This is a genomic window from Mesorhizobium sp. B2-3-5, assembly GCF_006442395.1.
Lineage (GTDB): Bacteria > Pseudomonadota > Alphaproteobacteria > Rhizobiales > Rhizobiaceae > Mesorhizobium.
Genome location: NZ_VFVX01000002.1, coordinates 277,824 through 333,634 on the forward strand (window position 1 = coordinate 277,824; position 55,811 = coordinate 333,634).

The 55,811-nt window shown below is 63.2% G+C and carries 53 protein-coding genes and 2 pseudogenes (2 of these 55 cut by a window edge); 29 read left to right on the forward strand and 26 right to left on the reverse strand.

Translation table 11 applies throughout. The features are described 5' to 3' along the window. From queA to coaD, 5 genes are all read right to left on the reverse strand, one after another. A protein-coding gene (gene queA, locus FJ958_RS04185; RefSeq protein ID WP_140739797.1) for a tRNA preQ1(34) S-adenosylmethionine ribosyltransferase-isomerase QueA crosses the window boundary here: on the reverse strand, positions 1 to 49 show its 5' end (the start). 1,040 nt of this gene lie to the left of the window's left edge; 49 of the gene's 1,089 nt are visible here — the first part of the coding sequence; the start codon lies at positions 47 to 49; the stop codon falls past the left edge of the window. Then, positions 49 to 498 carry a DMT family transporter gene (locus FJ958_RS04190; protein WP_056576832.1) on the reverse strand — a complete coding sequence of 150 codons (450 nt, stop codon included), beginning with the start codon at positions 496 to 498 and terminating at the stop codon, positions 49 to 51. Before FJ958_RS04190 ends, queA begins: the two co-directional genes overlap by 1 nt. Before the next feature lie 11 nt (positions 499 to 509). Further along, a complete protein-coding gene (locus FJ958_RS04195) occupies positions 510 to 1,022 on the reverse strand; it encodes a peptidylprolyl isomerase (RefSeq protein ID WP_140607042.1) in 513 nt (170 codons plus the stop codon). Between the two features lie 25 nt (positions 1,023 to 1,047). Then, a complete protein-coding gene (locus FJ958_RS04200) occupies positions 1,048 to 1,542 on the reverse strand; it encodes a peptidylprolyl isomerase (RefSeq protein ID WP_246679481.1) in 495 nt (164 codons plus the stop codon). Positions 1,543 to 1,653: 111 nt separating this feature from the next. Next, positions 1,654 to 2,154 (reverse strand): pantetheine-phosphate adenylyltransferase, encoded by a 501-nt coding sequence (gene coaD, locus FJ958_RS04205; RefSeq protein WP_140739802.1) that lies wholly within the window; start codon positions 2,152 to 2,154, stop codon positions 1,654 to 1,656. Between the two features lie 193 nt (positions 2,155 to 2,347). Between coaD and FJ958_RS04210 the strand changes: the two genes are divergently transcribed. After that, positions 2,348 to 2,500, forward strand: coding sequence for a hypothetical protein (locus tag FJ958_RS04210; RefSeq protein ID WP_140739803.1), 153 nt, complete (start codon positions 2,348 to 2,350; stop codon positions 2,498 to 2,500). Positions 2,501 to 2,585: 85 nt separating this feature from the next. Here FJ958_RS04210 and gyrA read toward each other — a convergent pair whose 3' ends face one another. Then, a complete protein-coding gene (gene gyrA, locus FJ958_RS04215; RefSeq protein ID WP_140739805.1) occupies positions 2,586 to 5,387 on the reverse strand; it encodes a DNA gyrase subunit A in 2,802 nt (933 codons plus the stop codon). Positions 5,388 to 5,598: 211 nt separating this feature from the next. On the opposite strand from gyrA, the gene FJ958_RS04220 reads away from it, so the two are divergent. Together FJ958_RS04220 and FJ958_RS04225 are read left to right on the forward strand one after the other, a co-directional pair. Continuing rightward, positions 5,599 to 7,296 (forward strand): SulP family inorganic anion transporter, encoded by a 1,698-nt coding sequence (locus FJ958_RS04220; protein ID WP_140739807.1) that lies wholly within the window; start codon positions 5,599 to 5,601, stop codon positions 7,294 to 7,296. After that, positions 7,293 to 7,913 carry a ParB-like protein gene (locus FJ958_RS04225; protein ID WP_140739810.1) on the forward strand — a complete coding sequence of 207 codons (621 nt, stop codon included), beginning with the start codon at positions 7,293 to 7,295 and terminating at the stop codon, positions 7,911 to 7,913. Before FJ958_RS04220 ends, FJ958_RS04225 begins: the two co-directional genes overlap by 4 nt. A 7-nt stretch (positions 7,914 to 7,920) precedes the next feature. Here FJ958_RS04225 and FJ958_RS04230 read toward each other — a convergent pair whose 3' ends face one another. Beyond that, on the reverse strand, positions 7,921 to 8,748 hold the full coding sequence (locus FJ958_RS04230; RefSeq protein ID WP_140739813.1) for an AraC family transcriptional regulator: 828 nt from the start codon (positions 8,746 to 8,748) through the stop codon (positions 7,921 to 7,923). Positions 8,749 to 8,835: 87 nt separating this feature from the next. On the opposite strand from FJ958_RS04230, the gene FJ958_RS04235 reads away from it, so the two are divergent. Then, positions 8,836 to 9,372: a hypothetical protein gene (locus tag FJ958_RS04235; protein WP_140739816.1), complete on the forward strand. Its 537-nt coding sequence runs from the start codon at positions 8,836 to 8,838 to the stop codon at positions 9,370 to 9,372. Positions 9,373 to 9,556: 184 nt separating this feature from the next. Further along, entirely contained in the window at positions 9,557 to 10,186 is a 630-nt protein-coding gene (locus FJ958_RS04240; RefSeq protein ID WP_137931086.1) for a MarC family protein, read from the forward strand. A 26-nt stretch (positions 10,187 to 10,212) separates the two neighbouring features. Here the strand turns inward: FJ958_RS04240 and FJ958_RS04245 are convergent, their stop codons facing one another. Then, positions 10,213 to 10,638 (reverse strand): OsmC family protein, encoded by a 426-nt coding sequence (locus FJ958_RS04245; protein ID WP_140739819.1) that lies wholly within the window; start codon positions 10,636 to 10,638, stop codon positions 10,213 to 10,215. Positions 10,639 to 10,761: 123 nt separating this feature from the next. After that, positions 10,762 to 11,277 (reverse strand): single-stranded DNA-binding protein, encoded by a 516-nt coding sequence (locus tag FJ958_RS04250; RefSeq protein ID WP_140739822.1) that lies wholly within the window; start codon positions 11,275 to 11,277, stop codon positions 10,762 to 10,764. A gap of 227 nt (positions 11,278 to 11,504) precedes the next feature. On the opposite strand from FJ958_RS04250, the gene FJ958_RS04255 reads away from it, so the two are divergent. From FJ958_RS04255 to FJ958_RS04295, 9 genes are all read left to right on the forward strand, one after another. Next, positions 11,505 to 11,819 carry a metalloregulator ArsR/SmtB family transcription factor gene (locus tag FJ958_RS04255; RefSeq protein WP_140739825.1) on the forward strand — a complete coding sequence of 105 codons (315 nt, stop codon included), beginning with the start codon at positions 11,505 to 11,507 and terminating at the stop codon, positions 11,817 to 11,819. A 32-nt stretch (positions 11,820 to 11,851) separates the two neighbouring features. Continuing rightward, positions 11,852 to 12,328, forward strand: a complete 477-nt coding sequence (locus FJ958_RS04260) for an SRPBCC domain-containing protein (protein ID WP_140739828.1) — start codon at positions 11,852 to 11,854, stop codon at positions 12,326 to 12,328. Between the two features lie 22 nt (positions 12,329 to 12,350). Next, positions 12,351 to 12,959 carry an ATP-dependent Clp protease proteolytic subunit gene (locus FJ958_RS04265; RefSeq protein WP_140739831.1) on the forward strand — a complete coding sequence of 203 codons (609 nt, stop codon included), beginning with the start codon at positions 12,351 to 12,353 and terminating at the stop codon, positions 12,957 to 12,959. A 457-nt stretch (positions 12,960 to 13,416) separates the two neighbouring features. Then, positions 13,417 to 13,692: a hypothetical protein gene (locus tag FJ958_RS04270; RefSeq protein WP_140739973.1), complete on the forward strand. Its 276-nt coding sequence runs from the start codon at positions 13,417 to 13,419 to the stop codon at positions 13,690 to 13,692. A gap of 692 nt (positions 13,693 to 14,384) precedes the next feature. Further along, positions 14,385 to 17,306 (forward strand): excinuclease ABC subunit UvrA, encoded by a 2,922-nt coding sequence (gene uvrA / locus FJ958_RS04275; RefSeq protein WP_140739834.1) that lies wholly within the window; start codon positions 14,385 to 14,387, stop codon positions 17,304 to 17,306. Continuing rightward, a complete protein-coding gene (locus FJ958_RS04280) occupies positions 17,306 to 17,716 on the forward strand; it encodes a DUF302 domain-containing protein (RefSeq protein ID WP_140739836.1) in 411 nt (136 codons plus the stop codon). Before uvrA ends, FJ958_RS04280 begins: the two co-directional genes overlap by 1 nt. Further along, complete coding sequence (locus tag FJ958_RS04285; RefSeq protein ID WP_140739839.1) at positions 17,713 to 18,177, forward strand: GNAT family N-acetyltransferase; 465 nt, start codon at positions 17,713 to 17,715, stop codon at positions 18,175 to 18,177. Before FJ958_RS04280 ends, FJ958_RS04285 begins: the two co-directional genes overlap by 4 nt. Positions 18,178 to 18,220: 43 nt before the next feature. After that, positions 18,221 to 19,027, forward strand: coding sequence for a DUF72 domain-containing protein (locus FJ958_RS04290; RefSeq protein ID WP_140739842.1), 807 nt, complete (start codon positions 18,221 to 18,223; stop codon positions 19,025 to 19,027). 181 nt (positions 19,028 to 19,208) lie between these two features. Beyond that, positions 19,209 to 20,357 carry a GGDEF domain-containing protein gene (locus tag FJ958_RS04295; RefSeq protein ID WP_140739845.1) on the forward strand — a complete coding sequence of 383 codons (1,149 nt, stop codon included), beginning with the start codon at positions 19,209 to 19,211 and terminating at the stop codon, positions 20,355 to 20,357. 51 nt (positions 20,358 to 20,408) lie between these two features. Here FJ958_RS04295 and FJ958_RS04300 read toward each other — a convergent pair whose 3' ends face one another. Then, positions 20,409 to 20,585 carry a hypothetical protein gene (locus tag FJ958_RS04300; protein ID WP_140739848.1) on the reverse strand — a complete coding sequence of 59 codons (177 nt, stop codon included), beginning with the start codon at positions 20,583 to 20,585 and terminating at the stop codon, positions 20,409 to 20,411. 732 nt (positions 20,586 to 21,317) lie between these two features. Between FJ958_RS04300 and FJ958_RS04310 the strand changes: the two genes are divergently transcribed. Continuing rightward, positions 21,318 to 21,725 (forward strand): hypothetical protein, encoded by a 408-nt coding sequence (locus tag FJ958_RS04310; RefSeq protein WP_140739851.1) that lies wholly within the window; start codon positions 21,318 to 21,320, stop codon positions 21,723 to 21,725. 119 nt (positions 21,726 to 21,844) lie between these two features. Further along, positions 21,845 to 23,758 (forward strand): PhoX family phosphatase, encoded by a 1,914-nt coding sequence (locus tag FJ958_RS04315; RefSeq protein WP_140739854.1) that lies wholly within the window; start codon positions 21,845 to 21,847, stop codon positions 23,756 to 23,758. 48 nt (positions 23,759 to 23,806) lie between these two features. Here the strand turns inward: FJ958_RS04315 and FJ958_RS04320 are convergent, their stop codons facing one another. Both FJ958_RS04320 and FJ958_RS04325 read right to left on the reverse strand, forming a co-directional pair. Continuing rightward, the gene (locus FJ958_RS04320) at positions 23,807 to 24,520 is read right to left on the reverse strand and encodes a DeoD-type purine-nucleoside phosphorylase (RefSeq protein ID WP_140739975.1); all 714 of its coding nucleotides are present in this window, start codon (positions 24,518 to 24,520) and stop codon (positions 23,807 to 23,809) included. Positions 24,521 to 24,605: 85 nt separating this feature from the next. Further along, positions 24,606 to 27,182, reverse strand: coding sequence for a PAS domain-containing sensor histidine kinase (locus tag FJ958_RS04325; protein WP_140739856.1), 2,577 nt, complete (start codon positions 27,180 to 27,182; stop codon positions 24,606 to 24,608). A 225-nt stretch (positions 27,183 to 27,407) separates the two neighbouring features. Between FJ958_RS04325 and FJ958_RS04330 the strand changes: the two genes are divergently transcribed. Next, positions 27,408 to 28,163: a flagellar biosynthetic protein FliO gene (locus FJ958_RS04330; protein ID WP_140739859.1), complete on the forward strand. Its 756-nt coding sequence runs from the start codon at positions 27,408 to 27,410 to the stop codon at positions 28,161 to 28,163. Positions 28,164 to 28,321: 158 nt separating this feature from the next. On the opposite strand, the gene dksA is transcribed toward FJ958_RS04330, so the two are convergent. Further along, positions 28,322 to 28,738: an RNA polymerase-binding protein DksA gene (gene dksA, locus FJ958_RS04335; RefSeq protein WP_006202025.1), complete on the reverse strand. Its 417-nt coding sequence runs from the start codon at positions 28,736 to 28,738 to the stop codon at positions 28,322 to 28,324. Positions 28,739 to 28,829: 91 nt separating this feature from the next. Next, complete coding sequence (locus FJ958_RS31490; RefSeq protein WP_181176276.1) at positions 28,830 to 28,979, reverse strand: hypothetical protein; 150 nt, start codon at positions 28,977 to 28,979, stop codon at positions 28,830 to 28,832. Positions 28,980 to 28,989: 10 nt separating this feature from the next. On the opposite strand from FJ958_RS31490, the gene FJ958_RS04340 reads away from it, so the two are divergent. The 4 genes from FJ958_RS04340 (at position 28,990) to FJ958_RS04355 (ending at position 32,813) form a co-directional block, all read left to right on the forward strand. Beyond that, positions 28,990 to 29,493, forward strand: coding sequence for a histidine phosphatase family protein (locus tag FJ958_RS04340; protein WP_140739862.1), 504 nt, complete (start codon positions 28,990 to 28,992; stop codon positions 29,491 to 29,493). A gap of 76 nt (positions 29,494 to 29,569) precedes the next feature. Continuing rightward, positions 29,570 to 31,048 carry a YcjX family protein gene (locus FJ958_RS04345; protein WP_140739865.1) on the forward strand — a complete coding sequence of 493 codons (1,479 nt, stop codon included), beginning with the start codon at positions 29,570 to 29,572 and terminating at the stop codon, positions 31,046 to 31,048. Continuing rightward, on the forward strand, positions 31,045 to 32,139 hold the full coding sequence (locus FJ958_RS04350; protein WP_140739868.1) for a YcjF family protein: 1,095 nt from the start codon (positions 31,045 to 31,047) through the stop codon (positions 32,137 to 32,139). Before FJ958_RS04345 ends, FJ958_RS04350 begins: the two co-directional genes overlap by 4 nt. A gap of 122 nt (positions 32,140 to 32,261) precedes the next feature. After that, positions 32,262 to 32,813 (forward strand): hypothetical protein, encoded by a 552-nt coding sequence (locus FJ958_RS04355; RefSeq protein ID WP_140739870.1) that lies wholly within the window; start codon positions 32,262 to 32,264, stop codon positions 32,811 to 32,813. Between the two features lie 88 nt (positions 32,814 to 32,901). Here FJ958_RS04355 and FJ958_RS04360 read toward each other — a convergent pair whose 3' ends face one another. Further along, positions 32,902 to 33,129, reverse strand: coding sequence for a hypothetical protein (locus tag FJ958_RS04360; RefSeq protein ID WP_246679478.1), 228 nt, complete (start codon positions 33,127 to 33,129; stop codon positions 32,902 to 32,904). Between the two features lie 302 nt (positions 33,130 to 33,431). Here FJ958_RS04360 and FJ958_RS04365 point away from each other — a divergent pair, with 302 nt between their 5' ends. Both FJ958_RS04365 and FJ958_RS04370 read left to right on the forward strand, forming a co-directional pair. Continuing rightward, the gene (locus FJ958_RS04365; RefSeq protein WP_140739873.1) at positions 33,432 to 35,267 is read left to right on the forward strand and encodes a monovalent cation:proton antiporter-2 (CPA2) family protein; all 1,836 of its coding nucleotides are present in this window, start codon (positions 33,432 to 33,434) and stop codon (positions 35,265 to 35,267) included. 14 nt (positions 35,268 to 35,281) lie between these two features. Beyond that, complete coding sequence (locus tag FJ958_RS04370) at positions 35,282 to 35,827, forward strand: DUF924 family protein (RefSeq protein WP_140739876.1); 546 nt, start codon at positions 35,282 to 35,284, stop codon at positions 35,825 to 35,827. Between the two features lie 7 nt (positions 35,828 to 35,834). Here FJ958_RS04370 and folK read toward each other — a convergent pair whose 3' ends face one another. The 3 genes from folK to folP all read right to left on the reverse strand — a co-directional run bounded on the left by folK (position 35,835) and on the right by folP (position 37,648). Continuing rightward, a complete protein-coding gene (gene folK, locus FJ958_RS04375; protein ID WP_140739878.1) occupies positions 35,835 to 36,347 on the reverse strand; it encodes a 2-amino-4-hydroxy-6-hydroxymethyldihydropteridine diphosphokinase in 513 nt (170 codons plus the stop codon). Then, entirely contained in the window at positions 36,331 to 36,690 is a 360-nt protein-coding gene (gene folB, locus FJ958_RS04380) for a dihydroneopterin aldolase (protein ID WP_140612433.1), read from the reverse strand. The genes folK and folB overlap by 17 nt, the downstream gene beginning before the upstream one ends. Before the next feature lie 97 nt (positions 36,691 to 36,787). Further along, positions 36,788 to 37,648: a dihydropteroate synthase gene (gene folP / locus FJ958_RS04385; RefSeq protein ID WP_140739879.1), complete on the reverse strand. Its 861-nt coding sequence runs from the start codon at positions 37,646 to 37,648 to the stop codon at positions 36,788 to 36,790. Positions 37,649 to 37,747: 99 nt separating this feature from the next. On the opposite strand from folP, the gene FJ958_RS04390 reads away from it, so the two are divergent. Both FJ958_RS04390 and FJ958_RS04395 read left to right on the forward strand, forming a co-directional pair. Further along, the gene (locus FJ958_RS04390) at positions 37,748 to 38,371 is read left to right on the forward strand and encodes a DUF922 domain-containing protein (RefSeq protein WP_140739881.1); all 624 of its coding nucleotides are present in this window, start codon (positions 37,748 to 37,750) and stop codon (positions 38,369 to 38,371) included. A gap of 220 nt (positions 38,372 to 38,591) precedes the next feature. Then, the gene (locus FJ958_RS04395) at positions 38,592 to 40,073 is read left to right on the forward strand and encodes an MDR family MFS transporter (RefSeq protein ID WP_140739882.1); all 1,482 of its coding nucleotides are present in this window, start codon (positions 38,592 to 38,594) and stop codon (positions 40,071 to 40,073) included. A 130-nt stretch (positions 40,074 to 40,203) separates the two neighbouring features. Here the strand turns inward: FJ958_RS04395 and FJ958_RS04400 are convergent, their stop codons facing one another. The 3 genes from FJ958_RS04400 to FJ958_RS04410 form a co-directional block, all read right to left on the reverse strand. Further along, a complete protein-coding gene (locus FJ958_RS04400; protein ID WP_140739883.1) occupies positions 40,204 to 41,235 on the reverse strand; it encodes an NAD(P)/FAD-dependent oxidoreductase in 1,032 nt (343 codons plus the stop codon). A gap of 83 nt (positions 41,236 to 41,318) precedes the next feature. Beyond that, complete coding sequence (locus FJ958_RS04405; RefSeq protein ID WP_140739884.1) at positions 41,319 to 41,639, reverse strand: 2Fe-2S iron-sulfur cluster-binding protein; 321 nt, start codon at positions 41,637 to 41,639, stop codon at positions 41,319 to 41,321. Between the two features lie 99 nt (positions 41,640 to 41,738). After that, positions 41,739 to 42,107 (reverse strand): Hpt domain-containing protein, encoded by a 369-nt coding sequence (locus FJ958_RS04410; protein WP_140739885.1) that lies wholly within the window; start codon positions 42,105 to 42,107, stop codon positions 41,739 to 41,741. A 273-nt stretch (positions 42,108 to 42,380) separates the two neighbouring features. Between FJ958_RS04410 and FJ958_RS04415 the strand changes: the two genes are divergently transcribed. Both FJ958_RS04415 and FJ958_RS31890 read left to right on the forward strand, forming a co-directional pair. Then, entirely contained in the window at positions 42,381 to 49,088 is a 6,708-nt protein-coding gene (locus tag FJ958_RS04415) for a kinesin (protein WP_140739886.1), read from the forward strand. A 94-nt stretch (positions 49,089 to 49,182) separates the two neighbouring features. Next, positions 49,183 to 49,463 (forward strand): annotated as a pseudogene (locus FJ958_RS31890) (exonuclease); the annotation flags it as partial. A gap of 28 nt (positions 49,464 to 49,491) precedes the next feature. Here the strand turns inward: FJ958_RS31890 and FJ958_RS04425 are convergent. The 4 genes from FJ958_RS04425 to FJ958_RS04440 form a co-directional block, all read right to left on the reverse strand. Beyond that, the gene (locus tag FJ958_RS04425; protein WP_140739887.1) at positions 49,492 to 50,088 is read right to left on the reverse strand and encodes an ABC-type transport auxiliary lipoprotein family protein; all 597 of its coding nucleotides are present in this window, start codon (positions 50,086 to 50,088) and stop codon (positions 49,492 to 49,494) included. An 88-nt stretch (positions 50,089 to 50,176) separates the two neighbouring features. After that, positions 50,177 to 51,550, reverse strand: coding sequence for an MlaD family protein (locus FJ958_RS04430; RefSeq protein WP_140739888.1), 1,374 nt, complete (start codon positions 51,548 to 51,550; stop codon positions 50,177 to 50,179). A gap of 14 nt (positions 51,551 to 51,564) precedes the next feature. Next, the gene (locus FJ958_RS04435) at positions 51,565 to 52,374 is read right to left on the reverse strand and encodes an ABC transporter ATP-binding protein (RefSeq protein WP_140739889.1); all 810 of its coding nucleotides are present in this window, start codon (positions 52,372 to 52,374) and stop codon (positions 51,565 to 51,567) included. Between the two features lies 1 nt (position 52,375). Next, positions 52,376 to 53,563: an ABC transporter permease gene (locus FJ958_RS04440; protein ID WP_140739890.1), complete on the reverse strand. Its 1,188-nt coding sequence runs from the start codon at positions 53,561 to 53,563 to the stop codon at positions 52,376 to 52,378. A gap of 77 nt (positions 53,564 to 53,640) precedes the next feature. Here FJ958_RS04440 and dgcA point away from each other — a divergent pair, with 77 nt between their 5' ends. Continuing rightward, entirely contained in the window at positions 53,641 to 54,624 is a 984-nt protein-coding gene (dgcA, locus tag FJ958_RS04445) for an N-acetyl-D-Glu racemase DgcA (RefSeq protein ID WP_140739892.1), read from the forward strand. On the opposite strand, the pseudogene FJ958_RS04450 reads toward dgcA, so the two are convergent. Further along, positions 54,595 to 55,748 (reverse strand): annotated as a pseudogene (locus FJ958_RS04450) (MFS transporter). The gene dgcA and the pseudogene FJ958_RS04450 sit on opposite strands and share 30 nt — an antisense overlap. Between FJ958_RS04450 and FJ958_RS31895 the strand changes: the two are divergent. Beyond that, positions 55,704 to 55,811 carry the 5' portion of a hypothetical protein gene (locus FJ958_RS31895; protein ID WP_246679482.1) on the forward strand. It continues 99 nt past the right edge of the window, so only the first 108 of its 207 coding nucleotides appear in the window; its start codon is at positions 55,704 to 55,706; the stop codon falls past the right edge of the window. The pseudogene FJ958_RS04450 and the gene FJ958_RS31895 overlap by 45 nt on opposite strands.

Below are 55,811 nucleotides of genomic sequence, written 5' to 3' on the forward strand. Positions count from 1 at the left end.
GCGCGATGCGCTCCTCCGGAAGGACGAAATCAAAGAGGTCGACACGCATCAGTAGAGCCGGACGAGCAGTGCTCCGACCAAGAGCAGCACCGCGCCGGCAACGCGGCCGAGCGAGATTTCACGCACCGCGACACCGAGGAAGCCGACGCGGTCGATGAGCATGCCGGCCAGCAGCTGGCCGGCCACCAGGAACGCCATCAGCGCGGCAGCGCCGATGCGCGGCGTGAGAATCGTCGAGAGCGTGACATAAAAGCCGCCGAGCATGCCGCCGGCGACGAACAGCCAGGGCGCTGGCGCCTTCCAGTCGAGCGAAATGCCTTGCAGCTTCACCACCGTGACGGAGATGATGCCAAGCACGATAGCGCCCGACAGGAATGAAAACGCGGCCGCCGCGACCGGGAGCCCCAGGCCGCGCGCCAGCTGCGAATTGATCGGCGCCTGAATGGCAATGAAGGCGCCGGACAGGATGCCGAGAAGCGACCAGACGACGCCCATCATTGTTATCTGCCTTACTTGACGTCGGCCGCGACCTTGAGCGACACGATCTTGTCGGGGTCCTGCACCGGCTCGCCGCGCTTGATCTTGTCGACATTGTCCATGCCTTCGATCACCTGGCCCCAGACTGTGTACTGGCGGTTGAGGAACGCGGCATCGTCGAAGCAGATGAAAAACTGCGAATTGGCCGAGTTCGGGTTCTGGGCGCGGGCCATCGAGCAGGTGCCGCGGCCGTGATTGGCGTTGGAGAATTCTGCCTTCAGGTCCGGTTTGTCGGAGCCGCCCATGCCCGCGCGGGAGGGCGCGAAAGTCGGCTTGGACGAATTACCGAACTTGACGTCGCCGGTCTGCGCCATGAAGCCTTCGATAACGCGGTGGAACACCACGCCGTCATAAGCGCCCTCACGCGCCAGTTCCTTGATGCGGGCGACATGGCCGGGCGCCAGGTCGGGAAACATTTCGATGACGACCTCGCCCTTGGTCGTTTCCATGATGAGCGCGTTCTCGCGGTCCTTGATTTCGGCCATGTCAGATATCCTTTTCAAAACAGAATTATTTGTCGGCGGCGATGCGCACCTTGATCATCCGGTCGGGATCGGCAACCGTGCCATTGTCCGCCTCATCGCCCTTCTTGATCTTGTCGACCAGTTCCATGCCGCTGACGACATTGCCGACGATGGTGTACTGGCCATCGAGCGGCGGTGCCGGCGCGAACATGATGAAGAACTGCGAATTGGCGGAGTTCGGGTCCTGCGAACGGGCCATGCCGACCACGCCGCGCTTGTAGTGCTCGGTCTGCGAGAATTCGGCCGGCAGGTCGGGAAGATCGGAACCTCCGGTGCCGACGGCCTGGGCATTGAAACCCTTCTTCATGTTGCCGAACTTGACGTCGCCGGTCTGGGCCATGAAGCCGTCGATGACGCGGTGGAAAGCGACATTGTCGTAGGCATGCTCGCGCACGAGCTTCTTGATCTGCGCGACATGCTTGGGCGCCAGATCGGGCCGAAGCGCGATGGTCACGTCGCCGTCCTTCAGCGTGATGACCATGGTGTTTTCGGGATCGGCGGCATAGGCCGAGACCGATGCGGTCACGAGACCGGCGAGCACGACGAGGAACGAGGCAAGCTTTTTCAGCTGCATGGTCTTCTCCGAGAAACTTTATTTTGCGAATTTGGCGGTGAGCGCGCCGGCTACCGCCGCCGGAACGAAGGGGCGGATGTCGCCTCCCATCGAAGCTATCTGGCGCACAAGTGTGGCGGTAATGGTGCGCACCGAAGGGCTGGCGGGCAGAAAGACCGTCTGCAATTCCGGCGCCATGGTCTCGTTCATGCCGGCCATCTGCATCTCGTAGTCGAGATCGGTACCGTCGCGCAGGCCGCGGATCATGATCGAGGCTCCCTGTTTCCTGGCGGCATCGATGACCAGCCCGTCAAAGGCGACCACCCTGATGCGGGCCCCGTCGCGGCCAAATTCAGCCTTCGTCGCCGCTTCGATGAGGTGCACCCTCTCCTCGAAGGAGAACAGCGGCTTCTTGCCCGGATGAATGCCAATCGCGGCATAGACAATGTCTGCAACCGCCAGCGACGCCTTCAGCACATCGAGATGGCCGTTGGTCAGCGGGTCGAAGGAGCCGGCATAGAGGGCTGTGCGTTCGGTCATGCCGGAGCTTCTAGCGAGCCTCTCTCACAAAGGCAAATCCGATCGAGATCATGTCCGTGAACCTTGTCCGGCACATGAACGACAGATGAACACGCCAATCACGAAGCCTTCACGGAGCGTTCACTAGGTTGCACCTTAATAAGATGAAACCAAAACCCCATCTACCCGTTGTAAGGCGCAGGAGAACACGCACATGCTGATCTACATGCTCGCCACCGCAATGACCGTTGCCATGCTGATCGCCACGGTATTCGGGCTGCATCAGGAGGCGCAACGCGCCCGCGTCAAGGCAACCACGAAACGCTTCGAAGGCTTCGGCCCCCGCAAGCCGTATCGCCACTACTAAGCCAGCCTGAACCAAGTCTGTCTGGACTTGCTACCGCGCCGGCCGATGGGCCGGCGTTGCCATGTTTAAAGACCCGCTTTCGGACTTACTCCGCAGTCTCCGGGCCGGCGTCCGCCGCAGGAGTGATTTCGGCGCCGCCCTCAACGGTCTCTTCGCTCTCCTCGTCCGATTGCGGCTCGGAAATGCGCTCGACCGAAACCACCTTTTCACCTTCGGCGGTATTGAAGATGGTCACGCCCTTGGTGGCCCGGCTTGCGAAACGGATGCCGTTGACCGGCACCCGGATGACGGTGCCGCCATCGGATACCAGCATGATCTGATCGTCATTGCCGACCGGGAAGGTTGCCACCAGCCTGCCGATTTCGGCTGTTTTCGAGACGTCCGTGGCACGGATGCCCTTGCCGCCGCGTCCGGTCAGACGGAAATCGTAGGACGAGGAGCGCTTGCCGTAACCGTATTCCGTGACCGTCAGCACGAACTGCTCATGCGCCTTGAGGAATTCGTAGCGTTCGTCGGACAGCTCCGCTTCCTCGTCGACCTCTTCATTGGTCAGCGCGATTTCTTCTTCTTCGCCCGGTATACCAGCAGCCAACCGCCGTTCGGACGCGGCCCGCTTGAGATAGGCGGCGCGTTCGGCCGGCGGCGCATCGACATGCTCGATGACCGCCATGGAAATCACCCTGTCGGTGTCAGCCATCGCGATGCCACGCACGCCAACCGAGTTACGGCTCTGAAAGACGCGCACGTCGCCAACCGAGAAGCGGATGCACTGGCCGGAGCTGGCGGTCAGGAGTACGTCGTCATTGTCGGTACACGTCTCGACGCCGAGGATCTCGTCGCCCTCCTCCTCCAGCTTCATGGCGATCTTGCCATTGCGGTTGACCTGGATGAAGTCGGAAAGCTTGTTGCGGCGCACGGTGCCGCGCGTGGTGGCGAACATCACGTCGAGCTCGCCCCAGCTCGTCTCGTCCTCGGGCAACGGCATGATGGTGGTGATGCGCTCGCCCTGCTCGAGCGGCAGCATGTTGATCAGCGCCTTGCCGCGTGACTGCGGATTGCCGATCGGCAGACGCCAGACCTTTTCCTTGTAGACGATACCACGCGAGGAGAAGAACAGCACCGGCGTGTGCGTATTGGCCACGAACAGCCTGGTGACGAAATCCTCTTCCTTGGTCGACATGCCGGAGCGGCCCTTGCCGCCGCGGCGTTGCGCCCGGTAGAGCGACAGCGGCACGCGCTTGATGTAGCCGGAATGGCTCACCGTCACGACCATGTCCTCGCGCTGGATCAGGTCCTCGTCTTCCATGTCGGCGCCGCCGTCGGTGAGTTCGGTGCGGCGTGGCGTGCCGAACTCGTCGCGCACGGCGGCGAGCTCGTCCTTGACGATCTGCTGGACGCGCGCGCGCGACGACAGAATGTCGAGATAGTCGATGATCTCGACGCCGATCGTGTTCAATTCGTCGGCGATTTCGTCGCGGCCAAGCGCGGTCAGGCGCTGCAGGCGCAGTTCGAGGATGGCGCGCGCCTGCTCCTCGGACAGATTGTAGGTGCCGTCCTCGTTGATGCGGTGGCGCGGATCGTCGATCAGAAGGATCAGCGATTCGACGTCGCCGGCCGGCCAGCGGCGCTCCATCAACTGTTCGCGCGCCGTCTGCGGATCCGGCGCGGTACGGATCAGCTTGATGACCTCGTCGATATTGGCGACGGCAATCGCCAGGCCAACCAGCACATGGGCGCGGTCGCGCGCCTTGCGCAGCAGGAATTTCGTCCGCCGGGTGATCACCTCCTCGCGGAAGGTGACGAACGCCTTCAGCATGTCGGTCAGCGTCAGCAGTTCCGGCTTGCCGCCGTTCAGCGCCACCATGTTGGCGCCGAACGAGGTCTGCAGCGGCGTAAAGCGGTAAAGCTGGTTGAGGATGACGTCGGCGACAGCATCGCGCTTCAGCTCGACGACGACCCGGTAGCCCTGGCGGTCGCTCTCGTCGCGGATGTCGGAAATGCCCTCGATGCGCTTGTCGCGCACGAGCTCGGCCATCTTCTCGATCATCGAGGCCTTGTTCACCTGATAGGGAACCTCGGTGATGATGATCGATTCACGGTCGTTGCCGCGCTGCTCGATGTTGACCTTGCCGCGCATGACGATGGAGCCACGGCCGGTGGAATAGGCGCTGTAGATACCGGAACGGCCAAGCACGATGCCGCCGGTCGGGAAATCGGGACCTGGAATGATCTCCATCAGCGCCGGCAGGTCGATCGCCGGATTGTCGATGACGGCAATGGCGGCGTTGCAGACTTCACCGAGATTATGCGGGGGGATGTTGGTGGCCATGCCGACGGCGATGCCGCCAGAACCATTGACCAGCAGATTGGGAAAGCGCGCCGGCAGGACCTTCGGCTCGGTGTCCGAGGCATCATAAGTGTCCTGGAAGTCGACGGTGTCCTTGTCGATGTCTTCCAACAGCTCATGCGCGACCTTGGTCAGCCGCGATTCGGTATAACGCATGGCCGCCGGCGGATCGCCGTCGATCGAACCGAAATTGCCCTGCCCGTCGATCAGCGGCACGCGCAGCGACCAGTCCTGCGCCATGCGTACCAAAGCGTCATAGATCGAGGCATCGCCGTGCGGATGGTATTTACCCATCACGTCGGCGACGGGACGCGCGGACTTCACATATTTGCGGTTCCAGTGGTAGCCGCTCTCATGGGCGGCATAGAGGATACGGCGGTGCACCGGCTTCAGGCCGTCGCGCACATCGGGAAGCGCACGACTGACGATCACGCTCATGGCGTAAGAGAGATAGGAGCTCTGCATCTCCTCGATGATGGAGATCGGCTCGATGCCGGTGGGGCCGCCGTCGGCGCCGCGCGGTGTCTTTTGGTCGGTCAAATCGGATCACAATCTATTCAGGAATCACTTGCTGCTTATATAGGAAGCCAGGCCGAAACTCCAACGTTCGCGGCACTTTTCCAGTGTCATTTTTGGTGGTAATTTCAAAAGGATACCGCTGATTGCGACGATATGGCCACGGTGCTTTTCGCCGCCAGCAAGGCAAAAGCCGGCAATGGACCAATTTCCCCGAACGAAAGCCGCGAGCGCAATGAATTGGACCCCGTGGCTGCCTCTGCGAGCGATGAGCGGCTGGACGCGCCGGGATCTCAACGGTGATCTGATCGCCGGCGTGACACTGGCCGCGATCGCCATTCCCGAGCAGATGGCAACGGCCCGGCTCGGCGGCTTCGCTCCCGAGATCGGCTTCTTCGCCTTTGTCGCCGGTTCGGTGGCGTTTGCCCTGTTCGGCGCCAACCGCCACCTTTCGGCCGGCGCGGATTCGACCATCACGCCTCTGTTCGCCGGCAGCCTGGCGCTGCTCGCCACCGCTGGCTCGCCGCATTATCTGGCGCTGGCAGCCATGCTGGCGCTGATGGTCGGGCTTATCGTGATCCTGAGCGGTGTCTTTCGCCTTGGCTGGGTTGCCGACCTGTTGTCGGTGCCGGTCACCACGGGCTTTCTGGCCGGCATCGCCATCCATATCATCGTTTCGCAATTGCCCGGACTGCTCGGCCTGCCCTCCGAAAGCGGCGAAACCGTGCGGCGCATCGGCGAGATCGCTGGCAATCTCCATCTGACCAACCCCTGGAGCCTGACGCTCGGCCTTGGCGTATTCGCGATCGTGTTCTGCTCCGAGCGCATCAGCGCCCGCGTCCCCGGCGCGCTGATCGGCATGGTGCTCGCCACCGTCGCGGTCGCCGTCTTCGGCCTCAAGGATCATGGCGTCGAGGTGCTTGGCGCCTTGCCGAATGGCCTGCCGCAGCCGGGACCGCCGCTTGCCGGTCTCGACGATGTGCAGGCGCTTGTTCCGCTGGCGCTGCTGATTGCCATCGTCGTCATGGTGCAGACGGCGGCCACCTCCCGCTCCTTCGCCCCGCAGGGCGACGCGCCTGACGTCAATCGCGATTTCGTTGGTGTCGGCGCCGGCAGCATCGCGGCTAGCCTGTTCGGCGCCTTCGCCGTCAATGCCAGTCCGCCGCGCACGGCAATCGTCTCCCAGTCGGGTGGCCGCTCGCAGCTCTCAAGTCTCATTGCCGCGGCCATCGTGCTGCTGCTCGGTGCCTTCGGCGGCGGCCTGCTCGCCGATGTTCCGCAGGCCGCCCTTGCCGGGGTCCTGATGTTCGTTGCCCAGCATATTCTGCGCTGGAAGGTGTTCGCCGACGTCTACCGGCAAGCGCCGGTTGAATTCGCGTTGATCCTGATCACCATGGCGGCCATCGTCGTGCTGCCGATCGAAACCGGCGTGGCGGTCGGCATCGGCCTGTCGCTGCTGCACGGAACCTGGAGCGCAACAAGGACGCAGGTGCTCGAATTGGAACAGGTGCCGGGCACTTCCGTGTGGTGGCCGCCTGGCGAGCCAAGTGCCGGCGAACAGCTTCCAGGCGTGCTGGTCGCGGCGTTCCAGGCCCCACTGTCCTTCGTCAACGCCGATCGCTTCAAGCGCGGTCTCTTCGATCTTGTCGATGCCAGGAACGATACAGTGAAACTGGTCGTCCTGGAGGCCAGCAACATCGTCGAAATCGACTACACCGCCGCGCAAGCGCTGATCGACACCGTCCATCATTGCCGCGAGGCAGGGGCCGTCTTTGCCGTCGCGCGGCTGGAATCGCTGCGCGCCCAGGCGGCGCTGGCACGATTCGGCATTGCCGACCTCGTCGGCCCGCAGCGGATCTTTCACAGTGTCGATGCCGCGATCAGGACCCTCGGTCTCGACCAGCGGCCGCAACAGCAGGACAAAGCAAAATGATGACCCAGCGGGAACCGTTGCTGAACCCAGTCCCTGTCAGTGACTTGCGACCGACGCAGATCACTGTCGGCATGCGCGAGGTGGCCCTGAAGCGCCAGATGATCCGCTCACAGAGCGCCCGAAAGACCGGCGCGTTTCTCGGCAGCCACATGGTTCCCGTCGTGCGCGGGCCGAAGAAGCGCAACTATGTCACCGATCACCATCATCTCGCCCGTGCCCTGATCGAGGAGGGTGTCAGGGATGTCCTGGTCACGGTGGTCAGCGACCTGTCGGGGCTCGACAAGGAGGCCTTCTTCGTCGTGCTCGATAACAGGGGCTGGATGCATCCGTTCGACGAGAATGGCAGGCGTCAAGCCTACGACGCCATTCCAAAAACCATGGCCGAACTCGTCGACGACCCCTACCGGAGCATGGCGGGCGAACTGCGCAGGCAAGGCGGCTTCGCCAAGGACACGACGCCGTTCAGCGAATTCCTGTGGGCGGACTTCCTGCGCCGGCGCATCACGCCGGACGCCGTGGCGAAGGACTTCGACAAGGCGATGAAAGAAGCGCTGCGCATGTCCAAGGGCAAGGACGCGGACTATCTGCCAGGCTGGTGCGGGCCGACGACCGACTGAACTCGTCTCAACCGCTTGGCCGGCGGGCACGATAGTTGCCTGGCGTCTCGCCCATGACGCGTCGAAACCGGCGGTTGAAGGTCGACAGGTCGTTGAAGCCGGCGTCGAAGGCGATCGCCGAGATCGCGTCATTTGACAGGCGCAACCGCACCGCCGCCCTGTGCAGCCGGGTTTTGAGCAGGAACTGGTAGGGCGTCATGCCGGCGACCTGCCGGAAGGTACGCAGGAAATGGTACGGGCTGGTCGCCGTTTCATCCGCCAGTGCCGACAGCGAGACCGGCCCGTCTGCATCCAGCTCGATCCGCCGCACGGCTTCGGCCACCCGTTTCTGATCGCGGCGGCTCGGCGCACGCCGGACCGGCGTGGCGTTGGAAACCGTGGCCACGGTGGCGGCTGCAATGCGCAGGGAAAGTTCCTCGAACGCCTCCGTGTCAGCCATTTCACGCGCGGCTTCCGCCTCGGCCAGCAACGGCGCCAACGTTGGGAAGGGCGGCAAGCGCGGAGCCTCGAAGGTCAGCGCCCTGGCACCAGGCACGCCAGCCACAATCCGTTCCATGTAAGCCGGCCTGAAATGGAACGAGAGGCAGCGGTCGCCACTGCCATGCTCGTGCCCGCATTCATAGCACGTGCCGGAATTGCCGAGCAGTAGGCTGCCCGGCGCGAGCATGGCGGTGCCTTGTTGCGCGCGGTAGCGGAACGTGCCGCCGGTGACCGCCGCGACGCAGAAATCCTGATGTGCCTCCTCGAACGGCCGGTCGCCGGCGCCGGCCGTGCAGATCACATCCGCCACGTGCCAACCGGCCCCGGATGCGAGAACGCGGGTGGTCGCTGCCATGGCCCAAATATAGCAATTTTTCCCAAGCCCAGAACCCCGTCCGCGCCTAATCCTCCGGTCTCCTGACAAGAAGAAGAGGCCGCAGCCATGTTCGTCCCATCCTCCTTTGCCGAAGCCCTGCACAGTGCCGGACCGAACGACGGACTTGCCGAGAAACTGAACCTCTACGGTCGCTTCATCGGCGCCTGGACTTTCGACGCCTCGCGTCGCCTCGAGGATGGCACCGTGCTGACCGGCCGCGGCGAGGTGCATTTCGGCTGGGTGCTGGAAGGCTGCGCCATCCAGGATGTCTGGATCCTGCCCGCGCGCGACGCCGGCCCCTCGCCGTCGCTCGGCAAGTGGACTTTCCACGGCACGACGCTACGTGTCTATGATCCCGGCGCAGACGCCTGGCACATCTTCTGGATCGATCCGCGCAACCAGTATTTCAGCCGCCAGCTCGGCCGGGCCGAGGGCGACACGATCGTGCAGGTCGGCGCCGATGGCACCGGCGCCTCGGTGCGCTGGAGCTTTTCGCGCATCACGACGGATAGCTTCCGCTGGCTCGGCGAGCGCTCGCACGACGATGGCGCGACCTGGCGGATGGAAGTCGAGTTCCTGGCGCGCCGAGCAACGGCACCCTGACGCAAGCAACCAACGATGGAGAAAACCTTCGCCGCACCGCGACGCGCGACAAGCATCCTATTACGGTGCGGCCGGCTGACCCTCTGTCGGGCGCCGTGGTTTCGCGGTCCTGACTGTTCCCACCGGCCAGGCTTTGCTCTACCAATGTCGGGGTGCGGGCTCGGCCCGGCGGGAGGGGTCAGCGATGCCGAGTTTCGACAGCCTGTTCAATGCCTTCGTCACCATTCTCGTGACCATCGATCCGCCCGGGCTGGCGCCGCTGTTCCTCGCCGTGACACGCGGCATGAACCGCGATGAGCGCCAGCAGGTGTCCGTGCGCGCTTCGGTCATCGGTTTCCTGGTGATGGCGCTGTTCGCCATCGCCGGCGCCTCGATCCTGTCGGTGTTCGGCATCACCCTGCCCGCCTTCCGCGTCGCCGGCGGTTTTCTCCTGTTCTTCATCGCCTTCGAAATGGTGTTCGAGCGCCGGCAGGACCGCAAGGAGAAGATCGGCGACGTCGCCATCACCAAGGACATGATCCACAACATCGCCGCCTTCCCGCTGGCGATCCCGCTGATCGCCGGCCCCGGCGCGATTTCGGCGACGGTGCTGCTTTCAGGCTCGTTTCAGGGCTTTGCCGCGCAGGCGGCACTGGTCGGCATCATTTTCGCCTGCCTCGTCATCACCTATCTGGTGTTCGTCCTGTCGGAACGCATCGACCGCATTCTTGGCCAGACCGGCCGCTCGATCCTGACCCGCTTGCTCGGCGTCATCCTGGCCGCGCTCGCCGTGCAGTTCGTCGCCGACGGCATCAAGGCGCTGATGGTGGGGTAATCCGCGACAGGGCGCTCCTGTCGGTCTTATTTCGCCGCGGTATCGATGACCTCGAAATCGTGGGTGATCGTGGCCGTCTTGGCCATCATCGCGGAAGCCGAGCAGTACTTCTCGATCGACAGGCCGATCGCCCGCTTGACCTTGTCGGTCGAGAGCGCCCTGCCCTTGACGATGAAGTGCATATGGATGCGCGTGAACACTTTTGGGTCGGTCTCGGCCCGGTCGGCATCGAGTTCGACCACACAGTCCTCGACCGCCTCGCGGCCTTTTTCCAGGATATGGACGACATCATAGGCAGAGCAGCCGCCAGTGCCGATCAGCACCAGCTCCATCGGGCTTGGCCCCGGTGTCTTGCCATCAGGGCCGGAGGCTGTGCCCAGCACAAGCTTGTGGCCGCTGCCGGACTCGCCGACGAAGGTGCGCTCCTCGACCCATTTTACCCGTGCTTTCACTGCCCTGTCCCTTCAGTCCTTGATCGCGCCTGCTCAGGCCAACGATGCAAAACCCCGAAAGTCCACGCAGGACCTTCGGGGCATGTCGATCACGTGACGTCAGCCGTTCGGTATTGCCTTCGATCAGAACGGGATCTCGTCGTCCAGTTCGCGCGATGAGCCGCCGCCGCCTCTCGGTGCACCGCCGCCGCGATTGAAGCTTTCGTTCGGGCTAGACTGGCCGAAATCGGAACCACGGCTGCTGCCGCCACCGGAATAACCGCCGACCTGGCCGCCCTCACCCTGGCCGCGCGCGTCGAGCATCTGCAGCTCGCCACGGAACTTCTGCAGCACGACTTCCGTTGTGTACTTGTCATTGCCGGTCTGGTCCTGCCATTTGCGGGTCTGCAGCTGGCCCTCGACATAGACCTTCATGCCCTTCTTCAGATATTGCTCCGCCACCTTGGCGAGCTGGTCGTTAAAGATGACGACATTGTGCCACTCGGTCTTTTCCTTGCGCTCGCCGGAATTCTTGTCGCGCCAGCTCTCCGACGTGGCGATGCGGATGTTAACGACCGGCTCGCCCGAGTTGAGGCGGCGGACTTCAGGGTCCGCGCCGAGATTGCCGACCAGAATGACCTTATTGACGCTACCCGCCATGATACTTCTCCGCGCTCATCCGAAACAAATTTTTGTCGCAGCACCTTACAGGCTGCGAACGTCAGCCGCCTGCCAAGGCTGGCTTTTCCCACAAGGTTTTTTGTTCCCTTTTCGTTCCTATATGCACTGCTGCTGATTGTCAAGGAATGGCAGCAATGGTTGAGGCCATCATATGGGTTTCAAAACAGCGCTTGCCAAATCGATAAGTATCGACTTATGCTTTTGCCATGATCGAAGCAGAGATTTTCCGCGCACTGGCCGACCCGACGCGACGCGCCGTCTTCGAGCGTCTCGCGACAAGCGAGATGAGTGTGTCGGAACTGCGCAGCGGCCTGACGGTGTCGCAGCCGGCCGTGTCGCAGCATCTGGCGGTGCTGCGCGGCGCCGGGCTGGTGGTCGAGCGGCGGGCCGGCCGCAACGCCTATTATCGAGCCGATCCGCAGGGGCTTGTCCCGCTGCTCTCCTGGATCGAACGCTACCGGACCTTCTGGCCGGAGCGCATCGAAAGGCTGAAGACGGTTTTGAAGGACATGGATCAGTGAAAGATCCGGGATCAGTGAAGGACGTAGGATCGATGAACGCCAAAAACCAAAGCGAAGTCGTCCCGGATGCGATCGAGTTCGAATACGATCTGGCCGAGCCCCCGGAAAAAGTGTGGCGGGCACTGACCGTACCGGAACTGCTCGCCGCCTGGATGATGCCGAACGACATCACGCCGCGGACCGGCAGCCGTTTTGCCTTCGCCGGCAAGGATGCGGCGATCGAATGCGAAATCCTCGAAGCCGAACCCGAACGCCTCTTGCGCTATTCGTGGCGGGAGCAGCCGGGGGACGCCGCGCGCCGGGATCCGCTCGACAGTGTCGTCACCTTCACGCTCGCCCGCACTGTTTCCGGCGGCACGCATCTGCGCATTGTCCATGACGGTTTCGGCCGCAAGGCAATGCCCGCTGTTGCCATGGCGGGCGCCGGCTGCCGGCTTTCGCTCGGCTTGCGCGAGGCCGGAAAGCCCATCGCCGCGAACACACCATCCCTGCTGCTGCACGCGGCCTGAACACGGAAATCGGAGAAGAAAAATGAGCGGCCTCGCCAGTCTGGTGCCGATGGTGATCGAGCAATCGAGCCGCGGCGAACGTGCCTTCGACATTTTCTCACGGCTGCTGCGCGAGCGCATCATTTTCATCAACGGCGAGATCAATGACGACGTCTCGGCGCTGGTCTGCGCACAGCTCCTGTCGCTGGAATCCGACAATCCCGACAAGGAGATCTCGCTCTACATCAACTCGCCGGGCGGCATGGTGACCAGCGGCTTCGCCATCTACGACACGATGCAATACATCAGCTGTCCTGTGTCGACTGTCTGCATGGGCTTCGCTGCTTCGATGGGATCGTTCCTGCTGATGGCAGGCACGGCGGGGCGCCGGATCGCGCTGCCGAACGCCACCATCCTGCTGCATCAACCGCTGGGCGGCTTCCAGGGCCAGGCCTCGGACATTCAGCGCCATGCCGAGCGCATCGGCCAAACCAAACGCCACATGACCGAACTCTATGCCCAGCATTGTGGCCGCAGCTATGAAGAGGTCGAACGCACGCTCGACCGCGACCATTTCATGACGGCGCGGGAAGCGCAGTCATGGGGTATTGTCGACCATGTCTACAACACCCGCAAGAAAGCGGCCGCATAAGGTCATTTGGTGGAATCCACACACAATAATCAAATGCAGATGTGCCAAATCGAGAAAACATTTTTCATCACCTATCAATAAATTCGACGTTAATTTGATCCGTTTAATTATGAGCGGAGACATAAATGCTAACGCCTAGCAATCCAAACAAACGGGCATTCCGCGCCATATTATCTATGGCAGGAATATGCATGGCATTTTTCTTACTGGTCAATGGCACCGGAGGGTATGAATGTTTGGCACGTGGAGGCGATGTACGACTCGAAGGCGTGTCCATTCGCTGCCATATGGATTTTAGCAACTGGCAACCAGGCGAGCCAGCACGTCCTGCACCAAACTAATATGGAATTTGATTACTTGCAACCAGGGCGAGTATGCGGATTGATGTGTGCCGGCCAAGATCGATTTCGGCGCCGCCGGTCTGGCCTCGCCTGCAGCGCGGCACTATAATCTTGCAATGCAGCACCGCCTGAACAGACTGATCATATCGATTGCGGTCACCGCCGCGACCTCCAGCGCGGCATTCGCCGGGGACAATTCCTCGCCGGCCCAGACAGGCGCCCTGCCTGGCGTGGCCGCCGACTATCGCATCGCCAAGCCTACCCCCGTGCCCGAGCCCGACGCGTTCCCCAGCGACGGGAACGGCCAGTTCAGGATAGGCGATACGGATGTCAGGATTTCCGGCAGCATCACCGTCGATGTCGGCACAGGCGGTATAAAGTCTCCCAGGTAGCTATGGCCGGCGGCGCTGCCGCCCAAAAGAACAGCCCCGCCGTGCTCTAGGCAAACGGCCGGGGCTTTCCTGGATCTATAGTCCAATCTTTTGCCGGGAGTGTACTGCCGGCGTTAGATTTCGGATGCTTCGCGGCTTGCAGCCGACGATCCGACTAGCAGTCTCTGATTTTTGGTGGGTTACGGCAGGTCACGGTTTGTCGGGTGGCGCAAACGCTAAACCCTTGACACTTATGCCTGCCGCGGCTCCAGCGACACGTGGAGCCTCAAGGGACTGTCCGGTGGCGTCATGCTCCGCTCCTCTGTCCGTTGCGACATCTCGTCCCGAAGCGCAAATCGCAAATGCCTGCGGCGTCTCGCAGGCCACCTCTGGGCGGCGAGGCCATCGAAAGACAGCCGGCTTCGTTGACGACCCGAGACTGCCCCCGTGGGCCGGCCGCGTCAACCATCAATAGCCGGTTACGGAAAAATGTGATCGCGGGGGGTTACGTGCAGGTCAGTTTCCGCACAGGTTTGTCAGGAGCGTGTTCGGCCTTTGTTCTTTCCGCTTGCCCGTTCGCGCGAAAGGCGGTTAAACGACTTCTGTCGGGAGTTGTGGCGTCTCTCGACGTGGCGGCAAAAAAACCTACATAGGGGATGGCCGGGAAAACCCCGCCAATCCCAGGAATTCCAGATCTGAGGCGGCGACCGGCGATGGCCGACCATAAATTTCTTTCCATTCGCGGGGCGCGCGAACACAATCTGAAGAATGTCGATCTCGACCTGCCGCGTGACAGCCTGATCGTCATGACCGGCCTGTCGGGCTCCGGCAAATCGTCGCTCGCCTTCGACACCATTTATGCCGAAGGCCAGCGCCGCTATGTCGAGAGCCTTTCGGCCTATGCGCGGCAATTCCTCGAAATGATGCAGAAGCCCGATGTCGACCAGATCGACGGCCTGTCGCCGGCCATCTCCATCGAGCAGAAGACCACGTCGAAGAACCCGCGTTCGACGGTCGGCACCGTCACCGAGATCTATGACTACATGCGGCTTTTGTTCGCCCGTGTCGGCGTGCCCTATTCGCCGGCCACCGGCTTGCCGATCGAGAGCCAGACGGTCAGCCAGATGGTCGACCGGGTGCTGGCGGTCGAGGAAGGCACACGCCTGTTCCTGCTGGCGCCGATCGTGCGCGGCCGCAAGGGCGAGTACCGCAAGGAACTGCTGGAACTGCAGAAGAAGGGTTTTCAGCGCGTCAAGGTCGACGGCGTCTTCTACGAAATCGCCGACGTTCCGGCCCTGGACAAAAAGTACAAGCACGACATCGATGTCGTCGTCGACCGTATCGTCGTGCGTGGCGATCTTGCCACGAGGCTTGCCGATTCCATCGAAACGGCGCTGAAGCTCGCCGAAGGGCTGGCGGTGGCCGAGTTCGCCGACAAGCCGCTCGACGCCAGCCAGACCGGGGAGGATTCGGTCAATAAATCGAAGAACGAGACGCATGAGCGCATCCTGTTCTCCGAAAAATTCGCCTGCCCGGTATCCGGCTTCACCATTCCCGAGATCGAGCCGAGATTGTTCTCGTTCAACAACCCGTTCGGCGCCTGCCCAACCTGCGACGGTCTCGGCAGCCAGCGCGCCATCGATCCCAATCTCGTCGTGCCCGACGAGAACGTGTCGCTGCGCGACGGTGCCGTCAGCCCGTGGGCGAAGTCGACATCGCCCTATTACGTGCAGACGCTCGAGGCATTGGGCAAGGCCTACAACTTCAAGCTCGGCGACAAGTTCAAGGATTTGAGCACCGAGGCCCAGCAGGCGATCCTGCGCGGCACCGGCGAGCGCGAAATCACCTTCCAGTACGATGACGGCCTGCGCTCCTACAAGACCACCAAGACGTTCGAAGGCGTCATCCCCAATCTCGAACGGCGCTGGAAGGAAACCGAGTCCGCCTGGATGCGCGAGGAGATCGAGCGCTTCATGTCGGCCACGCCCTGCCCGGTCTGCAAGGGCTACCGGTTGAAGCCGGAAGCGCTGGCTGTGAAGATCGCCGGCAAGCATATTGGCGAAGTCACCGAACAGTCGATCCGCAACGCCGATCGCTGGTTCACCGACCTGCCTGCGAAGCTCAACGACAAGCAGAACGAGATCGCGGTGCGCGTGCTGAAGGAAATCCGCGAGCGCCTGCGCTTCCTCAACGATGTCGGGCTGGATTATCTGACGCTGTCGCGCAATTCCGGCACGCTGTCGGGCGGCGAAAGCCAGCGCATCCGGCTGGCGTCGCAGATCGGCTCCGGCCTTACCGGCGTGCTCTACGTGCTGGACGAGCCATCGATCGGCCTGCACCAGCGCGACAACACCCGGCTGCTCGATACGCTCAAGCATTTGCGCGACATCGGCAACACGGTGATCGTCGTCGAGCATGACGAGGACGCCATCCTGCACGCCGACTATGTCGTCGACATGGGCCCGGCCGCCGGCATCCATGGCGGCGAAATCATCGCCCAGGGCACGCCGCAGCAAGTGATGGCGAACCCCAATTCAATCACCGGCAAATATCTGTCGGGCGAACTCGAAGTGGCGACGCCGGCCGTGCGCCGTGAAGCAAAGAAGAACCGGCGCCTGAAGATCGTCGGCGCGCGCGGCAACAATCTGAAGAACGTCACCGCCGAAATCCCGCTCGGCACCTTCACCGCCGTCACCGGCGTGTCGGGCGGCGGCAAGTCGACCTTCCTGATCGAGACGCTGTTCAAGGCGGCGTCGCGCCGCATCATGGGATCGCGCGAGCATCCGGCCGAACATGACCGAATCGAGGGCCTGGAGTTCCTCGACAAGGTCATCGACATCGACCAGTCGCCGATCGGCCGCACGCCGCGTTCGAACCCCGCCACCTATACCGGCGCCTTCACGCCGATCCGCGACTGGTTCGCGGGCCTGCCCGAAGCCAAGGCGCGCGGCTATCAGCCGGGACGGTTCTCGTTCAACGTCAAGGGCGGCCGCTGCGAGGCCTGCCAGGGCGACGGCGTCATCAAGATCGAGATGCACTTCCTGCCGGACGTCTACGTCACCTGCGATGTCTGCCACGGCAAGCGCTATAACAGGGAGACGCTCGACGTGCTGTTCAAGGGCAAGTCGATCGCCGACGTGCTCGACATGACGGTCGAGGAAGGCGTCGATTTCTTCGCCGCCGTGCCCGGCGTGCGCGACAAGCTCGACACGCTGAAGCAGGTCGGCCTCGGCTACATCCATATCGGCCAGCAGGCGACGACGCTCTCCGGCGGCGAGGCGCAACGCATCAAGCTCGCCAAGGAACTGTCGCGCAAGGCGACCGGCAAGACGCTCTACATTCTCGACGAGCCGACCACCGGCCTGCATTTCCACGACGTCGCCAAGCTTCTGGAAGTGCTGCACGAACTGGTAGACCAGGGGAACACGGTGGTAGTCATCGAGCACAATCTCGAGGTGATAAAAACCGCCGACTGGGTGCTCGACCTCGGCCCTGAAGGCGGCGACGGCGGTGGCGAGCTGGTCGCCTCCGGCACGCCGGAAGCGATCGTGCGCGAGAAGCGCAGCTACACCGGCCAGTTCCTTAAGGAACTGCTGGAGCGCCGGCCCGGGGGCAAACGAGAAGCTGCGGAGTGATGGCTGGGGATGGTCTCATCACGGTCCAGAGCCGCTTTGGCGTGACCGAAACCATCAACCGCATGGCTGAGGCGGTAAAGCGCGCGGGATTGCGCGTCTTCGCGCGAATCGATCACGCAGCCGGCGCGCGCGATGTCGACGCCGCACTTCGCCCCACCGAACTGTTGATCTTCGGCAATCCCAAAGGTGGCACACCACTGATGCAGGACAGGCAGCTTGCCGGCATCGACCTGCCGGTGAAGGCGCTGGCCTGGGAAGATGAAGAAGGCAAGGTCTGGCTGTCCTACAATGATGCGAATTGGATCGCCGGGCGCCATGGCCTGGGCGACGCCAGCCGTGCCGCGGTCGTGGCGATGGCCGCCGGCATGGAAAAGGTGATCGCCTCTGCTGCTGGAATGGATCAATCATGAGGCTCGCCTGCCGCGATGATCTTGCCGTGATCGTCGCGTTGACGAAAGCAGCCTATGCTCCCTACGACGCCATACTCGACGCGCCGCCGATCCCGGTTACCGAGGACTACGCGCCGCGCATCGCCCAGGGCGAGGTCTGGTTGCTGGAGAGCGCCGGCGAGCTCGCCGGTCTGATAACGCTAGAGCGTCACGCCGATCACGCGATGATCTTCTCCGTCGCGGTGTCACCTGCCTTCCAGGGTAAGGGCTTCGGCATAACGCTGCTCAAGCACGCCGATGACCAGGCACGTCTTTGGGGCTTGCCCGAGGTGCGGCTCTACACCAACGCCAGGATGGAGCGGAACATCGCGCTGTATCTCGCTTACGGTTATCGCGAAACGGGTCGCCGGCCCAATCCCTACCGGCCAGGATGGGTGCTCGTCGACATGGCCAAGCCGGTCGGCGAAATCACGGCAGCCTGATCTTTCTGAACTCGGCCAGACTTCTGCACTTGGGAGGACCACAATGAGCAAATCGGGAACAATCCGCTCCGGCATGGGCGGGTGGACCTTCGAGCCCTGGGACACGTCCTTCTATCCGGACAAACTGCCGAAGGCGAAGCAGTTGCAATATGCCAGCCGTCAGGTGCCAAGCATCGAGGTCAACGGCACCTATTATTCGAGCTTCAAGGAGCCGACCTTCGTCAAATGGGCCAGCGAAGCGCCGGACGGTTTCGTCTATTCGCTGAAGGGCAATCGCTTCGTCACCAACCGGCGCGTGCTCGGCGAGGCCGGCGAATCGATGATGCGCTTCCTCGGTTCGGGTGTGGCCGCGCTCGGCGACAAGCTCGGGCCGATCCTGTGGCAGTTCGCGCCGACGAAGAAATTCGATCCGGACGATTTCGAAGCCTTTCTGAAACTGCTGCCGGAAAAGCAGGACGGTGTCGCGTTGCGCCATGCGCTTGAAGTGCGCAACGACAGTTTCATTGTCCCGGAATTTCCCGCGCTGGCGCGCAAATACAAGGCGGCGATCGTCTACGCCGATCATGCCAAATACCCCGATATCGCCGACGTCACCGGCGATTTCGTGTATGCGCGACTGCAGACCGGCAGCGACGACAATCCCGATTGCTACACACCACAGGGCCTCGACGAATGGGCGGCGCGGGCAAAGATCTGGGCGGAAGGCGGACAGCCGGCCGATTTGCGGCGCGCCGATCCCGCAACCGACGCGCCGGTGCAGCCACGCGACGTGTTTGTCTATTTCATCACCGAGGGCAAGGTACGCGCGCCGTTCGGGGCCATGGCGCTGATGAAGCGCATAGCCGACTGACGAGCATCAGTCGGCATCCGGGTGCGCTGTTAGCTCGTCACCAATGCCTTTTGCGCGTAACAGAGCGCCTATTCGCGGCATCTTCGGCGTCATCGTAACCTTATCGACACTTCCTTGCTACATGAATGCGCGGACGCCAAGCCGCAGAGCTGGAACCGCCGCCGGCAGGGAAAAGAGGGGCATGTCGCTCGACTACACTTCACTTCTGCTGGCTGTCGGATTCTCCGCCGCCTGCCTGAGCCTGACACTGTTCGGCATGTGGTTGACCGCGCGCACGGAGCGATTCCTGCTGACATGGGCTATCAGCCTCGTGTTCGTGGTCGGTGATATCTTCGTCTATGACGCCTATATCGACATGCCTGGGCGCCTACTTGGCATCGCCGCTCTGGCGTTCCTGTTGATTGGTTTCTCAGTCATGCTGGGTGCCGCCTACCAGTTCAGGACGGGCGGCTCGCCGCTGCGGCACACCATGTTTGGCTGCTGTTCGCTAGCGGTGGCGCTGCCGCCCATGGCTCTGGGCTATGATGGCCTCGGCTTCATGTTCGAGAACCTGTTCGCCGCCCTGCTCCTGTTTGCGACGGCGTTCGAATACTGGAGAGGCCGCGACGAAGCCCCTGCCCTGACGATCGGCATCACCGCGCTCTATTCGGCCACCGCCGCCTCCTTCGCGCTCTGCGCCATGGTGCTTGCCTGGGATGGAAAACTTGTCCTGGGCCATGCGCCGAGCAACTGGGCCGAGGAATTGAGCCTCGTCGTGGTTATCGCCAGCATGACGGGGATTGGCGCGCTCTCGCTTGCCCTCAATCAGGGTCGTCTGGCGAGGCACCACCGCCGCAATGCCCTGACCGATCCCCTGACAGGCCTGCTCAACCGGCGCGCTCTGTTCGACATGCATGGTAATGTCCCGGTCGGCGCCTTTACCGCGGTGGTCGTCTTCGACCTCGACAACTTCAAGGCCATCAACGACGAGTTCGGCCACGCGGCGGGCGACGAGGTGCTGAAGGTGTTCGCCAGCGAACTCGCTGGCAATCTTCGCCAGACCGACGTCGCCGCGCGCATGGGCGGCGAAGAATTCGCGCTGGTGTTGAAGCGCACTTTGCCGGAAACGGTGGAGGCGGCGGCGGAGCGCATCCGGACAGCTTTCTCGACGCGCCTGATAGAGACCGAAACCGGCTCGCTTACGTGCACGGTTAGCGCTGGTTTTGCGTTTGGCAGCAAGGAAGGCCTCAGCTTCGACAAGGTGCTCAGCGCCGCCGACAAGGCGCTCTATGACGCCAAGCGCGGCGGCCGCAATCGCGTCACGGCCTCTCCATTGCGGCGCGCGAGCTGACCGCGCGGATCGATATCGAGCCTGTGATTTGTCGGGCGGGCGAAAGCGGCCCTACGCCGCCATCACGATTTCATTGAAGGTATCGAGGTCGACGTAGAAGACCTTGGTGATCTCCTCGATCAGATCGTCGTAGTCGCAGCCCTGTGACCTCAGGATATTGATGGCGGCTATGATGTCGACACGCTCTGTGAGCCGCCTTTTCTGGTAATCTTCGACGAAACGTTCCATGGCTGTCCCTTAGCCTGTGTGCCCAAACGCGTTGAACGACAATCAGATCGCAGGAGGCTAGGAAGCTTTGCTTGCGTGGAACTTGCACGGCCTTCGCCGCTCCTCGATCTGCGATAACCAGACTGATACGGAAGCGGCCGACTCACAAAAGCCAAGAAAAGACTAGCATGCAGTCCCCGATTCACCAGGGATGCAGACGGCTGGACGGAACAAATATTGGGCTTGCCACGGAGTTCGGATCGCTATCCGAAGTCTATCGCCGATTCTAGACGGAAAGGAACTTGCTGGCGTCCGCATTCGAGATTCTCCCGCGCTGTGAGAAGCGGAAAGATCTCTCTGCTCAAAGGCAGCATGCGATGCCCGACCGGGCGCGGTCATGCGCCGCGCTCCGGTCGAGCGCCTTCCCCTCGAAGGCAACGCTTCCGCCCGACAGCCGGTGTGGCCGTGGGCGCCGCACAATGCCAAGCAACCGCCATGCCAACCGATGGGACAAGCCGAGAAAGGAAAAATACACAACATTATTAGTGCCTTATCATGACATCACCTGAATGGGTGACGGCGATGATAAGAAGCTCAAGGGCAGAAAATTGTGCAGCGCATCATCATTTGCTCAATTTTCATCCAGTCATCAAAAAATGCCCAAGCCTTGATCTCTCCCGGCATTCGTCTGATGGCGGCGTTGCGGCATCGAGCGGAATTGGGGCAAGCTGTCTCCTGCAGGCGAGCAAGGTCATGGTAACAGGCATTTCACGCATATTCATCGGCATGGCGCTTCTGGTGGCGGCAACAGGAACCGCGCGGGCCGACTTCAGCGACGGCAAGATGCCTGACGGCAGCTATCACTGCGAAGTCTACCTGCTCGGCATGTTCCTCAACCTGGGCGATATCACCATCAAGGGGAACGTCTATACGGGCCCCGTCACCTTCGGGACCGTCCGACAGGGCTATAACTACCAGATGGACGCGAACGGCGTGATCTCCTGGTTGGGACCGCTCGGCGGTTACACCACCGGCGGCAATTCCCTGTCACTGACCCAGGCAACCCTGGACGGCCAGAACCCGCCCTCCTTCGACATCATCATGAAGCAACCCGACGGGGCCTACACCGCTTCGACCTGCACCAAGGGCGGCAGCCAATAGCCCAACCCTGCACGACGGCCGTGTCCTCGGCGGCTCGAACTTGCCTCGATGTCATCGACATGTTGCCGAAGCTGGATAGGCAGCGGTGCGCCGTCACATCCACCTCGAGAGGCAGACATATGGCCGACTTCCCGTCTTCATCCTCCCCCGTCATCCGCGACGTCATCGCCGAGCGCGTCTCGCGCCGCGCCCTCCTGAAAGGCAGCCTTGCATCTGGCGCCCTCGTCGCCGGCGGCGGCTTTGTCGGCTCGTTGTTTGCCGGCGAAACACATGCCATTGCCGCGCTTTCCGCCCTCGGTTTTCCCGAATTGAAGCGCGTCTATGACAAGAACCACGCCGCCGCCGAAGGCTACGAAACGACGATCGTTGCTCGCTGGGGCGATCCGCTTGTCGCCGGCCTGCCGGATTTCGACGGCAACACGGTCGCGGCCGACGAACAGGAAAAGCGCTTCGGCTACAATTGCGACTACATCGCCTTCATGCCGTTGCCCAAGGGTTCGGTGAACTCCGACCATGGTCTGCTTTGCGTCAACAACGAGTACATCTCGCCGAATGTGATGTTCCCCGGCATGACCGAGGACGGCGCCGGCAAGACGATGAATAGGGAACAGGTCGATCTCGGCCTGGCGGCGATGGGGCATTCGATCGTCGAGATCATGCTCAAGGACGGCAAGTGGCAAACCATCGAGGATAGCCCGCTCAATCGCCGCATCACCGCCAACACCGAAATGACCGTCTCCGGGCCGGTGGCCGGCCATGCGTTTATGAAAACCTCGGCCGATGTGAACGGCACGAAGGTGCTGGGCACCAGCTATAATTGCAGCGGCGGCGTCACCCCATGGGGCACGGTGCTGACCTGTGAGGAAGGCGTTTGCGACCTGTTCGGCGGCGATCCGAAGAAGGCGCCGACCGCGGATATTCTCGACCGTTATGGTTTTGACGGCTCCGACATCTATGGCCGTGGCCGTTTCCATGATCGCTTCAACATCGACAAGGAGCCCAACGAAGCCAACCGCTTCGACTGGGTGGTCGAGATCGACCCTTACGATCCCCGCTCGAAGCCGGTGAAGCGCACGGCACTTGGCCGCATGTCGCATGAGGCCTCGACCGTCGTCGTCAACAAGGACGGCCGCATCGTCGTCTACATGGGCGACGATGACTATTTCGAATACATGTACCGCTACGTTTCGAAAAAGGCGTACGACAAGGCGAACCCGGCTTCGAGCAATGGCCTCCTGGACGACGGCGTGCTCTCTGTCGCCCGTTACGACGCCGATGGCTCGATGACATGGCTGCCGCTGATTCACAGCCAGGGCAAGCTCACCGCCGAGAACGGTTTTGCCGACCAGGCCGAGGTGCTGCTGAAGACGCGGCTGGCGGCGGATGCGCTTGGCGCGACCCCGATGGACCGCCCGGAGGACATCGAGACCAATCCAGTTACCGGCCGCGTCTACGCTGTCATGACCAAGAACAAGAAACGCGACGAATCCAAGGTCAACCCGGCCAACACGCGGCCCGAAAATCTCTGGGGTCATATCGTCGAATTGATTCCCCCCGGCGGCCGTGGCGCGGACGCCGACCACACCGCCGACAAATACACCTGGGATCTGTTCGTTCTGTGCGGCAATCCGAAGGATGCAAAAATCGGCGCCACTTTCCATCCCGACACGTCGGACAATGGCTGGTTCGTCTGCCCCGACAACATCACCTTCGACCCCGCCGGCCGCCTTTGGGTGGCAACCGATGGTGCCAACGATTTCGATCTCCCCGACGGCGTCTATGGCGTCGACACGGAAGGCCCGGCGCGTGGCCTGCCAAAGCTGCTGTTCACCTGCCCGCACGGCGCGGAAGCGACCGGCCCCTGCTTCACGCCGGATGGCACCACGCTGTTCCTTTCGGTCCAGCATCCATCCGAGGACGCCGAGACGCTTGAGAAGGCGCAGTCGCTGTGGCCCGACTTCAAGGATGGCCAGCCGCCACGGCCCTCGGTTGTCGCCATTCGCCGCAAGGACGGCCAGCCGGTGGGGGCATAACGGTCAGCGCCACAAAAGGAGGCGAGCGCGCCCCTGAGGTGGCAATGATCAGCGCCCTTCCGTGGCGAGTTCGAGGGCCAGGCGGCTCATGTCGGTGAAAAGCCCCTGGCGTTCGGAATAGTCGGTCAATTCGCCGGTCTCGATATGGTCGACCACCGTGCAGATCGACAGCGCACGGATCCCGAAATGCCCGGCAATGCGGTAAAGCGCGCTGGTTTCCATATCCACCGCCAGGACCCCGCCCGCCCGCGCCTCGGCAAACCGGGCACGGCCATCCGGATGATGGAAGATGTCGCTGCAGACGGTCGGACCGACATGGAGGGCGATGCCGAGTTCAGCAGCTTTGGCCAAAGCAAGGACAAGCAGCGCCGGATCCGGGCCGGCGGCAGCGCCGTAGAGACCAAAGACCTGACCGCTTTGGGTATTTTCGGGCCGCGCTGATTGCGAAATGACAAGGCTTCGCAGCTTAACCTCGGCGGTCAGGCTGCCGCAGGTACCGGCGCGGATCAAAGTCCGGACGCCATGACAATCCAACAGTTCATGCGCATAGATCAGGAACGACGAAACACCGATGCCCGTTGCCTGAATGCTGACACGCTTGCCTCGATAAAGGCCGGTAAAACCCAGAGCGCCCCGCCTGCGATTGACGCAACGTGGCCCTTCCAGAAAGGTGTTCGCCATCCATTCGGCGCGCTGCGGGTCGCCCGGCAGCAACACCGTATCGGCGTAGTCGCCCCTGTCTGCTTCAATGTGTGGCGTCAACAGTTGCTTCCCCAAGCCGGCCTGCCCGTTCGCCCGCAATCATGGCGTTGTCGGGGCGTTGCGCAAGACGGATTACGGGAGAACGCTACGACTCGAGCATGTCCTTGACGATCGTTGCCAGCTGCTTGAGCGAGAACGGCTTCGGCAGGAAGCCGAAATGCGCCTCCGCCGGCAGGTTCCTGGCGAACGCGTCCTCGGCGTAGCCGGACACGAAGACAAACTTGATGTCCGGCTGGCGCTTGCGCAATTCGCCCAGCAGGGTCGGCCCGTCCATCTCCGGCATCACCACGTCCGAAACGACGATGTCGACCTTGCCGCCAAGGGCCTCGAACACTTCCAGCGCCTCGACGCCCGAGGATGCCTCATGCACGGTGTAGCCGCGCGAGGTCAGCGCCCGCACGCCGCCCATGCGCACGGCGTCCTCATCCTCGACCAGCAGCACGGTAGCCGAACCGGACAGGTCCTTGGTGTTGTCAGCCGGTTTGACAGGCGCTGAGCTCGGCGTGTCACCCGGTTCGGCGGCCTTCTTCGCTTCCGCAATGTGGCGCGGCAGGAAGATGCGGAAGGTCGATCCCTTGCCGACCTCGGAATCGCAAAAAATGAAGCCGCCGGTCTGCTTGATGATGCCATAGACCATGGATAGGCCAAGGCCAGTGCCCTTGCCGACCTCCTTGGTGGTGAAGAACGGCTCGAAGATCTTCTTCAATACGTCGGGCGCGATGCCGCTGCCGCTATCCTCGACTTCGACCACGACATAGTCTGCCGCGGTGAGTTCGCGGTAGGGGAAGGTCTTGCACTCCTCGGCGGTCACGTTGCGGGTGCGCACGGTGAGGTCGCCGCCGGCCGGCATCGCGTCGCGCGCATTGACGGCCAGGTTGACCACCACCTGCTCGAACTGGCCGATATCGACCTTGACCGGCCACAGATCGCGGCCGTGGTCGATCTTCAGCTTGATATCGTTACCGACCAGGCGGGCAAGCAGCATCCTGAGATCGGCGAGCACGTCGGTGAGGTTCAACACTTCCGGCCGCAGCGTCTGTTTGCGCGAGAAGGCCAGCAACTGCCGCACCAGCGAGGCCGCCCGGTTGGCGTTCTGCTTGATGTTCATGATGTCGGGAAAGGATGGATCCGACGGCCGGTGATTGGTCAGGAGCAGGTCCGACGCCATGATGATGGCGGTCAGCACATTGTTGAAATCGTGGGCGATGCCGCCGGCAAGCTGGCCGACCGCCTGCATCTTCTGGCTTTGCGCCATCTGCCCTTCGAGCGCCTTCTGCTCGGTCGTCTCGACGGCGTAGACGATGGCCGATTCCTCGGCCCCCTCGCCGCCGGTGCCGTCGGCGACGGCATTGACGTAGAAACGGATGTGCCGCTCTTCATTGCCGGGCAGCACAGTGTCGATCGGGTCGATGTCGGCCTGCCGCTGCCGGGCCTTCTCGAATGCAGCGGCAAAGGCCGGCCGGTCGCGCTCATGGATCACCGTATCGAGGCGCACGCGGCGATCCACGGCGTCCCGGTCGACCACCGAGGAAAACAGCAACAGGAACGGCGCATTGGTGCGCAGGATGCGCCCGTTGGCATCAACGCCCGCGATCGCCATCGGCGTGGAATTGAAGAAGCGGGTGAAGCGCACTTCCGAAGCGCGCAGATCGGCCGAAGCATCCTCGCCCTGCGTGCGGTTGAGCACGATCGTGCGGGTCGGGCCGCCGACGCCTTCCCGGCTGGCTGAAACGCGATGCATGAAGCGCACGGGCAGCGCCTCGCCCGTCATCGTCGTCAGGTCGAGATCGATGACCGCATTGCGCGTCGTGCCGGGGTCCGCCTTGACCGAGCGCACCAGCGCCATGCCGTCGCCGGCAACGATGTCAGGCAAGGTCACGGCGCCAGGCGTAAAGCTGGCGAGATCGATACCAAGCCACTCCGCGAGCGTGGCGTTGATGTAGGTGACACGGCCGTCCTGGTCGGCGGAAAAGAAGCCGGCCGGAGCGTGGTCGAGGTGATCGATGGCCTTCTGCAGGTCGAGGAAGAACCGCTCCTGCTCGGCTCGCTCCTGCGAAATATCGGCGAGTTGCCAGGCCAGCATGGGCAGCCGCTGGCCCGGAACGCTGAAGGTGCGGGCGCGGGTCCTGTACCAGCGCGCGCCAGGTTCGGCGCCCGGCCGGATCGATTGCGCCAGCCGGAACTCACCGTCGCCCGGTTGCCCGTCGCGCAGGCCGGATGCCAGCCGGTAAATGGTCACCGACGCCTCGGGAACATCCGAAAGCAGCCCCTCGACCGTCTTCAGATCGGCGGCCGATGAGGCTCCGGTCATTTCGGCATAGGCACGGTTGGCGTAGACGACGCGGCCCTTGGTGTCCGTCACCAGAAGGCCCTGCGACATCGAATCGACGAAAGCCTTGGACAGTTCATCGCCGGTCGAGCGTGGTGTGATCTGCACGAAGCCGATCGCGGTCGCGAACAGGAAGCCGACGCCGATCATCGCCAGCACGCCGAGCATGCCAAGCAGGAAGGGATCGCCGAGACGCTCGCGGAACAGGCCGAAGACGATCGCGGCCCCTGTCAGAACGACGATGAAGATGACCAGCCGGGTGACCGCGCCCGGTCGCGTGTTCTGGTCGACGATCGGTACCGGATAGAAATCGCCGCGCGCTTCCTTGGCCATATGCCCCCTGCTCGTGAAGTCCGATGTTCCGACACCCGCCCCTAGCGGGTTGAATCACATTCTCCTAGTCCGGAAAAGGCCCGGGCGGCAAATGTCAGATAAAAATGATGCCGGCCGGGCGTGGAGTGTTTCGAGCTGTTCACGATGCGCGAAAGGCAACTTGCGGTGGCCAGCCGCAACGGTCTAGTGTCTCGTCACTTTCCAAAAACCGATCAGGGGAAACCAATGCAGTGGCTGGATAGCGTGGCGGGTCCCGGTTATGCCGCGGCACTCCTGTGGACCTTCGCGGCGCTGATCCTGCTGGTCATCGTTCTCATCATCATCAGGCTCGTCCGCAACCTGACCTTCGGCACGTTTGTCGCCGGGGGCCGGAACCGCAAGACGCGGCTCGCCGTCATGGACGCCACCGCCGTCGACAGCCATCGCCGGCTGGTTCTGGTGCGCCGCGACGACATCGAACATCTGCTTCTGATCGGCGGCCCGACCGATGTCGTCGTCGAACGTGATATCCGTCTGGCTGCCCCCCGCCGTCCGGCGCTGACCGGGGACAGCGGCCTGCAGCCCGTCCCGGCCGCGGCCCCGGCGGCAAAACCGCGGCCGCCTCAGCCGGCTCCCGCACAGGCACCGGCACGGCCGGCGCCGGCTCCGCAGCCGGTGGCTGCACCGCCGCCTGTCCGCCCGCGCCCCGCCGCTCCACCGCCGACCCCTGCGCCCGCACCGAAGCCGGCGGCTCACCCCCACCAGTCGACCAATGTCACGCCGCTGCCTGCCTATGGCTCCGCCAACGCCAGCGTTGTCAAACACGCGCCGCCGCCACCGCGGCAGGAAAGCATCGACGATACGCTGATGAAGGAGCTCGAAGTCTCGCTGGACCAGCCTCGCTCCGGCGGCCCGGTGACCAAACCGGCTGCCAAGGCGCCGCAGTCGCTCGACGATGAGATGACCAAGCTTCTGGGCGAACTTTCAAGCCAGAAGAGATGATTGTCGGCCGAGCCGGCCGTCAGCTCGAATTTGGCCCGGTGGCGTTAGCTTTGGTTTGTTTGGGGAGACCGCCTGTCAACAAAAATGGCCGGAAAGTCCGGCCATTTTGATAGTTGCCTCGTCGTGAGCTGCACTGAGCGCGGCCCGGAAGCGACGCATCAGTCGTCGCGATAGACCTTTTCGCGGCGCTCGTGCCGTTCCTGCGCTTCAATCGACAAGGTGGCGATCGGACGTGCGTCGAGCCGCTTCAGCGCGATCGGCTCGCCTGTTTCCTCACAATAGCCGTAAGTGCCTTCGTCGATGCGCTGGAGCGCCGAATCGATCTTCGAGATGAGTTTTCGCTGACGGTCGCGGGCTCTGAGCTCAATGGCGCGGTCGGTTTCCGAAGAGGCGCGATCGGCAAGGTCGGGATGGTTGGCGTTTTCTTGTTGCAGGATTTCGAGAGTTTCACGCGCTTCGCGCAGTATGTCATTTTTCCAGGTGACGAGCTTCAGGCGGAAGTAGGATTTCTGCCGCTCGTTCATGAACGGCTCGTCTTCGGAGGGTACGTAATCGGCGGTAACGATGTCGTTCATTCGACTCACCCAAACAGCCCCAAATTTGGCGCTTATATATTCGCCACCCGACGCCTGCACAAGCGCAATCGGCCACCGGGTCACGCAATTGTTAAAGTGCCCCGACGGCCTTGATCGGAGCAAGATCAAGCTGTTCCGGCGACAGGGCGCCGGTCTTATTCGTCGCGCCGGAGAACACGAACCAGTTGTGCGCCGAGCCGTTCTTGTGGCTAATCGCGGTGCGACTGGCTTTCGGCATCATGGGGGGTTGGGTGAGCAGGCTCTATCTGTTACGGCACGCCAAGGCCGGCTGGGCACAGCCCGGGATGCGCGATTTCGATCGCCCGCTCGACGCATCCGGCCGTGCCGATGCCGACTTGATAGGCGCCGCCATGCGGTCTCGCGGCTATGTTCCGGACCTGACATTGTGCTCCAATGCCAGGCGCGCCAGGGAAACGCTCGAAGGCCTGGCCGGCCAGACAGACACCGGCAAGGTCCTGTTTTTCGACACGCTCTACAGCGAAGACGCGGCCGGTTATCTCAGCCTCATCCGGGAGCACGGCGGCCCTGGTTCATTGCTGGTCATCGGCCACAACCCGATGACGGAGGATCTTGCCATGGCGGTTTCAGGCGACGGCGACGCGACGGCACGGGCCATGCTCAATTATGGCTTCCCCACTTCGGGGCTGGCGGTCGTGCGTTTCCTGGATGATCTGGCAAAGGCAGCCCAGGAAGCGGGTTATCTCGAAGCGTTTCTGACACCGGCCGATCTTTGACGTCGATCTCCGGTGCCATTTCAAAGCCGGGTTCCAGAGCCTATATCGGACGGACCGAAGCCCGAGAGACCGCATTTTGGCATCATCGCTGACCACCTTCACCGACGAGGCGAGAATTGCCCTCGATACGCTGTCGGGACGCGCCACCGGGCTTTTTTCTCCGTCTCTGCGATTGGGTGTCACGGGCCTTTCGCGCGCCGGCAAGACGGTGTTCATCTCGGCCCTCGTCCACAATCTTATCCACGGCGGACGCCTGCCGCTGTTCGAGGCCCAGAAATCCGGGCGCATCGCGCGCGCCTTCCTCGAAGAACAACCCGATGACGCCGTGCCGCGCTTCCAGTACGAGGACCACATCGCCGCATTGGTCAACGACCGCGTCTGGCCTGATTCGACGCGCGCCATTTCGGAACTGCGGCTGACGATCGAATATGAATCGGCCTCAGGCTGGAGCCGTATGTTCTCGTCAGGCAAACTGTCGGTCGACATCGTCGACTATCCCGGCGAATGGCTGCTCGACCTGCCATTGCTGGGTAAATCCTTCGCTGATTTTTCGCGCGAAGCCTTCGAAATGGCCGCGCTGCCCGTGCGCGAGGATTTGTCGCGGGCCTGGCGGGTGATCTCCGCCGAGATCGACCCGAACGCCGACGCCGACGAGATGACGGCACGCCGCCTGGCCGAAAGCTTCGCCGCCTATCTGAAGGCCTGCAAGCTCGACGAAAGGGCCCTATCCACCCTGCCGCCCGGCCGCTTCCTGATGCCTGGCGATCTCGAAGGCTCACCGGCACTGACCTTCGCGCCGCTGGCCGGCCTCGACGACAGGCGCCCGCGTAGCGGCTCGCTGCAGGCCATGATGGAAAGGCGCTACGAAGCCTACAAGACGCATGTCGTCAAACCTTTCTTCCGCGAGCACATCACGCGTCTCGACCGCCAAATCGTGCTGATAGACGCCATGCAGGCGCTGAACGCCGGCCCCGACGCGATGGCCGACCTGGAGCGGGCGGTGACCGAGATCCTGGCCTGTTTCCGTCCCGGCCGGGGCAGCTTCCTCACCGACCTCTTTTCGCGGCGCATCGACCGCATCCTGGTTGCAGCGACCAAGGCCGATCATCTGCACCATGAAAGCCATGACCAGCTGCAGGCGATCGTGCGGCGACTGGCGGATCGCGCCGTGGCGCGGGCGAATTTTACCGGAGCCGACGTCGACGTGGTCGCCATGGCGGCGGTGCGCGCGACGCGCGAAGGCACGGTCAAGCAGGGCCGTGAGACATTGCCTGTTATCATCGGCACGCCGATAGCCGGCGAGAGGATCAACGGCGAAATATTCGACGGAAAGACGGAAACAGCCATATTTCCCGGTGACTTACCGGAGAAAATTGATGCGGTGTTCGATCTTTCGGGGCCCGACCACAGGCAGGATTCCGCGGACCCGGCAATCCGCTTCGTCCGGTTCCGCCCGCCAAAGCTCGAATGCACGGCCGAGGGTGTCACGCTGTCGTTGCCGCATATCAGGCTCGACCGTGCCCTGCAGTTCCTGATCGGAGACCATCTGGCATGACCGAGCCCCGCAAGCCGGCGGCATTCCGCATCGAGCCGGAAGCCGGGACGAGACAACAGAGACAAGAGGCGCCAAGGGCGCGCCAGGCGGAACCGTCGCGCAAACCCCGAGCCATGAAAGCCGATGTTGCGCTGGTCATACCGGCCGAGGTCGATGTTTTCGACGAACCCGACATGATTGCCGCCGAGCCGCCGCCAGCGATCGCCCCCAGAAAACGCTCGCTGTTTGGCGCCATCTTCTTCGGCGCCATGAGCGTGCTGGTTTCGCTGGCTGTCGGCTTGTGGACCGACCAACTGATACGCGATCTCTTCGCCCGCGCCGAATGGCTGGGCTGGCTGGCGGCAGGCATGGCTGTTATCGCCGTGCTGGCGCTTCTGGTGATCCTGATCCGCGAGTTCCTGGCGATTGTGCGCCTCGCCGAAGTCGAAAACCTGCAAAAGCGGGCGCTCGATGCCATCGCGCGCGACGATCCCAAGGCGGCACGATCGGTGGTCGACGCGCTTTCGGCTTTCGTCGCGGCCAAGCCCGAGACCGCTGCCGGCCGGCGCGCACTGGCCGAGTTGCGCGGCGAAATTATCGACGGCGGCAATCTGGTGCGTCTGGCCGAAGCTGAAATTCTGGGCCCCCTCGATGCCAGGGCGAAGGTGATGATTCTGGAGGCCGCCAAACGCGTCTCGCTGGTGACGGCGGTGAGCCCCCGTGCGCTCGTCGACGTCGCCTACGTCGTGTTCGAGGCCGGACGCCTCATTCGCCGCCTGTCGGAACTCTATGGCGGACGGCCGGGAACGCTGGGTTTCTTCCGCCTGGCGCGCAGCGTGCTGGCGCATCTGGCGGTTACCGGCTCGATCGCCGTCGGCGACAGTTTTGTCCAGCAGATCGTCGGTCACGGCCTGGCGGCGCGCCTCTCGGCAAAGCTTGGCGAGGGTGTCGTCAACGGCATGATGACGGCGCGCATCGGCATTGCGGCGATGGAAACGGCACGCCCCCTGCCCTTCAGCGCCGCAAGACGCCCGGGGCTGGGCGATTTCCTCTCGGCACTGACATCGTTTGCCGCCAAGAAAGACATAGAAACGGCCAGCTCCGGCAAATAACGCGCTGCTATCAGGGACGGCGAACAGATTGTGGTTCGAAGGCTCGCAGTGACGAAGCATTAACCAATCTTGTTCATGGTCGAACTGGTTTCAAACAGCCTCGTTGTTGCCGGGTGTCGTCGATGAAAAGCGTAATTCTGTCCAGCGTCCTGCCCCTGGCGGCCGCGATCACAGCAGTCGTCGGCATTGCCTCGGCGGCTTCCGCCGCGGAACCGGACAAGCAGTTCTTCCATTCGGCCGAAGGCAAGTGGGTCGGCCCGGGCGAGATCGTCGCCGGCAAGTACAAGGGCACCAAATTCAACTGCAGCTTCACCGGTTCCACGCCCGACGGCACGATGGGCATGACGCTCGATGGCGGCTGCCGGGTCGGCATGTTCACCCAGCCGATGTCGGCCAAGATCGAGCGCAAGGGCCGCGACTACAAGGGCTCCTTCATGGGTGGCTCTGCCGGCGCAGGCCTCGATATCATCGGCGGCAACGTCGTCGACGCCCGCAAAGTGGTCTTCACCATCAACCGCAATCAGTTGCGCGGCGTCATGCAGGCTCGCATTCCCGACGACAATTCGATGACCGTGACGGTCGCGGTCCGCGTCCAGGACCAGTTAGTGCCTGTCATCGGCATGAACCTGAAGCGCGTCGACGCCGTCGAAGTCGGCTCCATCGCGCCGAACTGAGCGCTTATCACGTCCTGTCCGACGTCCCCCAAAAACAAAGAGGCGGCAGCCCATCGCCACCGTCTCCCTCAAACAGTCGAACCGGGCGTCAGCCCTTGATCGCGGCAGTCGCTTCGTCATAGGCCTTGCAGGCGTCGGCCGGGTTGGTTGTGCCCTGGTATTTGGTCGTCACCGCCTGGACCTTGGCCGTCAGGTCGGCTGCCTTGGACGGATCCTTGGTGATCGCTTCCTGCAGCGCGGCGGCCATGTCCTGCGCTTTCTTGGTGGCGATCTCCGTCGTGCACTCAGGCGCTTTCGAACAGGCTGAACCCCGCAAGCACCGCCATGCCGACGGCAACAAGCAAAAACTTCTTCATGTTAGTCATCTCCTCAAAAAGGGCTCGACTCGATCGTCGCTCACCCTCCAATGGCCGAAGCCGAGCGTGCTTAACCTCCGATCACGGCAAGATGCAACGCGGCGTCAGTCTCAACTTGTGTAACCTGGCTGCAACATTGCCAGTGCTCCGGATTCGGGCTGTTCGATCCCCACCGAAGCCCCTATCCTTTGCCCTGGCGACCAGCCGTGGCGCCTTGATCCCGACCGCACGTGCTGTGGTCCCAACGAATGGAACGACAGGCATGGCGGCAGAGGCATCGGGCAGCGATCTGGTTCAGGTGGTGGCGCTGCTCGCCGCGGGTGTCGTCGCCGTCCCCATCTTCAAGCGCATGGGCCTGGGTTCCATTCTCGGCTATCTCGCAGCCGGTGTGGTGATCGGCCCCTTCGGCCTGCGCATCTTTTCCGAGTCGGGCGCCATTCTCCATGTCGCGGAACTCGGCGTCGTCATGTTCCTGTTCATCATCGGACTGGAAATGCAGCCGTCGCGCCTGTGGGGCCTGCGCCGCGAGATTTTCGGCCTCGGTGCGCTTCAGGTCGGGGTCTGCGCCGTCTTGTTGACCAGCGTGGGAATGGCCGGTGGTTTTCCAGTCTCGCAATCCTTCGTCGCCGGCGCTGGTTTCGTGCTGACCTCGACGGCGATCGTCATGCAGCTTCTTGAGGAACGCGGCGAAATCGCCTCGCCGAAAGGCCAGCGTATTGTCTCCATCCTGCTCCTGGAAGATCTGACTATCGTGCCGCTGCTGGCCCTGATCGCCTTCCTGGCGCCAGGCGGTGCCAACACCAGCCTGTCGGAGCGGCTGACCGAGGTCGGCATCGGCCTTGCGGCGATTGTCGGGCTGGTGCTGGCCGGACGCTATCTGCTCAACCCCTTTTTCCGCATCCTGGCGGATGCCCGTGCCCGTGAGGTGATGACGGCCGCGGCACTTCTGGTCGTGCTCGGATCGGCGCTTGCCATGCAGCTCAGCGGCCTGTCGATGGCGATGGGCGCGTTCCTGGCAGGTGTTCTTCTGTCCGAATCGACCTTCCGCCATCAGCTCGAAGCCGACATCGAGCCGTTCCGCGGCATCCTGCTCGGCCTTTTCTTCCTTGCGGTCGGCATGTCGCTGGACTTGCATGTGGTGGCCGCGAACTGGAGGCTCATCGCCGTCTATGTCGTCGCCTACATGGTGATGAAGGCTCTCGGCATCTACATCGTCGCCCGCGTCCTTAGGACAGGCCATCGTGAAGCGCTCGAACGCGCGGTCTTTATGGCGCAGGGCGGCGAATTCGCCTTCGTCCTCTATTCCGCCGCCGCTGCCGTCGGCATCATCGACAGCCAGGCCAACGCCACCCTGACGGCGATCGTCATCATCTCCATGGTACTGACACCCCTGGCGATCATCGCATTGCGGTACGTCACCCCGCGCGACGAGCAGTCACTCGACGGGGTCGATGTCGCCGACGGCCTGACCGGCAGCGTGCTGGTCATCGGCTTTGGCCGTTTCGGCCAGATCGCCAGCCAGCCGCTGCTGCTGCGCGGTATCGACGTATCGATCATCGACAATGACGTGGAGATGATCCAGGCGGCAGCCGATTTCGGCTTCAAGGTCTATTATGGCGACGGCACCCGGCTGGACATCCTGCATGCCGCCGGTGCCGGCCGGGCACGTGCCGTGCTCATCTGCGTAGACAAGGCAGATGCCGCTGTCCGCATCGCGGAACTCGTCAAGGCCGAGTTTCCTTTGCTGACAGTCCTGGCCCGTGCCTTCGATCGCGGCACCGCGCTGCAGCTCATCCGCGTCGGCGTCGACTACCAGCTGCGCGAGACTTTCGAATCGGCACTGGTTTTCGGCGGCTCGGCCCTAGAGTCGCTTGGTGTCGATCCCGAAGAGGTCGCGGATACGATCGAGGACGTCAGGCGCCGCGACGCCGCCCGTTTCGAAACTCAGCTCGCCGAAGGCATTCGCGCCGGGCAACGTTTCCTGAGAGGCAACATCGGCACGCCCATTCCCACCCCCCTCACCCAGCCGCGCCGCACCGGCCAGGCCCTCAATGAAGAGACGGCGGGCGTTCTGCACAAATCCGAAACCGCCGATTGAACAGGGAAACAAGCATGGAATTGGACAGCAGAGCCCTGTCGGTCACCAAATTCTGGCGTGACGCCGGCGAGGATGCCTGGTTCGAGAAGAGCGACGCCTTCGACACCGCGTTTCGCGACCAGTTTCTCGACCTGCACTACGCAGCCGCCCGGCGCGAGTGCGATGACTGGTCAAACCACGCCGAAGGCTCCCTGGCCCTGATGATCCTGCTCGACCAGTTTCCGCGCAATTGCTTTCGCGGCACCGGCCACATGTACGCCACCGACCCGCTGGCAAGGCATTTCGCTGAAAAAGCTGTCACGGCCGGCCAGGATCGGCTGCTCGAACCGGAGTTCCGCGTGTTCCTCTACCTGCCATTCGAACATTCGGAACTGCTCGCCGATCAGGAGAGGTCGGTGGAACTCACCCAGGCCCATGCGCCGGACTATCTCAGATACGCCGAAGAGCACCGCGACATCATCCAGCGCTTCGGCCGCTTTCCGCACCGCAACAGGATGCTTGGCCGCGAAACCACGGCCGAGGAAAAGGCATTCCTGGATAAAGGCGGTTTCTCAGGCTGACGCCTGCCTACCGCAGCCACCAGTCACGGCCGGATGGCAAGCGCTCGATGCCGGCCGCGTCGACGACGCCCAGGCGCTCCGATACACTTCGCCCACCAACGGCAAGATCCGGCGCGATCTCGGCCAGCGGCGCCAGCACGAAGGCGCGCTCCAGCATGCGCGGATGCGGCACTTCCAGCCCGGTCTCGTGGATGATGCGGTCGCCGAACACCAGAATGTCGATATCGATCAGCCGGGGCCCCCAGCGCTCTTCGCGCACACGCTTCAGTCTGCGCTCGGCATCGAGACAGAGATCAAGCAGCGCCCGCGGCGAGAGCCGCGTCGACAGTTCGGCGGCCGCGTTGAGAAAATCCGGCTGGTCGAGCTTGCCCCAGGGCGGCGTGCGGTAGAGCGATGAGACGGCGGTGACGCGCGTCTCCGCATCGGCATCGAGAATACGCAGCGCCGCGGCCATCGAGGCCGCCGGGTCCCCCAGATTGCCGCCAAGGCTGAGATAGACGGTGTTACTCGGGCCAGACAACGGTCACCTCGACGTAATCGAGCACGCCGGGCACCGGCGCGTTTGGCTTGCGCACGGTGATTTCGGCCTTCCTGATCTGAGGAAACCGCTCGGTCAGCGCCTTTGCCACCTCCATCGCCAGGGCCTCGATCAGAAAACGCCGCTCGCCGGTGATGATCTTCTCGATCACCGCGAAGGCGATGCCGTAATTGACCGTTTCCCCGATGGCGTCGTCGACAAGCGCGCGTCCGGGTTCGACCGAAAGCACCGCGTCGACATAGAAACGCTGGCCGAGCGTCTCTTCCTCGTCCAGCACGCCATGCCGGGCAAAGAAAGCGCAGTTCTTCAGGCGGATGACATACATGGCTCAGCGTCCTGGTCTATTAGAACGACGTGGGTCCACTTGGACGCACAAATACGCTCTAACACTTTTGAATCTACGCATCGTGCTTGCCGCAAATCTATTCCGGTTTTCGGGCCGATGTGGCGGTTTCACGCGCCAGCATAGCATCCGCCACCGCTAGCGCGTCCACGTTGATTGCGACATCATGGACGCGAAACAGATGTGCGCCCTTGAGCCTGAGAATGACACTGGTCGCCGCCGTCCCGACAGCGCGGTCGGCTGCATCGCGGCCGGTGACTGTACCAATGAAGCGTTTTCGCGAGGTGCCGGCCATCAACGGAAAGCCGAGCGCATGGAGTTCGGAGAATCGCGCCATCAGGTCGAGGTTCTCCTCGGCCGTCTCCTTGGCGAAGCCGAAGCCTGGATCGAGCACGATATTGTCGTCGGCCACACCGTGCCCGCGGGCGATCTCCAGCGATTTTCCCAGGAATGCCAGTTGGTCGGCGATCACATCGGGCAGCTTCTCGCGATCCCGCCCGGTATGCATGACAATGAGCCCGGCGCCGGTTTCGGCCGCGACACGCGCAATGTCGGGCTCGCGCTGCAGACCCCAGACATCGTTGACGATATGCGCGCCGGCAGCCACCGCAAGCCGCGCGGTCTCGGCACGATAGGTGTCGATGGAAATCAGCACGTTGGCTAAGCGGGCCAAGGCCTCGATCACGGGCAGGATACGCGCCTGTTCCTCGCTGGCCGATATCGCGCCGGAACCGGGCCTCGTCGATTCTCCGCCGACATCGATGATCCCGGCCCCATCCCCGACCATGCGACGGGCCTGGCCCAGCGCCGTTTCGGGTGCATCAAACAGGCCACCATCGGAAAAACTGTCGGGGGTGACATTGAGAATACCGACGACCACGGCCTTGCGGCCAAGATCGAGATGGCGTCCATGGGCCAGCTGCCATCGCCTCGCCGTCATTGCTCGTCAACCATGGGCCTATCAAGGATGTGCGATCCGCATCGGATCAATTCCGTTGCGCCGGCAACGGCCGTAAAGCAAGGTGACTGAAGAGGCAACATGATGAAACGATCCCTGCTCTGCGCATTGCTGCTTGCCGTGACCGCCATTCCGGCGGACGCGGCCAATCTGGTGAAGACATACAGCTATTTTTCCGTTGGCGGCAGCACCCTCGACGATATCGAGGCGCAGCTTTCCAAACATGGGCCGCAGGTCAAAAGCACGGGCTTGCGCCATCCTGGCGCGACCCAGATGGCCTTCACCACTCGCATCAGCTACGCCACGCGTGCCGGCTCCTGCCGGATCGCGGATGCCGTCGTGACCATCAAGGTCAAGGTGATCCTCCCCGAATGGCGCCGCCCACGCAAAGCCGATGCCGATGTGCGGCTGTTCTGGGATACGCTGGCTGCGGACATCAAGCGCCATGAGGAGCGCCATGTCGAGATCGCCAAGAACCATGCCCGCGAACTGGAAGACGCGCTGAAGGCGACGTATCCGCAGAAGGATTGCGATGCGGCAAAGGCCAAGGCCGCCGAAATCACCGCCGCCATTCTCGCCAAGCACGACCGCGCCCAGGTGCAGTTCGATCGCGTCGAAAGCGTCAATTTCGAAAGCCGCATCCTGCGGCTCCTGCATTATCGCGTCGAGCGCATCAAGAACGGCCAGCTGCCGCCACCGGCGTGAATTCCTCTGCACGCCGGTGCAAGCCAACCGAGCCGAAGCGTAGTGCCAGCTTCGAAAAATTTTCGAGCGGCAGTCGAAATCGGCCTATAGGGAACGAGATATCACGGGTTGACAGGGCAAAACCCTCGAAGCACGAGCACCAGGACCGATCGCACGGCGGATGCATCAGGCAAGCCCAAGCGGTGATCCCAACAGTGCGCAAGCACATGGACAAAGGACTATGGACCAGGCTGTCGACAAGCAGACAATGGCGGCTGCAGCCACACCGCTGAGCGAAAGCGAGAAGAACGCCATCATCGGCGGCGTTCTCCTGTCGATGCTGCTGGCAGCGCTTGACCAGACCATCGTCGCGCCGGCAATGCCGACCATCGGGCGCTCACTTGGCCATGCCGAATACCTGCCATGGGTCGTCACCGGCTACCTCTTGACCGCAACCGCCGTGGCCCCGCTCTACGGCAAGATTTCCGACGTTTATGGGCGCCGGCCGACCGTCTATGCGGCGATCCTCATCTTTCTTGCCGGATCGCTGGTCAGTGCACTGGCCCCCAACATGTTCGCGCTGGTCCTGGGACGCGCGGTCCAGGGTGCCGGCGGCGGCGGCCTTTTCGCGCTGACGCAGACCGTGGTCGGAGATCTTGTCCCGCCGCGCGAGCGGGCGCGCTATGCGGCGTGGTTCTCCGGCACCTGGGCCGTCGCCAGCGTCGCCGGGCCGCTGCTGGGCGGCACCTTCGCGGAACATCTGCACTGGTCGCTCATCTTCTGGATCAATATCCCGCTTGGTATTTTGGCGATGGCGATCATCAACAAGCCGCTCAAGAAGCTGCCGATCGCCGCCAAGAATCACAGCATCGATGGTCTTGGCGCATTGCTTCTCATCGTGGCCACGGCACTGCTGCTGCTGGCGCTGAACTGGGGCGGCAGCGCCTATCCCTGGATATCGCGGGAAGTCATCGGCGTCCTGATCTGCTCCGCGCTTTTCTGGGTTGCCTTTGCCCTGCGGCTGATGCGGGCGGCCGAACCACTCATCTCGCTCGAGGTGCTGGGCAACCCGATCGTCCTGGCCGGCACTCTGTCGATGTTCCTGCTGCAGGCCTCCAGCGTCGGCCTTGCCGTCTATCTGCCCGTCTATCTGCAATCGATGCTTGGCCTGACGGCCAGCGAATCGGGCATTGCGATGCTTGGCCTTCTGCTTGGAACCGTGGGCGGCGCGGCCTCCAGCGGCCGCCTGATACCACGCTTCACCCATTACAAGCGCATCGCGATGGTCGGCGTCTTCTTCGCCATTCTGTGCCTTGGCTTGCTCGCCCTTGTCGCCGGCCATGCATCGCTGCTTGTCGTCGAAATCCTGACCATCTGCGTGGGATTGGGAACCGGGACGACATTTCCGGTGACCACGGTTTCCGTGCAGAACGGCGTCGACCACATGCATCTTGGCGTCGCGACGGGCGTGCTGACCTTCCTGCGTTCGCTGGGCAGTGCATTGGGTGTCGCGATGCTCGGTGCCGTGGCTCTGGGCTTTGGGCTGCCGCTGGCCGGCGAAGGCGTGCAGATGGCCGGACATGTTGCGTCGGCCCAACCCTTCGTGATGATCTTTCTCGTCGCGGCCGCCACCTTGGTGCTGGGGCTCATCACGCTGGCGCTGATGCCCGAGAAAGAGCTTCGCGGCCATGTCGACACTCCGGCGCCGATCCTGGCGGAGTAGAACTGGAGCAATTCCAGGAAAATGTGAACCGGTTTTTCCGGGAGAAGCGCGCAGCGCTTTCCCAAGGGAACCGCGTCAAGACAAAGAGTTACGGCAATTCGCTGTTTCCATGAAACGGTGAACGGCCTAGCTAGCCGGAAACGCCGAGCTTCTTCTGCAGGCTGGTGGACGAGGTCGTATACTGGAATACGATTCGCTCCCCCGGGTTGACGATGCGTTTGGCCGCCTGCGCCATCAGCGCCACCTCGTGGAATCCCGACAAGATCAGCTTCAGCTTGCCCGGATACCAGTTGATGTCACCGACGGCGAAGATCCCGGGCACCGAGGTCTGGAACTTCTCGGTATCGACCGGGATCAGATTCTCGTGGAGGTTGAGCCCCCATTCAGCGATCGGCCCGAGCTTCATCGTCAGGCCGAAGAACGGCAGCATGCGCGTGCAGGGCACTTCGATGTCGCCGTCCGGACCGCCTTTGATTGTAGCCGATGACAGCAGCCCGTCGGCGCCGGCGAGCCCGCTCACCTGGCCGACCCTGAATTCCAGTTGCTTCATCTCCTGCATGGCGTACATCTTGTTGACGCTGTCGGGCGCCGCGCGGAACTCAGGCCGGCGATGCACCAACGTCACGCTTTTGGCCACCGGCTGCAGGTTGAGCGTCCAGTCGAGTGCCGAATCGCCACCGCCGACAATGACAAGGTCATGGCCGCGAAAATCCTCCATGCGCCGCACCGAATAGAAGACGCTTTTGCCTTCATAGGCTTCGATGCCGGGAATCGGCGGGCGTTTGGGCTGGAATGAGCCACCGCCAGCGGCGATCACCACCACCTTGGCCTCGAACACCTCGTTCTCGTCGGTGGTGACGCGAAAGCTGCCGTCTTCCAGTGTATCGAGGCTGGAAACCATGCGGTTGTAGGTGAAGTCAGGCTTGAACGGGTGGATCTGCTCGAGCAGCTTGTCGACCAGTCCCTGTGCCGAGATCGAAGGCCAGCCGGGGATGTCGTAGATCGGCTTCTCCGGATAGAGCTCCGCGCACTGGCCGCCGGGCTTGTCGAGAATGTCGATCAGGTGGCACTTCAGGTCCAACAGGCCGAGTTCGAAGACGGCAAACAGGCCGACCGGCCCTGCCCCGACAATGAGGACGTCTGTCTTGATGATGCCGGTCATGCGGTGTGCCCTCGCTGCTGGATTGGCGCGAGACTGCATGACCGCCGGCCTGCTGCCAAGCGGCGGCAGGAAAAATTCGGCTTTCAGCCCTGGCGCTCTGGTACCCGCACCACCAGGCCGTCGAGTGCGTCGCGCACCTTGATCTGACAGGACAGCCGCGAGTTCGGCTGCACGTCGTAGGCAAAGTCCAGCATGTCCTCTTCCATCGCTTCCGGCTCGCCGACTTCCGTCGTCCACGCCTCATCGACATAGACATGGCAGGTTGCGCAGGCACAGGCGCCGCCGCACTCCGCCTCGATCCCTGGTACGGCATTGCGGATGGCGTTTTCCATGACCGTCGAGCCGTTTTCGGCATCCACGTCGAATTGTGTGCCGTCATGGGCGATGAAGGTCAGCTTGGTCATTTGTCACCTGAAGGGAGTTTCCGCCGAGATAATCACTCTGGCAGACAAGTCAACTGCCGCGCGAAAGCGCCGCTCGGTGACGTTTTTCCGCAAACTGGATCAGCGACTGATGGCGGCGATGAAATCGCGCACTTCGTCGATCAGCGTGCCAAGCCGCTTCAGTGTCTGGCCGTCATCAGGCCGACGCTCGATCTCGGTGGCGCAATCGGCGATGGCGAAGGCGCCGACACCGCGAGCCGACCCCTTCAATCCATGAGCCAGCAGAAGCCGGTCCTTGAGGTCGGCATCGACTATTTTGTCGCGCACCGACAGCGCCTGCTGTACAAACAGCGCCAGCACTTCCTGCTCTAGGCTGCGGTCACCCATCGTCTGCCGGGCAAGGTGTGCCAAATCGACCGGCCTGGACCGCCCCGTTCCCGATACGTCGCCCCCGGGCATTGAGAAGGCAATGCCGCTTTCGCCACGCATGAACTCGAACTCCGTTTTCTTCGGCCGCCTGAAAAAACTAGGCGAATCCAATGGACAACGGGTTAACGAATGGCCCGGAAAAATGTTGCGAAAACGGCGCCCAAATCACAGTTCCGTTAACCTTATATTTAAAGTTTTACGTATCCCGCGGAATGCATGTTTTCTTTACCCCCCTGTGTCATTACGATACGAGGGTCCATTTTCAGCCTCCTGCGCGGGGGTACCACAAACAGAATTATAAGCCCGCGGCAGCTAGTACAGGGTAGCGAAGGCATGGCGAAGAAACCAACGACGACGACGACCAGAACTCTCGACAGCGATGTGGCCAGGGAGCTCGAAAAAGCGCTCGATATCGACCTCAGCGGTGATCTCGGCAGCGGCGACCTCGATATCGCGGCTTCGATGGAAGATCTGGAAGCGCAGATATCCCAGGCCGCCGACGAGCTGGCCCGCGAGGGACGTAACCAGAAGCCGGCTCCCGCCGCCAATCAGGCCGAGGCCGCTCAGCCCGCGCTCAAAACCCAGCCCGCGCCCAAGCCCACCGAACTGCGCCCTGTGGAAACACGCAATGGCGGCCAGCCCGCGGCGGGCTTCGCGCCTGCCAATGACGATCGCCAGAAGGATTACAAGACGCTCCTGCACAGCCTGAACAAGCGTGCCTCCAACACCGTCTATTGGGTCATTGCCTTTGTTTCGCTCGCCTGGATCGCGGGCGCCGCCGGGCTGGCCAACCTGCTTTTTGGAGCGAGCATCTGGCATATCCGCACGCTTGACCAGTTCTTTGCCCGTCCCGAGCTGATTGGGCTTGCGGTCGCGGCGATCGTGCCGGTCATCCTGTTCTGGGCCTTCGCGGCGATGATTCGCCGTGCCCAGGACATGCGCATCGCCGCCCAGTCGATGACGGAAGTGGCCTTCCGCCTGACCGAGCCGGAAAACATGGCTCAGGATCGCGTCATGATGATCGGCCAGGCCGTTCGCCGCGAGGTGGCGGCCATGGGCGAAGGCATCGAACGCACGCTTGCCCGCGCGGTGGAGTTGGAAACCCTGGTCCACAGCGAAGTCAACCAGATCGAGCGCTCCTATACGGAAAACGAGAACCGGATCCGTTCGCTCGTCGACGGGCTCGGCAGCGAGCGCGAGGCGGTCGTCACCCATGCCGAGCGCGTCCGCGCCTCGATCGCCGGCGCGCATGAGACGCTCAAAGACGAAATCGGTGCCGCCAGCGACATCATTCGCGACAGCATCCTCAACGCATCGACCAAGCTGTCGATGACGATCACCAATTCCGGCGACACGCTGATCGACCGCATCAACGAAAGCTCTCTGTCGATCTTCGATTCGGTGGAAGGCCGGCTTGATACCATCACCGACCGGCTGTCGACCTCCGGCGAGGCTTTCGCCAGCCTGCTCGACACGCGCATTGCCAAGCTGACGGATACGACGGACGGCCTGACCCGGTCGTTGACCGATCTGCTCGACGATCGCACCACCGGCATGGTGTCGCTGCTCGGCGGCGCCGCGCGTACCCTCAATTCGGAATTCGAGGCCAGCCTCAACGGCATCGAGCGCACGCTCGCCGAACGCGGCCAGGCATTGATCAGCGAATTCCAGACCCGCGCCGAGGCGCTGGACACCGGCACGCAGAAACTCAACGCGGCACTCGAGGCGCGCGCGCGCCAGATCAACGAGACGCTGGTCGAACGCGCCCGTGAAATCGCCCACACCTTCGCCGAGAGCAAGGATACGCTGGCCGCGATGATCGATCAGGGCAAGACCCAGATCGGCGCCGACATGGCCGACATCGTCACCTCGACATCGAGCATGCTGGAGGCCCGCGCCAGCGATTTCGCCGGGCGCATGGAAGCGGCGCGTCATGTCGTCTCGCGTTCCTTCGACGCCGATATCCAGCGGCTCGCCGACGCCCGCGCCGGCATCGAGGAAGCCGTCGAAAACCACAGCCGCAAGCTGTCGGAAAGCCGCGAGCGCATGGCGGCCGCCATGGAGGCGGATCTGGCGAAATTCGCCGAAGGCCGCGAAGGCATCGATGCGGCGGTGACCGACCAGGTGCAGAAGCTGGCCGAAGGCCGCAACCTGATCGCACGTGCCCTCGAAGAGGATCTGCGTAAGGTCAACGAATCGCGCGCTGCCATCGATGCGTCGCTCGGCAGTCATCTCGAAAGGCTGGAAGAAGGCCGCAACCGGCTCTCGCTGGCTCTCAATGAAGACTCCGGGAAGCTTGTGCAAGCCCGTACGATCATTGATGAAATGGTCGCCGGACATGTCGGTAAGCTGGCCGAAGGCCGCAACATCCTGTCGCGCGCCCTGGAAGCAGATCTAGGCAAACTGTCGGACAGCCGCGCCAGCATCGACGGCCTGGTCGCCGACCAGGTCGAGAAGATCGCCGAAGGCCGCGCCGTGCTCGCCAAGGCGCTCGAAAACGACATTGTCGGCATCAAGAGCCTGATCGAGACCCACTCGGCAAAGCTGGCGGAAGACCGCAGCCAGCTTGGCCGTTCGCTCGAGAACGACCTCTCGGGCATCAGGACCCTGCTCGACGATCATTCGGGAAGGCTTGCCAACGACCGCAGCCTGCTGTCGCAGACGCTCGAAGCCGACCTTGCCAAACTTGCCGAAAGCCGCTCGAGCATCGACGGACTGGTCGCCGGTCAGGTCGAGAAGCTGGCCGAGGGCCGCGACATTCTCAAGCGCGCGCTGGAATCGGACCTCAACACGATCAAGGGCGTCATATCCAGCCAGTCGGAAAAACTGGCGGAGGACCGCGGCCAGCTTTCGCGGGTCCTGGAAGCCGACCTGCAGAATGTGAACAGCGTCATCGCCGATCACATGAACAGGCTGGTTCAGGATCGTTCGACCTTGTCGAAGGCTCTCGAGGACGACCTTGCCAAACTGGCCGACAGCCGTTCCAGCATCGACGGGCTGGTCGCCGGCCAGGTCGAGAAGCTGGCCGAAGGCCGCGACATCCTGCGGCGGGCGCTGGAAGCCGACCTCAACACGATCAAGAACACCGTTGCCGACCAGTCGCAGAGGCTGATCGATGACCGCGCCCAGTTCGCCCAGGCCCTCGAGGCTGATCTTGAAGGCGTCAACAGCCTTGTCCAGGGCCATGCGGAAAGGCTTGCACAGGACCGATCGACACTTTCCAAGGCATTGGAAGACGATCTCGCCAAACTGGCCGAGAGCCGCTCGAGTATTGATGGTCTGGTTTCGGGCCAGGTTGAGAAGCTGGCCGAAGGCCGTAACATCCTCAAGCGTGCGCTCGAGGCCGATCTCGATACGATCAGGGGTACCGTTGCCGATCAGTCGCAGAAACTGGTGGATGACCGCGTACAGTTCGCCCGGGCTCTCGAAGCCGACCTTGAAAGCGTCAACGGCTTGGTGAACAGCCACGCCGAAAGGCTCGTCCAGGATCGCTCGACCCTGTCGAGGGCGCTCGAGGACGACCTTGCCAAGCTGGCTGAAAGCCGTTCGAGCATCGACGGTCTGGTCGCCGGCCAGGTGGAGAAGCTGGCAGAAGGCCGCGATGTTCTCAAGCGCGCCCTCGAAGCCGATCTGGCCAAGCTGGCCGAAAGCCGCTCCAGCATCGACGGCCTGGTCGCAGGTCAGGTGGAGAAGCTGGCCGAAGGCCGCGACATTCTCACGCGCGCCCTCGAAGCCGATCTGGCCAAACTGGCCGAAAGCCGCTCCAGCATCGACGGCCTGGTCGCCGGTCAGGTGGAGAAGCTGGCCGAAGGCCGCGACATTCTCAAACGCGCGCTCGAAGCCGATCTGCAGAAGCTGACCGAGAGCCGCGGCGACATCGATGACATCATCTCCGGCCATGTCGGCAAGCTCGCCGAAGGCCGCAACATGTTGAGCCGCGCTCTGGAAGACGATCTCGGCAAGCTCGCCGAGACCCGCAAGGATGTCGATCGTTCCCTGTCCGGCCACATCGACCAGATCGCTGCCAGGAGCACCGACATTTCGGCCGCGATCGCAGCCGATGTGGACAAGATCGAGCAGGCGTTCAGCCGCCAGACCGGTATCATCGAGGAACGCGCCGGGACCATGGAGCGCGCGCTCTCGACCGGTGTCGACAATGTTCGCGGCGTACTCGAGAGGAGCGCGGTCTTCGTTGCCGGCGCATTGCGTGAAAAGGTCCTGGAAGTCACCAGCGCGCTGCATGAGCAGGCCGGCGCGGCCTTCAGCGACGCGGATCGCAAGATCGCCGAGCGCGCCGAACAGACGTCCGCGGCCCTGTTGGCGCGGGCCGAAGACATTGCCCGTACCTTCGAGGAGGCCGATCGCCGCCTCCACGCCCGTGCGGAAGATACGTCGAACGCCTTGCTTGCCCGTGCCGACGATACCTCCAGCTCCCTGCTGGCCCGTGCCTACGAAACCGCCGATCAGCTGGCTGCCCGTGCCAGCGAAATCGCCGGCACCTTCGACAGGGCGGACCAGAGGCTCGCCGCGCGCACCCAGCAAACCGCCGATCAGCTAAACGCCCGTGTAAGCGAAATCGCCGGCACCTTCGACGCGGCGGACCAGAAGCTCGCCGCGCGCGCTCGGGAAACCGCGGATCAGCTTGCTGCCCGGGCCCAGGAAACCGCCGATCATCTGGCTGCCCGCGCGGGCGAGATCGTCGGTACGTTCGACGACGCCGACCAGAAGCTGGTTGCCCGTGCCGTCGAGACGGCACAGTCGCTGGCCGCCCGCGCCGGCGACATCCTGCGTAACTTCGAAAGCGCCGACCAGAGGCTCGGCATGCGTATCGGCGAATCGGCCGAGGCGCTCGCCGCCCGTGCATCCGATCTCGGCCGTATCTTCGACGCCGCCGACCAGCAATTGGTCGCGCGCATCGCGGAAGGGTCGGACGCGCTGTCCAACCGTGCGTCGGAAATCGGCCGTATCTTCGACGAGGCGGACCAGCGTCTGGTTACGCGCATCGCCGACAGTTCTTCGACGATCGGCGAGCACGCGCAGACCATCGTCGGTGCTTTCGCCAGCACCGAGCAGAGGGTCGCCGACCGTGCGCGCCAGACCGGCCAAGAACTGGCCGTGCATGCCCGCGAAATTGAGCAGGCGCTTGCCGGCGCCGACGAGCGTCTGGCATCGAGCGCGGCGGCCGCGGCCGCTCGCGTCGAGGAGCAGATCGCCGGGGTCGAGAACCGGCTCGCCAACACCACGGAAACGATCGGCCAGAGGCTCAACGAGCAGGTTTCGACCGCCGAGGCACAGCTCGTTTCGCGCGCCAATGTGATCGCGGAGACCTTTACCGCGGTTGGCCAGCATATCGGCCAAAGCACCAACGACGCCGCCAAGACGATCGGCGCCAATACCCGCGAGCTCAACTCCATGCTCGCGGCGAGGTCGGCCGAGATGTCGAAGATCCTCGATGAGACCGCACGGCCGTTGGTCGAGCGCTTCGCCCAGGGTGGCTCCGAACTGCAAAAGAGCATGGAAGAGGTCACCGAACGCGCCGCCGAGAAGCTGCGCAGCGAGAATGCAGCTCTCGTCAACGCGCTCGCCAGCCGCACCGCCGAGACCTTGTCCGCGGTCGAAGGCGCCCGCTCGTCGCTGTCCGACAGCGTCGCCGACCTCATCGGCCGTATGACCAAGTCCAGTTCGCAGCTCGGTCAGTTGATCGAGCAGGCCGCGGTCAATCTCGGCCAGGTCGACGAACGCCTGACGGGAAGCACGCAAAGCTTCGCGGCCACCACCGAAAAGGCGGCCCAGACCTTTGCCAGCTCGGCGCGCCTGGTCGATTCCAACACCACAAGGCTGACGGAGCTGTCGTCGTCGACCTTGCGCGAGGTGGCATCGATCGCCACCAAGTTCGACGAGCATAGCCGCCTGCTGGCCAGCGCTTCGGACCTCCTGAGCTCGGCCCAGAGCAACCTCGAGCACACGCTGGAAAGACAGTCGTCGCTTGAAGATCTCGCCGTTGGCCTGGTCAAGAAATCGGAGGACCTCGAAAGGGTCATGCGCTCCTTCGAAAACCTCGTCGGCCAGACGTTGCAGAACGCCGAGGGCAAGACGCTGGAGTCCGCCGACAAGATCCGCAACGCCATCACCGATGTCGTCGATTCGGCCACCAAGCGCTTCGCCGATGCGACCGAGGAGATGCGTCGCACCGCCGGCTCGATCAAGAGCGAACTCGACCTCACCCGCGCCGAACTCAAGAAGGGCGTCATCGAGATGCCGGAAGAGGCAAAGGAATCGACCTCTGCCATCCGCCGCGCCGTCTCGGAGCAGATCAATGCCTTGAAGGAGCTTTCGGACATCGTTGCGAAGTCCGGTCGCGGCGGCGACGCCTCGGAGCCGCGCGGCCTGCGCCCGGCGCCGCAAGCGCCGGCGCCACGCGCCGCCGAACCACCGCGTCGTGCCCCGGCACCGCAGCCGGAACTTCGTGCGCCGCAGGCGCCGCTGGGCGGCACGGTGCTGCGCGGCACGCTCGACCTCGAGCGCCCGGCCGAAGCGGCATCGCGCCCGCGCTCCGACGCCAGTGCCCGGGCGCCACAGGGCGGCTGGGTGCGCGATCTCCTGACCGCGGCATCGAACGACGCGGACCTCAGGCCCACGGCACCGGCAGCGCCCGCGGAAGCACCGCGCGCAACCCCTGCCCAGCGCTCGCCGTTGCATGTCGTGGAATCGCTGAACTCGCTCTCCGTCGACATCGCGCGGGCCATCGACCACGATGCCTCGATCGAGTTGTGGAACCGCTATCGGCGCGGCGAGCGTGACGTCTTCACCCGCCGGCTCTACACGCTGAAGGGTCAGCAGACATTCGACGAAATTCGCCGCAAGTATCAGGCCGAGGCCGAATTCCGCGCCGCCGTCGACCGCTACTGCGACGACTTCGAGAAGCTGCTCAAGGATGTGTCGCGCAACGATCGCGACAACATCATGGCCCAGACCTATCTCACGTCGGATACCGGCAAGGTCTACACCATGCTGGCGCACGCCAGCGGCCGCCTGCACTAAGCCAGGAATTGAACAGGCGGGGCCATGGTCCCGCCTGTGCCTGAACTAAACTTTTCGGCGCATGCTGACCCTGTTCCCATGGGGCGCTGTTCTGTCCTGGGACAAGGACGAACTGAACATGATCGCCATCAGTTGCTATTCGCGGGCATTTCCCCTTCCATCCCGGCCACCCGGTTTGGCAACGCCGTAAAGCTCGCGGTTGGGATACCGATCAAGGATTTGGCCAGGACGCCGAGCAACAAGCTTGCGGACCATTATGGCGTCGACCACCCGCCGTTGCAGGGACACGACGCGCTCGACGATGCGCCGTCCCCGATCTACACCTTGCAGCACCTGATGAAGACTGGAAAGCTGCGGCCTGATGCCTTCGAGCGCCGGCAGAAAGCGTCGCCGCCCCTGGCGCTCAGATCACCGAATCGGTCCAACGAACGATCTGCTTGGCGGCATCCCCGAACGCGCTGTCGAGCGCACTGACATAGGCGGAATTGCCGCGCCCCGAAACGGGCGCGGTCGCGGTGAAGCTCTTGGAAGCGCGCACCTCGCCATTGCGGTCGTTGAGGATGCGCACGAACAGGTCAACCTCGGCGTGTTCGCCGCCCTCGACGCGCACTTCGAAGGATCGGATCTCGACAATCACCTGGTAATCGATCGCCAGCCCCTCGCCCGGCTTGCCGACGCCGGCAAAACTGCCCGAGCGCTGGAACGTCTCGGCCAACCGCGCCTGCACGATCAGCGGCAGCCGGTCAGCCCATTGCGCGCCCTTCAGATACTGGATCGAGCGGTCGGAGGGCTTGATGACGATGTTCTGGCTGTCCAGCGCCTTGAGCGCCGAAGGCTGCGCAATCAGGATCTGGCGACGGCTGTGGCCATGTGCCTCGACCGAAGGTGCCGACAGCTCAAACGTGTCGAGCGGCGCGGGTCCGCCGCCCGGCAGAGCCGCGCAACTGGCGAGGGCCAAGGCAAGCAATGCCACGCCCGATCTGGACACAATCGACTTCACGCACGCCCCCTACTATCCCCGTTATTTATCGACCTCAAAAATAACCTACATCCGCAATGATTGTTTCTGGGGCGAGCAGACGCCCAAGTCAACGCCGCGCCCTGCCGTCGAACTGCCGAACCTCGCCTTCGCCACCCGAGAGAATGCGCTGCGGGTTGCGGCTGAGATCTGTCACCGCCTCCTCGATGCGGCTGATCGAACGGCGGCTGTCCTGCACCAGCGCCTCGACGTTCGAAAGGCCCTGGCCCGAAAAGCGCGCCAGATTGTCGGTGATGGTCCCAAGCCGCGCATTCAGCGTATCGGCAACCTGCTTGAATGATTTCAGCGTCGCCCTGGCATCGGCCATCACGCCATCGGCCTGGCCCGATCCGAGCAAGGTGTCGACCCTGGCGAGGATGCCGTCGACACGCACCGAAGCATCGTTGAGCCGTTGCGCAAGCTGCTTGGCGTCCTTGATGGTCTGGTCGATATCGTCGGCGCGGTTGGCGAACTTGTTGGTCACGACGGCGATATCGGCGGCGGCCTTGTTGGCGCTTTCACTGGCCTTCTGGATGTTGGCCAAAGCCGTACGCACCTGCGTCGGGTCGATGCCGTCGAGCACCCCGTCGACCTTGGCCAACGTGCCTTGCGTCTGCTTGGCGAAGTCATTGACCGACCCGACCGCGGTATCGACATTCCTGATGACGCCGTCGAGCTGCCGTGACGTTTCCTTGAGGTTCGCGGTCACGGTATCGACATTGGCCACGATGCTCTTGATCTTGTCCTTGTCGACGGCATTGAGCAGTCCTTCCGCCGCCTTCAACGTGCCGTCGAGTTTGCCGGACACACCCTTCAACTCGTCGGAGAGCGCGCTGACGCTGGACAGGAACTTGTCGATGCCGTCGGAATTCCTGGCCAGCGCATCGGAGAAGGTCTGAACGTTGTGCACGGTCTGCGTCAGCGGTCCGCGGACATCCTTGGTGAAGCCCTCGAGTTCGCTCAGCACCTTGTCGGCGCGGTTGAAGATGTTCTGCGCGGTCTGCAGCAGATTGGTCACGGCCGACGGGTTGGCGATGATCTCAGCGACCTTGCCTTCCTTTTCCGCCTGGTCGAGCAGCTTCACTTCCTTGGGATCGGCGCCCTTGAGTTCGATATTGGCCTGACCGGTAAGACCGGCAAGGCCGATATCGGCCTGCGTCGACTTGGTGATCGGCGTCAGCCGATCGATCTCGGTGTCGGCGATGGCGACAGTCGGATTGTCGACGTCGATATAGACACGCTTGACGTCACCGACCTTGACGCCGTTGAACAGCACGAAGCTGCCGCGGCCGAGGCCGGAAGCCGAGCCCGGGATGCGCACGCGCAGCAGGGCCGTCTCCCCCCTGTCACCGATCGCGGCCGTCCAATAGACGAAGCCGAACGCCGCCAGGATCGCAACCAGCGTGAAAATGCCGACAATGACGTAGTTGGCTCTGGTTTCCATTGCTTCACTTATGGCTATGCACGCGTGGCAAGATCAAGTTGCCGGGCGCGTTTTCCGCGGAAATAGGATTTTACCCACGGCTCCTCGCTCCTCAGCATGTCGTCGATTGTGCCCTCGACCAGCACCTTTTTCTTGCCGAGCACCGCCACGTGGTCGCAAGCGGTGAACAGGGTGTCCAAGTCGTGCGTGACCATATAGACGGTCAGATCCATGGTGTCGCGCAGCTTGACGACGAGTTCGTCGAACTCGGCCGCGCTGATCGGGTCGAGGCCGGACGTCGGCTCGTCGAGGAAAACGATGTCCGGATCGAGCGCCAGGGCGCGCGCAAGCGCGGCACGCTTGATCATGCCGCCGGAGAGCTCTGACGGGAATTTCTGCGCCGCATCCGGCGGCAGCCCAACCAGCTCGATCTTGAGCAGCGCCAGCTCGTCCATCAGCTTCTTCGGCAGGTCGAGATATTCGCGCATCGGCACCTGCACGTTCTCCAGCACGGTCAGTGCCGAAAACAGGGCGCCATGCTGGAACAGCACGCCAAGGCGCATGTCGATGCGCAGCCGCTCGATGTCGCTTGCCTTGTCGACATCGACCCCGAACAGCCGGATCGTTCCGGACTGCTTGGGCATCAACCCGAGAATGGTTCGCAACAGGACGGACTTGCCGGCGCCCGACGCACCGACGAAACCCAGGATCTCGCCGCGTTTGATGTCGAGCGACAGCTTGTCGAGGATCTGCTTGTCCTCGATGGCAACCGTGACGTCGCGCACCGAGAGCACAATTTCGCTCTCGTCCTGCTCCTGCGTCGTCGCCCCATTGCCCTTCGCCATCTTAGAACTCGATCGCTGCGTAGAACATGGCGAAAAGCCCATCGAGGATGATGACGACGAAGATCGACTTCACCACCGAGGCGGTCACGTGCTGGCCGAGCGACTCGGCGCTGCCGCCGACCTTCATGCCTTCGACGGAAGCGATGGTGCCGATGATCATCGCCATGAACGGAGCCTTGATCAGTCCGGCAAAGATGGTGCTGAGATCGATGGCGACGCGCAGCCTGTCGAGGAAAGCGGCCGGTGGAATGTCGGAATAGAGCCAGGCCGCGACGATGCCGCCGCCGAGTGCGGCGAAGTTGGCGATGATCGTCAGGCACGGCAAGGCGATCACCAGCGCAACCAGGCGCGGAAAGACCAGGACGCCGATCGGATTGAGACCGATGACCTTCAGCGCGTCGACCTCCTCGCGCATCTTCATCGAGCCGATCTCGGCGGTGATCGCGCTGCCGGAGCGGCCGGCGATCATGATTGCCGTCATCAGCACGCCGAGTTCGCGCAGGATCAGCACGCCGACGAGGTCGACGACGAAGATATCGGCGCCGAAATAGCGGAGCTGATAGGCGCCTTGCTGGGCAACGATGGCACCGACGATCGCCGACATCAGCACCACCACCGGAATGGCGCCGACGCCCATGCGATCGATCTGGTTGAAGATCGCCGCCGGGTTCACGGCATGGCCGCGGCCGAGCTTCATCTGCGCGCCGCGGATGGTGGCGCCCAATATGTTCATCGAGGCGAGGAAATCGTCGCGCATCTCGTAGACGCGCCGGCCAACCGCCTCCAGGGCACGAATGATGATGTTCGGCGGCGGCGCCGGTCCCGATTCGGGCTCGCGGCGCACGGCTTCGCCCACGGCGTCGAGCAGGATCGAAGCGATCTCGCTTTGACCCTGCAACTGGACCTCGACGTTCTTCTTCTCGAAGACGCTGACCAGCCGGTCGATCAGCCAGGCGCCGGCGGTATCGATTTTCTCGATTTTCGAAAGATCGAGGGCCAAGGTCTTGAAACCGCTTCGTTTCTCGATCTTGCGCATGTCGGCGTCGATCAGCGCGACGGTCCGTGTGGTCCAGATCCCGGAGAACGCGCAACCGAGAACGCCGCCCTCCTCGCCGACCGCCACGCGTGGGTCGTGGTCAGCCTCCGAGGCGGTCGTACCGCTTGCGTTGCGCTTGCCTATGGTCAACATGGCGTCCTGTTTAGCCTGATGGGTCCGATCTTGTCGATTTGCCGACAACCCTTCTCGCATAGCCGGAGCAGAAAAATATGGCGCGTGTCATTTCGGTCGAGGCGGAACGTTTCCCGATCGCCGGAACCTTCACCATTTCGCGCGGCTCCAAGACCGAGGCCGAGGTCATCACCTGCACGATCCGTGAAAACGGGCATGTCGGGCGCGGCGAATGCGTTCCCTACAAGCGCTACGGCGAGACCATGGACGGTGTGCGCGACGCAATAGAGGCGATGCGCGAACAGGTTGCCGGCGGCATGGATCGGACCGCCCTGCTCTCGGCCATGGCGGGCGGCGCCGCGCGCAACGCTGTAGACTGTGCCCTTTGGGATCTCGAGGCAAAGATCAGCGGAATACCGGTGGCCGACGCCATGCATGCCGTTCCGCTGTCGAGCCTCGAAACAGCCTATACATTGTCGCTTGCCGAACCGGAGGCGATGGCGGCGCAGGCGCGTGCCAATGCCATGCGGCCTCTGCTCAAGGTCAAGATCGGGGGCGAAAACGACATGGCCAGGATTCGAGCCGTCACGGAAGCTGCGCCGCAAAGCCGTATCATCCTCGATGCCAATGAGGGGTGGACCGACGAGAACATTGAGGCCAATCTCGCCTTTGCCGCACAACATGGCATCGCGCTTGTGGAACAGCCCCTGCCCGCCGGACACGACGAGATCCTGCGCCGGATTGCGCATCCGGTGCCGATCTGTGCCGACGAAAGCGTGCATGAGACAAAGGACCTCGGTTCGCTGGTCGGCCTCTATGACGCGGTCAACATCAAGCTCGACAAGACGGGCGGCCTGACGGAGGCGCTCGTGCTTCGCGACCGGGCTCGGGATCTGGGGGTCGGCATCATGGTCGGATGCATGGTCGGCACATCGCTGGCGATGGCACCGGCGGTGCTGCTTGCGCAAGGAGCCGACTTCGTCGACCTCGACGGCCCGCTGCTGCTTGCGCGCGACCGCCAGCCGGGCCTGGTCTACAAGGGTTCGCTGGTCTCACCGCCGGACCGGGTGCTGTGGGGCTGACCGCGCGGCAAGCCAGATCAGCACCAGGCCGACGATCGCGATCGGGATCATCGCCAGGAAACCGTCGACCCCGAAACGGTCATAGAGCGGACCGGAGGCGAGCGTGACGGCGGCCATGAAGAAGCCGTTGAAGAAATAGGCGATGCCTTGCGCGGCGCCCGTGCGCTCTTCCGAGACGGTCTCGCCGATCATTTTCTGCAGGCCGATCAGCACCATCGCGACGGACACCGAATGCAGAGACTGCACGGCGAAGAAGCCGGCGATGCCAAGGCCGAGCGGCCATACCAGTGGAAAGATGATCCAGCGCACAATCGACCCGATGCCGGCGATGACCATCACCCTGACGACGGGCACGGAGGCAAAAATGCGGTTGAAAAACAGAAACATGCAGACTTCGGACACCACGCCCCAGGCCCACAGCAGGCCGACGACCGAATCGCTGAGGCCGATCGACTTCCAGTAGATGGAAACGAAGCCGTAGAGGAATGCGTGGCTGGCGGTGATGATGCCGACGCCAAGGGTGAAGTAGAGGAAATAGGCGTTGAACAGGCTCGGCGCCGCGTGCTGGATTTCCACGGCCGACAGCGGCGACGCCTTGCGCGGCCGTCCCATGCGCGGCGCCGCCAAGCCCGCGACGAGTGCCGCGCCAAGGGCCAGGAATATGATGACCGGAACGGCTTGAGGGCCGGTGGCCGCCAGGATGAAGCCCCCCGCGACATTGGCGCAGAGATAACAGATCGACCCCCATTTGCGCATGCTGGCGTAGTTCGAGCCGAAGCGGCGCACGCCCGAAAGCGCAAGCGAATCGGCGATCGGCGAATGCGCGTCCAGACGATGGTCAGCGCCAGCGACACAGCCAGCACCGCCGCGTAGGTCGGCGTGAGAAAATACCCTGCTGACAAAAGCAGCGCGGCCGCCACCAGCGCGACATAGATATCGGCGCGGTCCCTCGCCCGATCGGCGAGTGTCGTCAGCAACGGCGTCGTCACCACGCGCATGAACATGGGCGCCGCCAGGATGACGGCGATCTGCTCGGCGCGAAACCCCTTGGCCTGCAGCCAGAGGGGGAAATAGGGCAGATGCGTGCCAAGCGACAGGAACAGCGTGCCGAAGATCAGGCTCATGCGCAGTTCGAAATGACGCGGCTTGACGAGCTGTTCTGGGGAAAGCGGCGGCAGGGACATGAA

What these genes read in the sequence shown, in the direction of transcription:
- FJ958_RS04440 (WP_140739890.1), bottom strand. Translation starts at nt 53,563, where the DNA reads ATGTTGACCATAGGCAAGCGCAACGCAAGCGGTACGACCGCCTCGGAG.
- FJ958_RS04240 (WP_137931086.1), top strand. Translation starts at nt 9,557, where the DNA reads ATGCCGAGTTTCGACAGCCTGTTCAATGCCTTCGTCACCATTCTCGTG.
- FJ958_RS31490 (WP_181176276.1), bottom strand. Translation starts at nt 28,979, where the DNA reads ATGATGCCGAAAGCCAGTCGCACCGCGATTAGCCACAAGAACGGCTCG.
- FJ958_RS04225 (WP_140739810.1), top strand. Translation starts at nt 7,293, where the DNA reads ATGATGACCCAGCGGGAACCGTTGCTGAACCCAGTCCCTGTCAGTGAC.
- FJ958_RS04405 (WP_140739884.1), bottom strand. Translation starts at nt 41,639, where the DNA reads ATGACCAAGCTGACCTTCATCGCCCATGACGGCACACAATTCGACGTG.
- FJ958_RS04310 (WP_140739851.1), top strand. Translation starts at nt 21,318, where the DNA reads ATGGTAACAGGCATTTCACGCATATTCATCGGCATGGCGCTTCTGGTG.
- dgcA (WP_140739892.1), top strand. Translation starts at nt 53,641, where the DNA reads ATGGCGCGTGTCATTTCGGTCGAGGCGGAACGTTTCCCGATCGCCGGA.
- FJ958_RS04285 (WP_140739839.1), top strand. Translation starts at nt 17,713, where the DNA reads ATGAGGCTCGCCTGCCGCGATGATCTTGCCGTGATCGTCGCGTTGACG.
- FJ958_RS04395 (WP_140739882.1), top strand. Translation starts at nt 38,592, where the DNA reads ATGGACCAGGCTGTCGACAAGCAGACAATGGCGGCTGCAGCCACACCG.
- FJ958_RS04365 (WP_140739873.1), top strand. Translation starts at nt 33,432, where the DNA reads ATGGCGGCAGAGGCATCGGGCAGCGATCTGGTTCAGGTGGTGGCGCTG.
- FJ958_RS04250 (WP_140739822.1), bottom strand. Translation starts at nt 11,277, where the DNA reads ATGGCGGGTAGCGTCAATAAGGTCATTCTGGTCGGCAATCTCGGCGCG.
- FJ958_RS04355 (WP_140739870.1), top strand. Translation starts at nt 32,262, where the DNA reads ATGAAAAGCGTAATTCTGTCCAGCGTCCTGCCCCTGGCGGCCGCGATC.
- FJ958_RS04210 (WP_140739803.1), top strand. Translation starts at nt 2,348, where the DNA reads ATGCTGATCTACATGCTCGCCACCGCAATGACCGTTGCCATGCTGATC.
- dksA (WP_006202025.1), bottom strand. Translation starts at nt 28,738, where the DNA reads ATGAACGACATCGTTACCGCCGATTACGTACCCTCCGAAGACGAGCCG.
- FJ958_RS04260 (WP_140739828.1), top strand. Translation starts at nt 11,852, where the DNA reads ATGAACGCCAAAAACCAAAGCGAAGTCGTCCCGGATGCGATCGAGTTC.
- FJ958_RS04255 (WP_140739825.1), top strand. Translation starts at nt 11,505, where the DNA reads ATGATCGAAGCAGAGATTTTCCGCGCACTGGCCGACCCGACGCGACGC.
- FJ958_RS04435 (WP_140739889.1), bottom strand. Translation starts at nt 52,374, where the DNA reads ATGGCGAAGGGCAATGGGGCGACGACGCAGGAGCAGGACGAGAGCGAA.
- FJ958_RS04195 (WP_140607042.1), bottom strand. Translation starts at nt 1,022, where the DNA reads ATGGCCGAAATCAAGGACCGCGAGAACGCGCTCATCATGGAAACGACC.
- FJ958_RS04235 (WP_140739816.1), top strand. Translation starts at nt 8,836, where the DNA reads ATGTTCGTCCCATCCTCCTTTGCCGAAGCCCTGCACAGTGCCGGACCG.
- FJ958_RS04295 (WP_140739845.1), top strand. Translation starts at nt 19,209, where the DNA reads ATGTCGCTCGACTACACTTCACTTCTGCTGGCTGTCGGATTCTCCGCC.
- FJ958_RS04330 (WP_140739859.1), top strand. Translation starts at nt 27,408, where the DNA reads ATGCAGTGGCTGGATAGCGTGGCGGGTCCCGGTTATGCCGCGGCACTC.
- FJ958_RS04265 (WP_140739831.1), top strand. Translation starts at nt 12,351, where the DNA reads ATGAGCGGCCTCGCCAGTCTGGTGCCGATGGTGATCGAGCAATCGAGC.
- FJ958_RS04410 (WP_140739885.1), bottom strand. Translation starts at nt 42,107, where the DNA reads ATGCGTGGCGAAAGCGGCATTGCCTTCTCAATGCCCGGGGGCGACGTA.
- FJ958_RS04200 (WP_246679481.1), bottom strand. Translation starts at nt 1,542, where the DNA reads ATGGTCATCACGCTGAAGGACGGCGACGTGACCATCGCGCTTCGGCCC.
- FJ958_RS04230 (WP_140739813.1), bottom strand. Translation starts at nt 8,748, where the DNA reads ATGGCAGCGACCACCCGCGTTCTCGCATCCGGGGCCGGTTGGCACGTG.
- folB (WP_140612433.1), bottom strand. Translation starts at nt 36,690, where the DNA reads ATGTATGTCATCCGCCTGAAGAACTGCGCTTTCTTTGCCCGGCATGGC.
- FJ958_RS04280 (WP_140739836.1), top strand. Translation starts at nt 17,306, where the DNA reads ATGGCTGGGGATGGTCTCATCACGGTCCAGAGCCGCTTTGGCGTGACC.
- FJ958_RS04290 (WP_140739842.1), top strand. Translation starts at nt 18,221, where the DNA reads ATGAGCAAATCGGGAACAATCCGCTCCGGCATGGGCGGGTGGACCTTC.
- FJ958_RS04350 (WP_140739868.1), top strand. Translation starts at nt 31,045, where the DNA reads ATGACCGAGCCCCGCAAGCCGGCGGCATTCCGCATCGAGCCGGAAGCC.
- FJ958_RS04315 (WP_140739854.1), top strand. Translation starts at nt 21,845, where the DNA reads ATGGCCGACTTCCCGTCTTCATCCTCCCCCGTCATCCGCGACGTCATC.
- FJ958_RS04220 (WP_140739807.1), top strand. Translation starts at nt 5,599, where the DNA reads ATGAATTGGACCCCGTGGCTGCCTCTGCGAGCGATGAGCGGCTGGACG.
- FJ958_RS04415 (WP_140739886.1), top strand. Translation starts at nt 42,381, where the DNA reads ATGGCGAAGAAACCAACGACGACGACGACCAGAACTCTCGACAGCGAT.
- uvrA (WP_140739834.1), top strand. Translation starts at nt 14,385, where the DNA reads ATGGCCGACCATAAATTTCTTTCCATTCGCGGGGCGCGCGAACACAAT.
- FJ958_RS04270 (WP_140739973.1), top strand. Translation starts at nt 13,417, where the DNA reads ATGCAGCACCGCCTGAACAGACTGATCATATCGATTGCGGTCACCGCC.
- FJ958_RS04190 (WP_056576832.1), bottom strand. Translation starts at nt 498, where the DNA reads ATGATGGGCGTCGTCTGGTCGCTTCTCGGCATCCTGTCCGGCGCCTTC.
- FJ958_RS04370 (WP_140739876.1), top strand. Translation starts at nt 35,282, where the DNA reads ATGGAATTGGACAGCAGAGCCCTGTCGGTCACCAAATTCTGGCGTGAC.
- coaD (WP_140739802.1), bottom strand. Translation starts at nt 2,154, where the DNA reads ATGACCGAACGCACAGCCCTCTATGCCGGCTCCTTCGACCCGCTGACC.
- FJ958_RS04400 (WP_140739883.1), bottom strand. Translation starts at nt 41,235, where the DNA reads ATGACCGGCATCATCAAGACAGACGTCCTCATTGTCGGGGCAGGGCCG.
- FJ958_RS04300 (WP_140739848.1), bottom strand. Translation starts at nt 20,585, where the DNA reads ATGGAACGTTTCGTCGAAGATTACCAGAAAAGGCGGCTCACAGAGCGT.
- FJ958_RS04390 (WP_140739881.1), top strand. Translation starts at nt 37,748, where the DNA reads ATGATGAAACGATCCCTGCTCTGCGCATTGCTGCTTGCCGTGACCGCC.
- FJ958_RS04430 (WP_140739888.1), bottom strand. Translation starts at nt 51,550, where the DNA reads ATGGAAACCAGAGCCAACTACGTCATTGTCGGCATTTTCACGCTGGTT.
- FJ958_RS04325 (WP_140739856.1), bottom strand. Translation starts at nt 27,182, where the DNA reads ATGGCCAAGGAAGCGCGCGGCGATTTCTATCCGGTACCGATCGTCGAC.
- folP (WP_140739879.1), bottom strand. Translation starts at nt 37,648, where the DNA reads ATGACGGCGAGGCGATGGCAGCTGGCCCATGGACGCCATCTCGATCTT.